Consider the following 55,181-nt stretch of genomic DNA (forward strand, 5'->3'; position numbering starts at 1 on the left):
CACTCCCCGGAAAAAATTTCACCACGGACAACATGATGACAACACACGTACAGCCAACCGATACATCTCCTCCATCCGTTCGGCGGTCGAAAGATGCATCGCGCACTGGAAGAACTGGAAAATCCTCAAGACCGGCTATCGCGGACGTCTTACAGAACTTCCCAACCTCATTCGCACCGTCACCCGCCTCGAACTTTACCGACTCGGCTGGTAAATGCTTATGAATAACGCTCAAAGAGTCTGGAAAGCGTATGAGGATCTTGTGTCGGCTGGATTCGATAGCCAAATGGCCTGGTTTCAAGTGTGCCTTCGTGGCTGTACTCCAATGCGCTCACTGGATTCTCAGCGCCGTTGACTCTTGTCTTCTCTGTCATCTTCAGCGTGATGCGGGCGGTGCGGCTGGTGCACAATTTGATTGCCAGGAGGGACGCGCGGCCGGCCAAGCAAGTCGTGCTAAAGAAGATGCGGTAGTCGCGTCGAAGGTCTTCTAGCATCGATTTTCTTTTGTCAGATGGTGCCCGTGCTGTCGGCCGCGGTAGAATCGAGGTCGGCAGCATGCCCGATTGTGCGATGGGTCAGTACCGTTTCGAGGGCTCGAAGGTGCTCGATCGCTCCTCGATAACTCCTCGGACGCGTAGGGTGGCGCAAAGTTTGTGCCCACTGATTTGCCGGCGGTGCAGGTTGCGCCGTGCATCTTGTCACGACCACCAGGCATGCCGCGACCGCGACCGTGCTGCGCACTTTCGAGAACGTCCCCACTGGCTCAGACTTAGGGACGTCGCCGCTTTCCTCGTGGTCGCGTCTCGGCCTGAGATACTCAGCGCCGTTACGAAGGGGGAGTGATTGTTGCAGGCCAACAGGAACCCCGACGGGTCCTAGGCTGGCCCGATGAGTTCCCTGGCATCGACCCGCCCATTCGTGGGCGCTGCTCGCGTCGCCGTCGGTGCAGCGGCGATCGCGGTGATCCTCCACACTTACGCGCTGAGCATCGCGGTCGGCGATTCAAATCCGTTCGACTACTTCGGCTACTTCACGAACCAGACCAGCCTCCTCGCGAGCGCGGTGCTGATCGTCGCGGGATCGGTCGCGCTTGCCCGCCGTCCGACTCCGGTGTGGCTGAGCTACGTCCGTGGCGCATCGACGGCTTACCTGATCGTCGTCGCCGTGATCTACAACACCCTCGTTCCCGGGACCGGCTCGGCCCCGCCCTGGGTCAGCGCCGTCCTGCACCTGGTGCTTCCCGCGCTCGTCCTCCTCGACTGGACCGTCGCCGCTGACTGCGGACCGCTCTCCTGGCGTCGGCTGTGGGTGCTCCTGCCCTACCCGATCATCTGGGTCATCGTCGTGCTTGTTCGCGGAGCAACCGACGGGTGGGTGCCGTATGGCTTCCTACTCCCCGCTAACGGGGCGCTGTCGCTCGTCGTGCACGTCGCCGGCCTGACCTGCGCGGTGCTGCTCGCCGGCGCGCTCGCCTGGGCATTGAGCCGACGCCGCAGATCGGCCGGCTGATCTCCTGTCCTCCGTCGCCGTGGATCACGAGCGGTGCTGACTCTCGACGTTGGGAGCGCCACCTCTCGTGTGGGTCGCGACTCGGCCCCGGCGGGCTTTGAGCACGCGGAACACGAGATTGATCACCAGCAACCCCGCTCCAGCCGGGATGGCGCCGGCCGTGAGAATCAACGCTTGGAAAAGGAGCGGCTGGCTCATCGGCACTGGGATCAACGACGGCGGAAAGACGACGTTCTCGAGCAGGACGGGAAAAAGGCCGATAGCGATCCCGCACCAGAGGGCACTCACTACAGCTGGAAGCCACGCGACGAGAACAGGCCGACGCGAGAGCCTCCGGGGAGCGACGTACCCACCGACAGCGGCAACGACAATCGAGATGACGGCACCTACCCCGCCGGCGCCGATCGCGATGGCCCCCTCGGATGGATCCGCGTCCGTGATCCCCAGAGCCACTATGAAGCTGCTGAACATCAGAACCACGGCGGCGAGCACGGTGACCACGCCGGCGGCGGTCCAGCCGATGAACGCGTTCACAGATCCATCGGGTGCTGGAGTCGCCGCCCGCAAGTCGGTATCGACGTCTGTTGCTTGCTCATTCGTTGGTGGGGCCTCGATGGTGTTCGCGTGGTCGGAGGACGGCTTGAAGTCGGAGAGTGGCTCGTAGGTGTTGGCCGCGTGCGGTCGATTCGCTGACTCCGAGGATTGTCGCGGCCTCGGGGAGGGTAAAGCCGTCCCAGAGCATGAGCCGGATCAGTTCGGACTGATACTTCGGGAGCGAGTCGAGAGCTGTGCGGATGTGGCGGGTGTTCGCGTCGACCGGATCGGGTCGGTGGGTGTCGAAGTGCTGGCGGAGTTTCTAGGTGAGGCCGTCGTTCCGGATGGCTCCTCGTGCGGTGTTCGAGTGGACTCTGCGGGCGACGCCTAACAAGCGGTCAGAACTTTGGCAAATCGGGCATCATTTCGCGGTTCTCGTGGGAACATCGGTGCCGTCCACTAAGACCGTTCGGCCTAAGACAGCTGCCTCCCCCCGGGTAGGTAGCAGGCCTGCTCGATCACCGGGGAAGCAACCCGGGGGCGGGAGACTTCACCTACGAGGAACTCTTTCTGGGCGTTGTCAGTAGCTACGCGGTGCTCCGCACCCACGCGATGCTCGGCACTTACCTGTAGGACTGCGACGACGTGCTTCGAGAGCATGTCCGCGTAGCCCTCCTCGGGTTCTCACGGGCGCCGGAGGGGCGCTCGCGGGCGTTCGCCCAGACGACTCCGCCATGATCGAGGCTGGTACTCGACGGAAGGTTATCTGTGAGCATGTTCAAGCGCGTTCTCGGCATGGCGTCGAAGGCGCTCGATTCCAAGGGTGGATCGTCTTCGGGCGGAACGACCGACTGGCGCGATCTGGTGCGCACGGCCGCCGACAGGGTGACGGGCGACGCCCGGACCGGGCAGCCGCCGCACGGATCCGCGCAGCCGCGTTCCTCCGCCCGCCCTCAGGACGCCCGGCCCGGGCATCAGCCTGTGGTGACGCAGGAGGACCGCGCGGCGATCGCGCGCTACGACTACCTCCTCCGCACCGCCGACCCGGAGCAGCTGGAGCAGGTGCACCGCGATGCGTTCGCGAAGCTGACGCCGGCGCAGCGCGCCCAGGTGGAGGTGCGCCTCCGAGACGAGCTGCCCGCGAACGAGCAGCCGCGTTCCTCCGCCCCCGACGACCTCGCGCGCGCGGCCACGCGGGGCGAGGCGAACAACCCGGGATTCCTGAAAAACATGTTCTCGAAGCCGGGGACCCGCGGCGCCCTCGCGGGCACGGGCGTCGGAGCCGCGGCGGGCATCGGGCTCGGAGCGGCGGGCGGACTGCTTGCGGCGGTCGCCGGTAGCGCGGTGATCAGCAGCGTCGCGGGTCCGCTCCTGGCGCAGGCTTCGGGCCTCGGAGTGGACTTCGAGAACCTGGCCGGCGGGTTCGGCGACCTGGGTGAGTTCGGTGACATCACCGGCGGTGCGGGCGAGTTCGTCTCCGGCGCGGGCGAGCACCTGTCGGGGCTCGGGGAGCAGGTGTCGGAGTTCGGCTCGGACTTCCCACTGCCGGGACTCGGCGACCTCTTCGACCGCTAGGCGGTCTCAGCCGGAGCGGCCCGGCGGCGGAGGAACGGCGACACGATCGCGAGGGCCGCTCCGAGCACGAACAGCACCGCGCCGACGATCGCCACGGCGGTCGTCGACCAGTCCGGGCGGTCAACAACGGTCGTGCCGTCGAGCAGCGTCCACTCGCAGGCCGCGCCGAGGGGCCACCACGACCAGAAGCCGCGTACCAGCTGGCCGGCTTCGGGAGGGACGCCGCCGAGGCTCCCCCGGCAGAGGTCGTCGAAGCCCTGGGCGCTGAGGGTCGCGTATTGCGCCGGCACGAGTGCGAGTGCGGCGAGGCCGGTGAGGACCAGAACCAGGCCCGCGAGGAGCGCGAGGCGGGCGGTCGTCACTCGCCGCTTCGTCGGGGTCCGGGCGGGAGCGGGCGGCGTCTCGGTCATCGTCCGATGGTGTCATGAGCGGAGGGGGACGGGGCGGGCCGACGGAACCGAGGGGGAAAGGCGTGCATCAGTGCGATGCCGCCCTCTGCTTGACGGCTGCGCCTCGGTTGCGCGCACGTCACCAGAGTCCGCCCTTCGCGCTCAGTCCGGGGTGGGTGGACGCGATGAGGAGGAGGGAGAACGACGCGACCCCGAACGCGGAGATCACCACGAGGGCGGCGGCGCTGCCACGTGCAGCGCTGAGTCGACCGAGCAGGGGGTGCTCCCTCCTCGGAGCCGCCGGTGTGCACCGAACGGCCCGGTCGAGGAAGGCGTGGGACGAAGGGGGTTGCACGAGGTGCGCGGAGTCGGCGGCGTCGTACCCTCGTCTGCATGGGTGTCGTGTTCTCACTGCTGGTCATCGTCCTGACCGTTCTCGCGCTGGTCGACGTCGTTCGGCAGCCCGACAACGTCGTCCGGAATCTGCCGAAGATCGTGTGGATCCTGCTGATCTTCTTCCTCCCGATCATCGGCGTCTCGCTGTGGTTCCTGCTCGGCCACGAGTGGAAGCGGGGCGACGGCGGCTCGTTCGTTCCCGGCGGCCGTGTGCCCCGCCGCCGGAAGCAGGCGCCGCCGCCGATCGTGGTCCGGCCCGCTCCCAAGAGCACGGAGGAGCAGCTGGCCGATCTCGAGCGCGAGGAGGCGCACTATGCGCGGCTCGCCGAGGAGCAGCGTCGCCGCCGCGAGGGGGAGCGGCCGCTCGACGCGTGAGCGGCCGCTCCGATCGGAGCTACCTCGCGAAGTCCGAAGCGCCCCACTGGATAGCGGCGATCTTCGCCTGGCCTACGACGCTGGGGTGGAAGTCATCGACCGTGCTGATCACGTCTTCGGTGATGGGGGCGGCGGTGAGCGCACCGCCGTCCCAGTCGCAGAGCGGGCCGTCAAGGGTGCAGGCGTGCTGCAGGGCGGAGTTGTACTGCTCAGTCCGCGTCGCGGCTGCCTTGACGGAGGCGGCCGCGGCCGTGCTGTTCAGCGCGCTGCCGTCGGCGCCGACTCCGCGGGTGGTCCGGCAGGCGTTGGCGGCGGGCCAGATCACACCTCCGGGTCCGTTCTTGACGACCGACCACTCGGCGGCGATGTTGGGCGTCGACGAGAGGACGATGTGGGCGGTGGGCCAGGCGGTGCGGATGCGAGTGATCGCAGAGAACGCTGCGGACTGGAAGGCGTCGGCCGGGGTCATCGTGTATCCGTCGGCGGCGACGGCGTTCGTGGGTGCGCACAGATCGTTCCCGCCGATCAGCAGGGTGACCACATCCGCATGCACACCGGCGGCGACCGCGGCATCCACATGCGAGGGGACCTGCGCGAGGACATCGCCGCTGTGCGAGTAGTTCGCGGTCGTGATCTGCGTGCCGGGACGCGCCGCGCCCAGTCGTGTGGCGAACGAGTTCACTTCGGGGTTCGTGCCGGTGGACCAGCTGTTGCTGGGACAGTCCGCCAAGGAGCCACAGGTCGCGTAGCCCTGGGTGATCGAGTCGCCGAGGCTCACCACCGAGAGGGTGTGCGGAGCGCAGGCGCTGGCGGCCTGTGCAGGGACCAGAGCGGCAGCGAGGGCGACGGCTGCGCCGACGGCAAGAGCCCGCGCGCGGCGGGTCCTGGCGTGTCGACGGAGGGACGGGAACAGGCGCATGATCAACCAATCTCTAGGAGTGCAACGGTGAGAAACCGTCGGTCATGAGACTAGGGGCGACGTGCAGCGTTTGTCCCTGAAATGATGACCAAAGAACGAGTCCCGTCAGTACAGACTTCTCCTCGCGCAACGGCAGCAGCTCGGTGTGCACGGCCGTCGCGATCACGGCGATGAGGGCAGCCGCCGCGACGATGAGACGGACCAGCGCGACCGGTCGGCGACCCGCGTGCACCCACGAAGAGGGGGAGAGCGGGGTCGTCGCTCGAACGTAGCGCCGGAGCGCTCAACGCCCGGGCCCATGCTCTGGGCGCGACGCTGCCGGGGCCGGTGTTTGAGGGCCGGATCAGGCCGGGATCTTCGCCCCCAGCAGGTTCGCGGCCGCCTCCGCTGCGCGCTCGGCCTCCTCGACGCTGGAGAAGGGCCCGGTGGAGACGAGGGACGGCGCGCTGGTCAGGCGGGGGTCGATCTCGAGTCGGAACCGGGGCAGCTCCGCTCCGGGAACGACGACAATCCTGACTCCGTTCCGGCTCCATCGCGCGGGTTGGATCGAAGAAATCTGTGTCATGGTGCTCTCCGCTTTCGCGATCATCCGCACAGGTGGCTGACGCCTCGACCGTGCTGGTGTCACGCTACGACCGGTAGTGATCTCTCCGAACGGGCTTGATTTCTCAGGCTCGGCGGGCGTATCGGGTCAGTGCAGCCGGTCGAGGGTGTCGCTGATCCGGCGCAGGCACTCGATCAGCACCGACATCTGTGCGGCGTCGAGATCGGCCAGCACCTCGCTCTCAGCAGCGACCAGGTTGCGCATCGCCTCGTCGACGCGTTTGGAGCCTCGCGGGGTGAGCGAGACGATCTTGCTCCGGGAGTCCGCGGCGTTCTGCTCGCGGACCACGAGCCCGCGGGCTCCGAGCCGGTCGACGCGGCTGGCGAGGTTACCGCTGGAGAGGGCCAGGTGCGTGGCGAGCGCCGAGGGGGTCATCCCGCCCGGTCCACGCTGGCGCAGCAGCGAGAGGAGCTCGAACTCCCACGGGGCGAGGTCGCTGACGGCGAAGGACTGGCGCCGCACCTCCTGCACGCGCGGACTGAGCCGACGCAGACGCGAGACGACGTCGAGCGGCGCGAAATCGAGTTCGGGCAGGGCACCGGCCCACGCGTCGATCACCAGATCGACATCGTCGTCTTCGCGCATTCCCTGATTATCCCGGGTGGCGCGGACGGCGACGACGGGTGGCTCGCGGCGGTAGACGGGCCTAGCCTGTGCGGATGACCGGCTCGGATGCGGGCTCGAGGTCGGCGGCGCAGGGGCGAACGGCGCAGGGGCGCGGGGCTCAGGCGCGGGCGGCCCGCACGTACGCGACGATCGCGTTCGCGTGGCCGTGCCCGAGGCCGTGCTCGGTCTTCAGCCAGGTGACGACCCGTAGGTGCGGCTCGGTGCGCAGGCGTTCGTCGGCGAGGTCGAGCCAGTCCTGGACGGGGCGGCCGTGGGTCTTCTCGATGCTCGGGAAGTAGGAGGCGGGGCCCGTCGGTTTCGCGCCGTCGGCGGGCGGTTCAGGAGCGAGCACGCGGTCGGTCATGCGGTCACGATAGCGAGCGCGCGTCAGTGCGTGTAGGCGGAGGGGTCAAAGCGGCCGAGCTCCTCGCGGAAGGCGAAGGCGAAGTCGGGCCAGAGCAGGGTCAGGCGTCGGTTCTCGTCGAGGTACCAGCTCTCGCAGCCGCCGTTGGTCCAGACGGTGTCAGCGCTCAGGGAGTCCAGGCGGGCGACGGAGGCGGCCTCGGCCTCGGCGGTGACCTCGAGGACCTCCGCTCCGGCGGCGTCGCGGTGGTCGAGGGCGGCCAGGACGTAGTCGATCTGTGTCTCGATCATGTGCACGGCGGAGTTGTGGCCGAGGCTCGCGTTAGGGCCGTTGACGACGAAGAGGCTGGGGAAGCCGTGCACCGCGGTGGACTCGTAGGCCGCCATCCCGTCGGCCCAGCGATCGGCGAGGAGCAGACCGTCGCGGCCGCGGATCCGCCGGGCGAAGGGCGGCCGTGTAGAGAGGAAGCCGGTGGCGAAGACGAGGACGTCGACCTCGTGCCGGACGCCGTCATCGCCGAGGGCCGCGCCCGCCTCGACGCGCCGCAGCGGGCCGGGGACGACGCTGACGTGCGGCTGCGCGAGAGCTGGGTAGTAGTCGTCCGAGAGGAGGACCCGCTTGCAGCCGATCTCGTAGTTCGGCGTGAGGACGGCGCGCAGCTCGGGATCGGCGACCTGCTCGGCCAGGTGGTCCAGCGCCTCCGCCCGGAGCCGATCGATCACCTCGGGGACGGCGACCCGGCCGGCGAAGCCGAGTTCGGCCCGCCAGAACAGCTGCTCGCGGAGGCGGGAGAGGGCTCCGGGCGCGCGGGAGAGGGTGCGGCGCTCCTGCGGCGGGTAGGCGCGGTTTCGCCGCGGGACGACGTACGGGGCCGAGCGTTGGAAGAGCACCACCTCGGCCGCACGCTCCGCGAGGTGCGGCACGATCTGCACAGCGGAGGCGCCCGAACCGACGATCCCGACGCGCGCCCCGTCGAGGTCGACGTCCTCGCGCCAGCGCGCGGAGTGGAAGGCCGGCCCGTCGAACGTGTCGAGCCCCGGCACAGCCGGGAGCCGCGGCTCGGAAAGGCGTCCCGCGCACACGAGCAGGACGGCAGCGGAGTAGTCGCCGCTCGAGGTGCGCACCCGCCAGCGTTGCGACTGCTCGTCGAAGACCGCCTCGAGGACCTCGGTGCCCAGCCGGAGCCGCGGCGCGAGGCCCTCCCGCTCGACGACCCGCTCCAGGTAGGCCTGGATCTCGGCTCCGGGGGCGTACAGCGTCGACCAGTCGGCCTCGGGGGCGAACGAGTAGGAGTAGAGGTGCGAGGGGATGTCGCAGGAGACGCCCGGATAGACGTTGTCGCGCCAGGTGCCGCCGATCCGCTCCGCGCGTTCCAGTACGACGAAGGAGGTGCCGCCGCGTCGCTCGAGGCGCACGGCGGCACCGAGGCCGGCGAATCCGGCTCCGATCACGACGACGTCGACGTCCATCAGACCCTCATCGCGGCCAGGACGCTGCCGGGCGGATCGCGGTGCGGGTCGGCGAGGAAGCGCTCGAGGGTGGCGAGGAGCTCCGCCGGGCGCTCGGCGAGGACGGCGTGACCGGAGTCGACGACGGCGTAGCGGGCGTCGTCGATCGCGCCGAGCAGCGCCTCCGGACCGTCGACACCGACGACGGCGTCGCCGGAGCAGCCGACGATGAGGGCGGGGACGCGGCAGCGCGCGGCGGCCTGGACGACCTCGGCGCGCGCGGAGGCGGCGAGCATCCGCGCGGCGTCGGCGTCCCACGGGGAGGACGGGGTGTCGGAGCGGAGGAGGGCGAGCAGGAGGGCGGCCTCCTCCTGCGCTGTAGGCAGGAGCTGCGGCCAGAGCCGCGCGGTGCGGAGCAGGCGTTCGGTAGGGCGCAGCCAGCCGGCGACGAGGGCGAGGGCGCGCACCCGATCATCGACGGTGGCGAGGGCGACGGCGGCGCCGAGGGAGTGGCCGATCAGCACGGCCTCGTCGGCTCCGAGCGCGTCGAGGGCGGCACGGACGGCGGCGGGGCCGTCGAGCCACGGGTCGCGGAGGTCGACGAGTTCGAGTGCGGCGACCCGGTGCCGCCGAGCCAGCATCGGCAGCAGCAGGGCGGTGTCGCTCCGTGCGCCGCGGCCGACGCCCGTCAGGAGCAGCACCGCCCGGGAGCCCTCGGGGCCGGCGCTCAGCAGACGCACTGCGGATCCCGCGGCCTCGATGCGCTCCTCCCGGACCAGCTCGGCTTGGCGCCGGAGGTACTCGGACTGCGTCATGACACCCGGCGGGTGTGGCGGAGCGGCAGGCGCAGCCGCTGCGGACCCGCCGTCACCGTCGGCGATGCTTGCAGGGCGCGCTCGGGGGTGACCAGTCCGTAGGTGGTGGTGCGCTGGCGCCAGCCCCGGCCGATCTCACCGCTGAGGCGGGCGACGGTCGCGATGTCGAGCGAGCGGTACGCCTCCGCTCCCGCCTCGGGCCGGAGTGCGCCGTCGAGCAGCAGGCCACCGAGGTCGTCGGCTCCACCGCGGAGGAGGATCTGCGCCGCATGCAGCCCGAGCTTGGTCCAGGCGGTCTGCACGTGTGCGATGCGGCCGTGCAAGACGAGCCTGGCAACCGCGTGCACGGCGCGGGTCTCGCGGAGGGTCGGGCCGCCGCGGCTCGCGCGCACAACGGCGGGCGGTGCCTCCGCCGGGACGAACGGCATGGCGATGAACTCGGTGAACCCGCCCGTCTCGTCCTGGATCGCGGCGAGCGTGCGGAGGTGGGCGAGCTGCTGCTGCGGCGTCTCGACGTGTCCGTAGACCATCGTCGAGGTGGAACGGAGGCCGCTTCGATGCGCGGCCGTGATCGCCTCCCGCCAGTCGGCCGCACTCGGGTCGGTGCCTTCGCTGAGGACGGCGCGGACGTCGTCGTCGAGGATGCGCGCCGCGGTGCCGGGCACGGAGTCGACGCCCGCCTCGCGCAGGGCGTCGAGCATCGCGGGCAGGGTGCGACCAGTGCGGCGCGCGACCTCGAGGATCTCCGCGGGTCGGTAGGCGTGCAGGTGCAGCGACGGCTGCCGCTGCGCGAGGGTCCGGACGATGAGGAGGAGGTCGTCGCCCGGGTGCTCGGCAGCGATCGCGCCCTGGAGGCAGAGCTCCGTGGCGCCGAGCGCGACGGCTTCGTCGGCCAGTTCCTCCAACCGTTCGACAGTGAGTCCGCCGGCACCCCAGAGGGACGTGTCGATGTTGCGGTTCACGACGACCGAGACCTCGTCGCCGGCCGCCTCGCGGCGCAGGTCGTCCGCGAGCGCGGCGAGAGCGTCGAGGTCGTCGCCGTCGGCCGCGAGCAGGGCGAGATAGTCGGCGTCCTCGAGTCCGGCCGGGCTCGCTTGTGCCCGCGCGATCACCGGGCCGAGGGTGGGCGCGAGGGGCCGGGGCAGCGCGTCGAGCGACTCCCGGTAGGGCCGGGGGAGGACCGGTGCCGCCTCGTCGGCGAGCCAGGTCTCGCGGTCGGCGAGGGCGGTGACGTAGGGAGCGACGCGGGGGTCGATCCAGGTGTCGGAGTCGCGGAGGTACTGCGGGTGCGCGGTCAGCCGCTCGTGCAGTCGATAGCCGGCGGCCGCGGAAAGCCGAGCGAGGTCGTCGATGTGGGGCCAGGGGCGCTCCGGATTCACGTGGTCGGCTGTGAGCGGGCTGACACCGCCCCAGTCGTCGACCCCGGCGCGCAACAGCAGCCCGAGCTCCTGCTCGTCGGTGAGGTTCGGCGGCGCCTGGATCGTCGCATCGGGGCCGAGCACGAGTCGGGCGACGGCCACGTTCGCGACGTACTCCTGCAGCTCGAGGTCGACCTCGTTCTGCATGGCGGTCCGCGGCTTGGCGCGGAAGTTCTGCACGATGCACTCCTGCACGTGACCCCAGCGCTCGTGCGACTCGCGGATCGCGAAGAGGGCGTCGGCCCGCTCGGCCGCGTTCTCGCCGATGCCCAGCAGCACGCCGGTAGTGAAGGGGATGCGGCTGCGGCCCGCATCCTCGAGTACGCGCAGGCGCAGTGCGGGGTCCTTATCGGGCGAGCCGTAGTGCACGCCGCCCTTCTCGGACCAGAGCCGCTCGGCCGTGGTCTCGAGCATCATGCCCATCGAGGGGGCGACCGGGCGGAGACGTTGCAGTTCAGCCCACGACATCACGCCGGGGTTGAGGTGCGCGACCATGCCGGTCTCGCTCATCACCAGGACGGCCATCGCGCGCACGTACTCGAGCGTCGAGGCGTAGCCGTGCTCGGCGAGCCAGGAGCGGGCGACTGGCCAGCGGTCTTCCGGGCGGTCGCCGAGGGTGAACAGGGCCTCCTTGCAACCCAGCGCGGCTCCGGCGCGGGCGACCTCGAGGATCTCCTCCGGCTCCATGAAGGTCGACTCGCGCTTGGCCGCGAGCCCGCCCGGGGTCTCCACGAACACGCAGTAGTGGCAGCGGTCGCGGCAGAGCTTGGTCAGCGGGACGAAGACTTTGCGCGAGTAGGTGACGATGCCCGACCGTCCGCGGCGGGCGAGTCCCTCGTCACGCACGCGACCGGCGGCGTCGAGGAGCAGGTCGAGGTCGGCTCCGCGGGCGTCGAGGAGGGTCTGGGCACTCGCGCGCGTCAGCGGCTCGCCGCGGTCGAGTCGGGCGAGGAGGGTGGCCGTGGTCATGCGGGAGCGGCCCTTCCGGAGGGGATCGGGGTGGGACGGGAGGTCAGAGCGCGCGCAACCGCGGCGCGAGATCGCGTTCGAAGCTGTCGAAGAAGCGCTGCTGGTCGTCGCCTGGGCTGTGGAAGACCAGGTGGGTGAAGCCCGCATCGACGTAGGGCTTGATCTGCGCGACCGTCTCCTCCGGGTCTGAGCCGACGATCCAGCGCTTCGCGACCTGCTCGATCGGCAGCTCGTCGGCGGCGCGCTCCATGTCGACCGGGTCGGTCAGCGAGTGCTTCTGCTCGGGAGTGAGCGAGAGCGGCGCCCAGAAGCGCGTGTTCTCAAGCGCGAGAGCCGGGTCGGGATCGTAGGAGAGCTTGATCTCGATCATCCGATCGAGGGTGGAGGAGTCGCGGCCGCCCGCCGCCGCGCCCTCCTCGACCGCGGGGAGCAGCTTCTCGGTGTAGAGCTCCATCCCCTTGCCCGACGTGCAGATGAAGCCGTCGCCGGCGCGCCCCGCGTACTTGGCGACGACGGGGCCGCCCGCCGCAATGTAGACCGGCACGCCGTTCTCGGGCTTGTCGTAGATCGACGCCTCGTGGGTGGAGTAGTACTCGCCGTCGAACGTGACGCGGTCGCCCGCCCAGAGCGCGCGCATCAGGCGGACCGCCTCGCGCAGGCGGGCGAAGCGTTCCTTGAAGTCCGGCCAGGTCTGCTCGCCGGCGCCCTGGTAGCCGGTGGCGACTTCGTTCAACGCCTCGCCGGTGCCGACTCCGAGCATGATCCGCTCGGGGTAGAGCACGCCGAGCGTGCCGAACGCCTGTGCGATGACGGCGGGGTTGTAGCGGTAGTGCGGAGTCATCACGGAGGTGCCGAGGCGGATCGTGGAGGTGCGCTCGCCGGCGGCCGCGAGCCAGGCGAGGGAGAACGGGGCGTGGCCGCCCGTGTGCCGCCAGGGCTGGAAGTGGTCGGAGACGACCGCGCTCTCGAAGCCGTGCCGCTCGGCGCTGACCGCGAGCTCCACGAGCTCGCGCGCGCCGAACTGCTCCGCCGATGCCTTGTACCCGAGCGTGATCGTCATCTGCAGCCTTTGTGAGAGGTGGGGCGGCCCCTGGAGACGGGGCAACCCCTCCATTCTGCGCCTGCTGCGCCGACGAGCGGGACGGGTGGACGGACCTGGGGAGGCCATGTCCAGATTCGCGGTTGTGGAGGAGCGTTAGGCCGCGGGAGCCGCGATGTTCACCATCCAGCCGACGCCGTAGCGGTCGACCAGCATCCCGAAGCGATCGCCCCACGGCGAGGCGACCAGCGGTTCGAGGACCGTGCCGCCTTCGGCCAGGCCCTCCCAGTAGCCGCTGAGCTCCGCGTCGTCGTCCCCGAAGAGCGCGATCGTGATGCGGGCGCCCGTCTCGGCGGGGCCCGAGGAGGGGGAGTCGGAGCCCATCAGGATCATCCCGCTGGGTGTGACGAGCTGCGCGTGCATGATCCGGTCCTGATCGGCCGGGTCCTCGCTCATCCCGACGTCGCCGAAGCGGCTCGAGGTGAGTTCGCCGCCGAGGACGCCGCGATAGAACTCCATCGCCTCCTGCGCGGAGCCGTCGAAGCCGATGTAGGGGGTCAGTGAAGTGGGCACGGCGCGCCTTTCCGTCGAGGTCCGCCCAGTATCTCCGCGTCATGCCGCGAGCACCAGAGGGATCGGCGGAGGGGCGCTGCAGCCGCCCCGCTCAGAGGTCGTCGCGGGTGGGCGGGTTCGCGCCGGGGCGTGACGTCGTGATGCCGGCGACCTGCGCCGCGTGGCGACCGATCAAGTGCAGGGCGGGGCCGTCGAGCACCGGGCCGTTCGCCGCGCCGAGTCCCTGGCGGAACGCCTCGTCGAGGATCGCGCCCATCGCGGAGTCGCCGGCGCCGATCGTGTCGGCCACGACAATCTGCGCGGCGGGCACGGTGACCCGGGTGAGGGCTGAGGCCAGGAGCAGTCCCTCCGCTCCGCGCGTCACGACCGCGAGCTGCGGCCCGAGCGCGAGCAGGCGGCTGAGCACCTCGTCCAGCTGCATCGTCGGGTACAGCCACTCCGCGTCTTCATCGCTGAGCTTCACGACCTCGCAGGCGGCCGCCACCCGCTCGAAGCGGGCGAGCGCCCCGGCGTGGGCCCCGACCAGTGCCGGGCGGATGTTCGCATCGACGCTCGCCGTCACTCCGGCCGGCAGGGCCTCGAGCAGCTCGAGCACGGCGGATCCGCCCGGCTCGAGGAAGATCGCGATGGAGCCGGTGTGCACGTGCGCGGCGCCGCTGGGATCGGCGGCCGGAGGGTTCCAGGCGAGGTCGAACACGTAGCGCGCCGAGCCGTCCGCGGCGAGCACCGCCCGCGCGGTGGAGGTGCGCGCCGCGTCACCGTGCCGCACCTCGACTCCTGAGGCCTCGAGGTGCGCGCGGATGCGGCGGCCGCGCTCGTCGTCGGCGATGTCGGTGACGAGGGTTGCGGATCGTCCGAGGCGGGCGAGGGTGAGGGCGACGTTGGCGGGAGACCCGCCGACGTGCTCCGTGGCGCTGCCGTCGCGCTCGACGATGTCGATCAGCGCCTCGCCGATGACCAGGATGTGAGATGCCGCGCTGACGCGCTCGTCGGTGGAGGACATGCCGACATCATGCCGGGTGGCGGGTGTCCCCCGCGACGCGGGGCCGCCAGGAACCGAAGTCCGTCGGCCGCTGGCGCGTGTATGCGCTGTTCTCAGCCTCGGTTCCGTCCCTCCGCCAGCACGACGTCGAGGATCGTCACCTCGATCAGCGGCGCGTACAGCGCCATCGCGTCCAGCGCCCGCCGGTGGTCGGCCTCGGAGGCGCCCGCGCAGGCGTCGGCCACGACCCGCACCCTCACCCCGGCATCCGCTGCGGCAAGCGCCGTCGACAGCACGCAGCAGTCGGTGGCGACTCCGGTCAGGACCAGTTCACGGCTGTCATCGAGCTCCGCCTCGAGTTCCGGCCCCCACTTGCCGAAGGTCGTCGCGGTGATCGTCCGGTGCCCCTCGACCCCGTCCACGAGGTCGTAGAGCCGGTCGTCCTGAGGCACGAGTGCGAACGGCCACTCGCGGTAGTAGGGGATCCACGCGCCGCTGGGCTGCTCGGGTGCGACGAAGCGGGTGGTGACCACGCGCTCCCCGAACGCGGGCAGCAGGCGCCGCGTCCCCTCGACGGCGCGCGCGAATTCGGCCGAGCCCCACGGTGAATCCGCGTCGGCGAAGACATGCTGCAGGTCGATCGCGACGAGCAGGCTCACACCGAGGCCTCCTGGCGCCGGACCGCCCCGCGCGAGAGCGCGAGCGTGCCCGCGAAGCCGATCACGAGCGCCACGAGGACGCCGAGGTTCGCGCCCGCCCAGTCGCCCTCGCGGCCGCCGAGCGGCCCCAAGAGGTAGCCCTCCCACTCGAAGCCGGGGGAGTAGTTGACCACCAGTCCCCAGCCGAGGACCGCGCCGACCACCACGAGCGCGACCGGCACCGCCGAGACGCTCCCGTAGCGGCCGCGGGAGTTGTAGAGCGCCTCCTGGTCGTAGTCGCGGCGGCGGAGCAGGAGGTCGGCGAGGAAGACGCCGAGCCAGGCCGCGATCGGCACGCCGAGCGTGATCAGGAACCCCTGGAACGGGCCGAGGAAATCGCCCGCGACGAACACGACGTACACCGCACCGAGCACCATCAGCACGCCGTCGATCCCGGCGGCCAGCGGACGCGAGACCTTCAGCCCCGTGCTCAGCAGCGCTAGGCCCGAGGAGTAGATGTCCATCACCGCTCCGCCGATCAGGCCGAGTAGCGCGACGACGATGAAGGGAAGGAGGAACCAGGTCGGCAGGATTCCGGCGAGCGCGCCGATCGGGTCGGCGGCGATCGCGTCGGAGAGCTCCTTCGAGGAGCCGGCCAGGAGCAGGCCGACGACGACGAGCAGCACGGGTGCGACGGCTCCGCCGATCGTCGTCCAGGCGATCACACCGCTCGTGCGCGCCCCGCGGGGGAGGTAGCGGGAGTAGTCGGCCGCCGCGTTCACCCAGCCCAGCCCGAAGCCGGTCATCATGAACACCAGGCCGCCGATGACCGCGGCGGCGGAGCCGGCGGGCAGGGCGCCGACGGCAGCGAGGTCGATCCGATCGAGCACGAGAGCGATGTAGACCACAGTGAGCACGGCGGTGGCGATCGTGATCGCGAGCTGGAGCCGCATGATCAGGCGGAAGCCGGCGACCCCGGCGACCACGATCAGCGCGGCGACCACGATCAGCGCGACCACCTTGGTGAGCACGCCCCCGTCCCAACCGAACTCCTCGAACACCGTCGCTGTCGCGAGCACCGCGAGGGAGGCGAGCACCGTCTCCCAGCCCACTGTGAGGAGCCAGGAGATCACCGAGATCAGGCGGTTGCCGTCGACGCCGAAGGCCGCCCGGCTGAGCACCATCGTCGGTGCGGAGCCGCGCTTGCCTGCGACCGCGACCAGCCCGCAGAAGAGGAACGAGACGACGATTCCGATCACGCCGACGAGGGTCGCCTGCCAGAAGGAGAGCCCGAAGCCGAGCAGAAACGAGCCGTAGCTCAGCCCCAGCACCGACACATTCGCGGCGAACCACGGCCAGAACAGGTCGCGCGGGCGGCCGTGCCGCTCCGACTCCTGGATCGTGTCAAGGCCGTTGAGCTCGATGCCGCCGGCGGGGCGGGTGCTCGGACGATCGGGGGAGGTCATTGCGTCCTCGTTCTCACGGGTGCCGGCCCTGCGCCGCAGCTGCACCGAACCTACAGCGCGTCGCGCTCGAACAGCAGCCGGAGCGATTCCAGATCATCGGCGACCCGGGCGCAGTCCTCGTCCCACTCGTCCATGCTCATGCCAGGGCGCCGCCGCACGGTGAAGGCCACCTCGGCGCCGTCCCCGTTCGCGAGCACCCGGAGCGGATTGTCCACCACCGTCCCGTCCGGAAGGGTGACCTCGTGGTCCGCGACGCCGAACGGGTTCTGCGGGGCGAAGCGCACCTCGACCCGCCCCATCGGCGAGTCGGCGAACCAGCGTCCGTCCACCTCGTCGAGCGCGGAGGAGGCGAGGCCCGCCGCCCAGCGCGGGAGGTTCGCCGGGTTGGACACGAAGGCGTACACCTCCGCGGCCGGTGCCTCGATCACGACGCCCACGGGGCGCGACTCGTACACAGTCATCCGCTCATCCTTCTGCTGGGTACTCGGTGCTCGTCGCTCAGTGCTCGTTGCTGAAGCTGGCGACCAGCAGGGCGGCGAGCGCCGTCCGCTCCAGCATGCCCTCGATGCCGATCGACTCGCTGCGCGCGTGCGCCCCCTCACCCGGAGCACCGAGTCCGTCGAGCACCGCAAGACCCAGCGCCGCGACGAGGTTGCCATCGCTCGCTCCGCCGACCGCGATCTCGCGCAGCGGTACGTCGATCCGCTTCGCGACCCGCTCGGCCCGGCGGTAGAGCGCGGCGACGGAGGCGGTCCGCTCGAAGACGGGGCGCTCCCACGAGCCGCGGACCTCGAGCCGGATGCGCGGATCGGCGGCGGCGAGCGCCTCGAGCTCGGACTCGACCCGCGCCGCCTCGGCCGCGCCGCGGATCCGCGCCTCCAGCTCCAGGCGCACCCGCGCGGTCGTCACGTTGACGCGGGATCCGCCGGACACCACGCCGATGTTGACCGACGTGCCCTCCTCGGCCCGCGCAATCGCGAGTACCCGCGGAATCAGCGAGCCGAGCTCGTGGATCGCGCTCGCCCCCTTCTCCGATTCGACCCCGGCGTGCGCCTCGACGCCGACGACGTCGATCACGAATCGTCCGATGCCCTTGCGCGCCGTCTTCACCGCGTCGCCGATCGCGCCCTCGAACACCAGGACCGCGTCGGCCCCCGTGCACTGCCGCTCCAGGAACGGGCGGGAAGCGGCGCTGCCGATCTCCTCGTCCCCGCTCATCACCAGCCGGACCGCGGGGTGCGGAATCCGGGCGTGCCGGAGCGCGGCCACCAGCCACACCATCTGCACCAGCCCGGCCTTCATGTCGTAGCTGCCCGGTCCGCTTAACCGGTCGCCCTCGACGCAGAAAGGCCAGGATCGGGTGGTGCCCAGCGGCCACACCGTGTCGTAATGGCCGAGCAGCGCCACGAACGGACGGGTGCCGCGGTGCGGACGGGTGCCGTCGCTCGCCGCCACGGTCCAGCTGGTGGCCGTCGGCGCGTCCTGTGCTCGCTGGTGCTGCACGTCGGCGTCGTGCCCGAGCCGCTCGCCGACCCAGTGGACCAGGAAGGAGTGCAGCTCGCCGAGCGCCTCGGGCGAATCGCTCGGGCTCTCGATCATGACGAGGTGCCGGACGTCGTCGAGCATCCGGGAGCGGTTGTCACGGAGGAAGGCACGCACCCGGGCGGCGTCGTCGGCATCGGGAAAAGTCATCGACTCCGGAGTACCAGAGTGCGCCCGCTCGCGCGAACCCGCCGGCTCGCGCTCAGCCGCTGACGCGCGCCGACTCGCTGACTCGCGGTGACTCGCTGAACCGTTCGCGGCGCCGTTACGTTGGAGCAGGAAGAGGTGGAGATGTCCGAGGATCAGGCGCAGATGCTGCGTGCACTGCACGATGAGCACTCGAGCGCGCTCTGGCGTTTCGTGCTGCGCCTGACCGGCGACCGCCACATGGCGGAGGACGTCGTGCAGGAGGCGCTGCTGCGCGCCTGGAAGCACCCCGAGATCCTCGCGCAGGGCGAGGCCGCCGCCCGTTCCTGGCTCTACACCGTGGCGCGGAATCTCGTCATCGACGACCGGCGCAGCGCCCGGTATGCGCGGGAGTTGGGCACCGACGAGGTTCCCGAGCGCCCGACCGCCGACCGCACCGACCAGGTCCTCGACGCCTGGCTGCTCTCGGACGCCCTCAGCGGCCTCAGCCACGACCACCGCGCCGTGATCGTGCACGCCTATTACGGCGGGCGCACGGTCACCGAGATCGCCGCGCTGCTCGAGATCGCCCCGGGGACCGTGAAGTCCCGGATGTACTACGGGATGCGCGCCCTCAAGCTCGCCCTGCAGGAGCGGGGGGTGACGGAGCTGTGAGCCACGACCCCTCCTCCGACGCCACACACGGCGACGCCTTCCGCGACTGGGACGCCGCCTACCTTCTCGGAGCACTCACCGCCGCGGACCGCCGCGCCTACGAGCTGCACCTGCGCGCCTGCCCCGCCTGCCGCGAGGCCCTGGCCGAGTTCATGCCGTTGCCGGGACTGCTCGCCCACCTCCCGCAGGAGGAGGCGCTGCGCCTGATCGATCAGCCGGAGGAGAGCGCGGAGCCTGCTCCCGCTGCGCTGCTGACACGCCTCGCCGCGGCCGCCGACTCCGTCCGCCGGCGCACGCGTGTGCGCGTTGCCGGCCTCGTGCTCGCGGCCGCGGGTGTCTCGGCGGCCGCGGCTGTCGCGCTGCCGCTCGCGATCGGCTCGTCGCTCCCGCCGGTCGAAACCACCGCCTCGACCGTCTCGCTCGCCGCCGCGCCCGGCGTCCCGGTGGAGGCCTCGGTGGCGTTCGTCCCTCAGCAGTGGGGCACCCGGATCGACATGGACTGCAGCTGGGCGGAGACGGCCGAGCAGTACGCGGGGTCGGCCGGTTACGTCCTCTACGTCACGGACACCTCGGGCGACACCGAGGCCGTCGGCTCGTGGACCAGTGCGCCGGGGACGACGATGGAGCCCAGCCTGGCCACCGGTCTGCCGCTCTCCGAGATCGCGTCCGTCGAGGTGCGGCTGCAGGGCTCGGACACGGTCGTGCTCACCGGCCACCCCTGAGACGCGCCGGCATGAACTCGCCGACCGGCACGCAGATTCGCCGGCACCCCGAGCCGGCGATCGGATTCCCAGGCGACCGCCTCGCGGACTGAGTAACTTCTCAGTCATGACGATCGCGACTCTCGCCCTCGCCTCCGCGGCGACCGCCTCCTCCTCCGACAGCATCGACGAACTCTCCGGACTCGTCGGCGTCGCGGCACGGGTAATCGCCTCGCTCGGCGAGGTCGGCGTCGGCCTGCTGACGCTGATCGAGACGGTGTTCCCGCCGATCCCGAGCGAGCTGGTGCTGCCACTGGCCGGATTCCTCGCGCATCAGGGGCGGATGAACCTCGTACTGGTCGTGGTGACCGCGACACTCGGCGCCTACCTCGGCGGCCTCGTCCTCTACGCGCTCGGGCACCGCATCGGCACGGAGCGCTCGATCCGCCTGCTCTCGAAGCTCCCGCTCGTCGACCGCGAGGACTTCGAGAAGGCCGTCGGCTGGTTCCGTCGTCACGGCACCTGGGCGGTGCTCGTCGGCCGCCTGATTCCCGGTGTGCGCAGCCTCATCTCGCTCCCGGCGGGCGCCGAGCGGATGAATCTGCTGGTGTTCTCGGGGCTGACGATCTTTGGATCCGGGGTCTGGAACGGCCTGCTGATCGGGCTCGGCGCCGCCCTCGGTACGCAGTACGACCTCGTCGACCAGTACGCGGGCGTCCTCGACGCGATCATCTACAGCGCGATCGGCGTGCTGCTGCTGGCGCTCGTGGTGCGCAGTGTGCGCAGGCACCGAGCGGCCGCGCACACCGGCTCGCGCCGCTGACCCGGGAGGCCCGGCCTGTCGGCTGCGCAGTCAGCTGCCGACGCGCAAGGCCCAGCGCCACCCCGCCCCTGTGCCCTACCGTCGAAGGGTCCGCACTCCCCGACGCGAAGGAACAGCCATGTCCGAGACCGCCGCGCCCACGATGTCCCGCACCTCCGTCGAGCGCTGGTGGATCATCGCCGTCTCGCTGATCGCGATCGTGCTCGGCGTCATCGCCGTGCTGATCCCCGGCCCGACTCTGCTGACCGTCGCCATCGTCTTCGGCATCCACCTGATCGCCGCGGGCGTCTTCCGCCTGCTGCTGGCGTTCACCGCCGCACGGCTCGACGCCCGCGTGCGCTGGCTGGCCGGTCTGCTGGGCGCGTTGATCCTGGCCGCGGGCATCCTCTGCCTTTCGAACCCGTTCCAGTCGCTCAGCGTGCTGGGCCTGGTGATCGGCGCCGGCTGGATCCTCGACGGTGTCTCGAGCATCGCCAGCGGTCGCTCCGTCGCCGGGCCGGCCTGGCTGCCCATCGCGGCGGGCATCGCCTCCGTCATCGCGGGCGTGCTGACGATCATCATGCCCGTGTTGGCCCTGGCTTCCTTCGTCACCGTCGCGGCCATCCTCCTGATCGTCGTCGGCGTTTCGGGCCTGCTCCTGCTCCCGGGCCGCACCCAGCGCCCCGCGAGCACGGAGGCGTAGCGCCGGTTCAGGAGAGCCAGTCCTCCGGCACCCAGACTCGGCCGGTGGCGGCGAAGAGGATCCAGGACGCAGGAGCCAGGGTCCAGAGCGCCACGATCCACCGGTACCCCGGCAGGCGCGAGCGCACCGCGCGCACTTTGCCTCTGGCCACTCGTGGCGAGAAGATCAGGAGCGCGTTCGCCGCGATCGAGATCAGCGCGCCGACGATGACCGGACCGCCGATCAGGTAGATGACCAGGGCCTCGTCGCGCAGCATGCTCACCGCCCCGACAAGCCAGAGCGCGATGAGGGAGCCCGCGGTGACGAGCGACACGTTCCGCGCGAGTGCGTCACCGGGGCGCGCGGGCTCGGGTGCGTCGTTCGCCGCCTCTGAGCGGGCCCGCAGCCGGACCGCGACCGCGATGGCGATCGCCAGAACGGTGGAGAACGGCCCGAGGAGCGCGATGGACCGGGAGGCTCGTGATCGCTGCGCATCCGGCGACCCTAGCCACGGGCGTCCGCGGGCCCGGAGCTCTGGGGCGTCCTCCGTGCGAGCATCGTCGGCATGGCCGATCCCGATCTCGTCCCCGAGCTGCTCGTCGCCGACCTCGAGCGCAGCCTCGCGTTCTGGTGCGGTCCCTGCGGGTTCCGGATCCGGTACTCGCGACCCGAGGAGGGCTTCGCCTACCTCGTGCTCGGCACCGCTCACGTGATGCTGGAGGAGGCGGGGCGGGGACGCAACTGGATCGCTGGGCCGCTGGAGCGTCCACTCGGCCGTGGGATGAACCTGCAGCTGCACGTCGAAGACGCCGACCGGACGGCGGCGGCGCTCGCGAAGGCCGGGACGGTGCTGTTCTCGCCGCTCGAGACCCACTGGTACCGGATCGGCGCGGAGGAGGCCGGCGTGCGGCAGCTGGTGGTCGCGGATCCCGACGGCTACCTGCTGCGGTTCCAGTCGTCGCTCGGGCGCCGACCTGCCTGAGCACACCCGCCGGCCGTGCGTCGACGTGACGCGACCAGCGGCCGACGCGCCACCATCCGTTCGGCTCGTGACGTCATGCCAGCGAGTGATGCCGAGGACGTCTCGGGGCTGGTTCCATCGGGGACATGACCCAGCACACCGCCACCGCGACCCTCGAGAAGCCCCTTGCCGCCGCCCCCGCCGCCTCCGACCTCGCGCCGATCGCCGAGGTCGAGCGCGAGCCGCTCGTCCGCCCCGCCGACCTGGTGTCGGCGCTCACGGGCATCGCACTCTGCTTCTTCTCCCTTTTCGTCTTCGCCATCGCGCACTGGCAGTACTTCGGCACCGATGTCGACGAGGTGAGCGTCCTCGGCTGGCTCACCCCTCTGATCGCCGGCGTCGCCTGCGTGCTCGTGGCCGTCGTGTCGGTCTCTTCCCGCGCCGCCGGGCGCCGTGCCGAGCGGTCGGCAGCGTGAATCCCGTCCTCGCCGGTCCCGGCCTGCGGGCGGCCGAGCAGCTCCTCGTGCGCGCCGGCTGCCTCCGCCCCGAACACCCGTGGACGAGCGGTCCGGCCACCGCCGCGGCGCCCCGGATCGACTTCGCGGTCCTCGCCGAGCAGGCCTGCCTCCTCGACCTCTCGGAAGAGGCGGTCGCCCGCATCGCGGTGTCGCTCGCCACCGGCCGCGCCGTCGACCTGCGCAGCGCCTTCGGCCACCTCACCCGCGACCACGCGGCGCTGGTCATGACCGCGGTCGCCGTCGCCTGCGGGCACGACCAGGTGAGCAGCCGGATCCGTGTGGTCGGCGAGGAGCGGCGCGTGGAGACCGTCCTGCCGCTCGCCGACTGGCCCTCGTGAGCCCGCCACCGACCCGCGTCGCTACGGCCTTTCAGAGGTCCCCGGTTTAGGGTATCCGTGTGCAACGAGTCGACGATTCTCCAGGAGCCGGACCGGTGGCGACCTCACCCGAGTCCGGTGACCAGGGGGAGGCGTCCGCTCATCGGCTCTCCCCGACGGCGACCTCTCCCGTCCAGGTGACGAGCGGCGAGGCCGGTTACCAGGGCGGCAACGTGGCCGATCCGGTCTGGCAGTCGTGGCGCGACGAGCTCGCCGGGGTGGGCGGTCCATCGCCCCTGCTGCACTTCGTCGACTCGCCCCGCACCCGCATCGAGCTCTCGACCACTCACCCCGGCGGGCTGCCCCCGTTCATCTCGGGGAAGACCACGCTGCTCTCCTCGCTCATCCGCGACGAGCTCGCCCTGCGCACGGCCAAGATCGCGGCAGGAGCGATCACCGACAAGGGGATCGAGCTGCGCTCGGTCCGCGGTATCGAGGGCGTCCACCTCGCGATCGGCCTTGCCCAGTGGCGCGCCGGCGACACGGAGTTCACTGCTCCCGTGCTGCTACGACCGCTCGCGATCCGTCGCTACGGCCGCGACTTCGAGCTCAAGCTCAAGGGCCAGCCCTACTTCAACCCGCAGCTGGTGCGCGCCCTCAAGCAGCAGTTCGGCATCACCATCGATCCGGAGCAGTTCGTCGAACTCGCCGTGCAGAACGGCGTTTTCAAGCCGCAGCCGGTCATCGACCAGCTCCGCGGACTGACGTCGCACCTGCCCTGGTTCGCCGTGCACCCCCGCCTCGTGGTGTCGAGCTTCGCCGACGTCGCAGGCGACATGCTCCGCGACGCCCGGATGCTCGAGCACCCGGTGCTGGACGCGGTCGCCGGCAACCCGGCTGCCAAGCGCGCCCTGCAGCAGTCGCAGAAGGTGGCGTCGATCATCCCGCAGGACGAACGGCCGCCGGCGACCGACACCCTCCTGCTCGACGCCGATGCCGAGCAGGAGCAGGTGATCGCGAACATCGCGGCCGGCAACTCGCTCGTCGTGAAGACCCTCCCTGGCACAGGCGGCACCCAGACGATCGTCAACGCCATCGGTGCCCTGGCAGCTCAGCACAAGCGCGTGCTCGTCGTCAGCGCCCGGCGCTCGAGCCTGGACAGCATCCACCAGCGCCTGCTCTCGGCGGGCCTGAGCGGCATCGCGGTGGGTCCGCGCACGCTGCGCCGTGACCTCATCCAGTCGATCGGCCGCAACGAGAAGGCCGCGCGTCCCTCGGTCAGCGAGATCGACGACGCGCTCCTGCGCCTACGGAAGGTGTTGCTCGATTACCGCGGTGCGCTCTCCCGCCGCGACGAGAGCTTCGGCGTCTCGGCCCTGCAAGCCCTCGAAGAGCTGGCGCGCCTCTCGCAGCTGCGCACGCCTCCCTCGACCGCCGCCCGCCTGGACCGCCGCTGCGTCACCGCCCTCGCCCACAGCCGCCCCGAGGCGACGCGGATGCTGATCGAGTCCGCGCGCCTGGGCGAATTCCGGTTCGGCCCGGGCGACTCGCCCTGGTACGGTGCGCAGTTCGACTCCACCGCCGACGCCGAGATCGCGCACGAGCTGGCCAAGCGGCTGCACCTGCGCGACCTGCCGCGCCTGCTCGACCGTGGTCAGGACGTCATCGGCCAAACCCGGATGCGCCCGTTCGAGTCGGTCGCCGAGCTCGGCATCTACCTGCGCCTGCTGCAGGACGTCCGTGACACTCTCGACAAGTTCCAGCCGGCCGTCTTCGACCGCTCGATCCAGGACCTCATCGTCGCGACCTCCCCGCGCCGCGAAGCCACCGAGATGTCCGCGACCAACCGGCGGCGGTTGAAGAAGCTCGCCCGCGAGTACCTGCGCCCCGGAGCGCACGTGACCGACCTCAACGCGGCACTGCGCCGGGTGCAGCAACAGCGGACGCTGTGGCAGCGCTACGCGGTCGCGGGCACGATCCCCGAGGTCCCGGTCGGCGTCGCCGACGTGCAGGTCGCCTACCAGGCAGTCACGGATCAGCTGAGCCGCCTCGACGAGCCGCTCGGCCGTCGAGGCACCAACCTCCAGCTGGCCTCCCTTCCGCTCGCGGAGCTGGCGTCGATGATCTCGGGGCTCGCCGAGGACAGCGAGGTGCTGGCCAATCTGCAGGAGCGCACAACCCTCCTGGCGACCCTGCGCGACTGGGGCCTGGATCCGCTGCTCACCGACCTCTCGCGCCGCCACGTGCCGGCCGAGCTGGTCGCGGGGGAACTCGACCTCGCCTGGTGGCGTTCGGCGCTCGAGATCATGCTGACCGACGAGCGTGCGTTGCTCGGCGGCAACACCGGCGTGCTCGACCGCCTCGAGGCCGACTTCAAGCTCGTCGACGAGGCGCACGCCGCCTCCAGCGCGGAATTGCTCGCCTGGAAGCTCTCGGAGACCTGGAAGATCGGGCTCGTCGACTGGCCCCAGGAGCGTGACGCGCTCCGGGCGCTGCTGCGCACCGAGTCGTCGACGACGCCGCAGGAGCTGCAGAAGGCGGCGCCGCACCTCTCGCGGGTGCTTGCTCCGGCCTGGCTCGCCTCGCCGTACGAGGTGCACCGTATCGGCACCGAGACGACCTTCGACGCGGTGTTCCTCGTCGACGCGGGTGCAACGACGCTGGCCGAGAACGTCGGAGCGATCCGTCGCGCCAAGCAGGTCGTCGCGTTCGGCGACCCGGTCACGCAGACGCCCACCCCGTTCGGCCTCCGCGTCGATGAGACGCCCGAGTTCGGTTCGACCGCATCGCGCACCGACGTCGAAGCGTTGCACGCACAGTCGGCGCTCGCCCGCCTCGGCGAGCTGCTGAACACCGTCACGCTGACCCGCAGCTACCGCGCGGGCGGCGAGGACCTGGCCGAGTTGGTCAACCGTCGCTTCTACGGCGGGCGCCTCGACGCGCTGCCGTGGGCGGGGTCGTTCCTCGGGCACGACTCGCTGCGCTTCCACTACATCGCGAGCGGGCACGGCATGCCCGAGAACGACTCCGGAGCCGTCGAGTCGGTCGACGCCGAGGTCGCGAAGGTGGTCGAGCTGGTGCTCGAGCACGCCGTGATCCGTCCGCGGGAGTCGCTGATGGTCATCACCGCGAGCCCTCGCCACGCGGTACGGGTGCAGCAGGCGGTGCTGACGGCGTTCGCCAAGCGCGCCGACCTCAGCGACTTCATCCTCGGCGACCGACCCGAGCCGTTCACCGTGGTGACGTTGGAGCAGTCGGTCGCGCAGAGCCGCGACCGCGTCATCTTCTCGATCGGCTACGGTCGTACTCCGCACGGCCGTCTGCTCTCCAACTTCGGTGCGCTCGCGGAGCCGGGCGGAGAGCGCCTGCTGGCGGTCGGGATGACCCGCGCGCGTCGGTCGATGGACATCGTCTCGTGCTTCCGCCCCGGCGACATCGACGAGTCGCGCATGCGCTATGGCATGGTCGCGCTCGCCCAGGTGCTGCAGGAGGCGGAGGATCGCGTCCAGCCGAGCGACCGCGACGACTACTCCGAGCCGATGCTGGTGGATCTCGCCGCGCGCCTGGAGCGCCGCGGCCTCCGGGTGAACATCGGGCACAAGGGCAAGCTCGCGCTGGTCGCCGCGTACGGGACTCGGGCCGTGGTGGTCGAGACCGATCGCGATGTGAGCACGCAGAGCCTGCGAGTGTCGCTGCGCCTGCGCCCGGAGCTGCTGCGCCGGCTGGGCTGGCACTACCTGCGGGTGCACAACTTCGAGCTGTTCGCCGACCCCGAGGCCGTGGCCGCGCGGGTGGCCGGGCTGATCGGCGCGACGGGTGAGGAGTCGGTTGCCGCTCCCGGTGTCGCCGCAGTCGCTGCTGCTCCTGCGTCGGGCGAGACGCAGCCCGTCGAGCCGCTTTCGCGCGACTGACTGTGGCGCCGGATCCGGACGCTCCCGCGGGTGAGGACCGGCCGCTGCGGCGTACTCGCGGCGGCCGCCGGGCGACGCTCCCCGCGAAGCCCGGCACCGACCCGTCCCCGCACGACGCTCCGGCCGCAGACCCCGCCGCGACACCTGCGCGACCCGACACCGGCCCGAACGATACCCGCCTGCGCCAGGACGTTCCGCCGCACTACTGACCCTCGCGGCCCGCTCGGTCTCCCCACGGTGGAGGTGTCTGGACGACACGCGTGTCAGCGTTTCGGGCGCGCCGTTCGCGGGACGCTCTGTGGAACGCGCCCGTGTGTGGAAGTCGACTGCGGTCTTCTTGCGCCTCGGCGGAAGAAGACAGAACAACTCAGCTCGCGCTGTTCTTCGCGAGTAGGTCGCGGATGTCGGCGAGGAGTTCGAGCTCGGTCGGGGCCTTGGCGTCGGTAGTGGAGGCGTCGGCGGCCTTCTTGGCGAAGGCGGCGTTCTTGAGGTGGTTGATCGGCAGGACGAATGCGAAGTAGAGGATGAACGCGATAATCACGAATTGAATCAGGGCCGAGATGACCGCTCCGTAGGCGAGGACGGTCGGGTCGTCGCCGTTCTCGCCCGGGCGGATGGTCCAGGTGAGGGCGTCGAGTGACGAGGCGTCGAAGATCACGCCGAGGAGGGGGTTGAAGATGCCCGTCACGATCGCATTCACAATCGTGGTGAAGGCTGCGCCGATGACGACGGCGACAGCCAGGTCGATGACATTGCCACGGAGGACGAACTCCTTGAAGCCGTTGATCATGGTCGTTCCGTTTCTCGGGCCGGGTGGTGGGTGACGGGTCAGACGCCGGAGGAAGAGGAGCCGGAGGATCCTGAGGACGACGACGTGGACGAGCCGGAGCCGGACGAGCCGGAGCCGGACGAGCCCGAACCGGAGGAGCCGGCACCGGACGCTCCGGACGACGAATCGGACGTCCCGGATCCCGACGACCCCGATCCCGACGACTCCGATCCCGACGACCCCGAGCCGCCGTCGCCCGACGTCCCGCCCGAGCGTGAGTCGGTGCGGTAGAAGCCGGAGCCGTTGAAGGTCACGCCGACCGCGCTGAACACCTTCCGCAGTGCCCCCTGGCAGCTCGGGCACTCGGTAAGGCTGTCGTCGGTGAACTTCTGCTGGATGTCAAAGGCGTTGCCGCACTGCGTGCAGCGGTAGGAGTAGGTCGGCACAGGGGGGCTCCTCGGAGGCGAGTGGGGGAGAAAGAAGACGAGTCAGTGGCGCAGGTCGACAATGCCGGAGGGAGTGACGACTCCATCGACGGCTTGGTCGTGAACCTCACTGGGCACCCGGTCGACGAGCTCGCTGTCGAAGACGACGGCGTAGACGGGCGGGCACTTCTCCATCGAGCCCAGCGTCTTATCGAAGTAGCCGCGGCCCCAGCCCATCCGCATCCCCTGCCGATCGACGGTCGCGGCTGGAACCACGATGAGGTCGACGTCATTGATCGCGATCGGTCCGAGCAGCTGACCGACCGGCTCCGGCATGCCGAACAGGCCCTGCGTCTCGGTGTGTCCATCGCCGACGGCCCAGTCGAGCAGGCCGTCCTGGCGCGAGATGGGGAAGAGGACGCGGATGCCGTGGCTCTCGGCCCAGCCCAGGAACGGGCGGGTGCTCGGCTCGTCTGCCGCGGAGAGGTAGCAGGCGAGGGAGTGGGCGCCGAGACGGGTGGCGAGCTCGATCAGGTGGGTGGTGATCTGCTCCGCAGCCTGTTCGCGGGCGGTCGAGGTCTGCGTGCGGCGGCGCTCGCGCAGCTCGGCGCGCAGCGCCCGCTTCTCATGCGTGATGTCGGCTGGCATGCGCTCAGTCTAGAACCGGGCCTTCGGTTGAGCCGTGCGAGCGGGGCGCTGAGGGACGTCGCTCTCGCAGCATTTCGGAACGGAGTTCGGCGCTCTCTGGTGCCGGTTCTGGCGCGAAACGTCCGCGACTTCCACCGCCGCTAAGATGACGCCCCATGGGCACTCGAATCCGCAAAGCCGTCATCCCCGCCGCCGGCCTCGGCACCCGCTTCCTGCCGGCGACCAAGGCCATCCCCAAGGAAATGCTGCCGGTCGTCGACAAGCCGGCGATCCAGTACGTGGTCGAGGAGGCGGCGGACGCCGGTCTTCAGGACGTGCTCGTGATCATCGGGCGCAATAAGAATGCGCTCGCCAACCACTTCGACTCGGTGCCCGAGCTCGAGCACAACCTGTCGAAGAAGAAGGACGACAAGAAGCTCGAGCACGTCAAGTACGCCAGCGACTTAGCCGACGTCCACTTCGTCCGCCAGGGCGAGCCCAAGGGTCTGGGCCACGCGGTCGCCCGTGCACAGCGCCACGTCGGCGACGAGCCCTTCGCCGTCCTGCTCGGTGACGACCTGATCGATGCCCGCGACCCGCTGCTCTCGCGCATGATCGAGGTCGCCGAGGGCCGCGACACCACGGTCGTCGCGCTGCTCGAGGTCGACCCCGACCAGATCCACCTCTACGGCTGCGCCGCGGTCGAGACAACCGACGAGGACGACGTGGTGCGGATCACCGGCCTGGTCGAGAAGCCCTCCAAGGAGGACGCCCCCTCGAACCTCGCGATCATCGGACGCTACGTGCTGAAGCCCGACGTGTTCGGCGTGCTCGAGCACACCGCCCCGGGCAAGGGCGGCGAGATCCAGCTGACCGACGCGCTGGAGCGCATGGCCCAGGACCCGGCCGAGTTCGGCGGGGTCTACGGCGTGGTGTTCCGCGGCCGCCGCTACGACACCGGAGACAAGCTCGACTACATCAAGGCGATCGTGCAGCTCGCCTCCGACCGCGAGGACCTCGGCACCGACCTCAAGCCGTGGCTGAAGGACTTCGTCGCCGGGCTCTGAGCCCCGACTCGTTCGCCGCGTCGGACGGACGGGACCCCCTGCTGCGGCTGGGGATCCCGTCCGTTCCTGCATCCGGCGAGAGCACCGGCGGCCGCAGAGTCCAGTCCCCTCCTGCGGCGCGGCGGAGCAGTAGGGTCGCATCATGCCGCTCCCGATCCCGACGCTCACCGAGGGTCGTGTCACCGTCCGCCCGATCCGCGTGCGCGACGCCCGTCCTCTGGAGCGCGAGCTGATCGCGAACCGATCGTGGCTGCGCCAGTGGGAGGCGTCCGACCCGCGCGGGGGCGCCGCGTTCGACGTGCGCGCCAGCATCCGCTCGCTGCAACAGAACGCGCGCGCCGGCGGGGGAGTACCGTTCCTGATCGACTGGGACGGCGACCTGGCCGGGCAGCTCAACATCTCGAACATCGGCTACGGCTCGCTGTCGTCCGGCTCGATCGGCTACTGGGTGTCCGAGCGCTTTGCCGGCCGCGGCATCACTCCGCTCGCCGTGGCTCTTGCCGCCGACCACGCCTTCCTCGACCTGAGCCTGCACCGGATCGAGATCTGCATCCGTCCCGAGAACCGGCCGAGCCTGCGCGTGGTCGAAAAGCTCGGCTTCCGCTACGAGGGCCTGCGGCGCCGCTTCATCCACATCAACGGCGATTGGCGCGACCACTTCTGCTTCGCGCTGGTGGCGGAGGAGGTGCCGCGCGGAGTGCTCCGCCGCTTCTTGGACGGGCAGGTCCCATCCGATGTCGGCGTGCCGAGTGACGTCGATCTCCGCGCGTCTCGCCGCTCCGGGCTTTCCGGCCCCTCCGACGGCGCCGGTGTCCCTCCGACCGGGCCCCGCCTGATCCGCGATTCACACGGACACACCTACCCGTAATGACGGATGGAAGTACCCGGTACTCCTAGCGTTGTCCGCATGAGTAGCGACTGGCTGGGCGGGGGCGTCGTCTGGGCGCTCGCCGCTGTTTTGTGGGTCGCCTACTTGATCCCCACGTGGATGCGCCGACGGTCGTACAACGCGACCGAGCGCAACGCGGTGAGGCTGCAGCAGACGCTGCGGATCCTCGCCGAGACCGCGGAGGTGCCCGAGCACGTGCGTGCGGAGGCGACAGCCCGCGAGGTGGCGCTGCAGCAGCGCCGGCTCCGGGTGACCGAGACACGACGACGAGCCGAAGAGAAGGCACAGACGATGGAGCTGGCACAGGCGGAGAAGGCGGCGCGCGAGGCGCTGCGACGGGCGGCCGCGAGCGCACGGCGGAGCACACGGTCGGGGCCCTCGGCCCTGCGGTGGCGTCAGGGAGCCGCGCTGACCGTGTTGGTCGGCGTGGTCGCCGCGCTGGTCGGGCTCGTGATGCTGCCGTTCGGCGGCACGGGGGCGGTGCCGCTTGTCGGCCTGCTCCTGTTGGTCGCGGGCCTTGGCACGCTGATCCTGTTGGCGCCCGGTCGCCGCCGTACCGCCGCTCCGGCCGCGGTCGTGCCGACAGCCGCCGCGACCCAGCGGCGCCGCGCCGAGGTCTTCGAGGCCGAACTCGCGGAGGACGAGGCGGACACGGCCTCCGAGGAGTTCGACGAGGACCGCGCGAGCTGGACGCCGAGGCCGCTGCCGAAGCCGCTCTACCTCTCCCGCGGCACGGTCGCCGCTTCGGCGATGGCCTCGATCGACGCCGTCGAGCGGCTGCGCACGGCGGCGGCGGAGGCGGAGCGCGCCCAGCGCGCCGCCGCGAACGCGCCCGAGGTGGCCCCGCTGCGTGCCCCGCGGGCCGCCGCGTCGGCTCCCGAGGCCCACCGTCCCTCTTCCCGCTTCGCCTCGATGGGCGTCGTCGACGGTGTCGACGCAATCGACCTCGACCAGGCGTTGCAGCGCAGGCGCGGAGCCTGACGCGGAGGCAGGGTGCCCGCTCGGCCGTGCTAATGTGGACGAGTTGTTCGGGCCGGTGACGGCTCGGGAGGCACGGGTCCGTGGCGCAGTTGGTAGCGCGCTTCGTTCGCAATGAAGAGGTCAGGGGTTCGAATCCCCTCGGATCCACCAGAGTGTTTTTCTTCGGCTCATCCGCGCAAGCGAGTGCCGAAGAATGTTCGGCGCGAGACCCGCTCTTCTGAGCGGGTCTTGTGCGTTTCGGGCCTGTCGGTAACCGCCTGCCGTGCGAGGCTAGGCGCTGCTCGACCGTATCGGGCTCCCAGCCGGGCATCCGTGGGAATTCGACCCCCCAAAGGGTGAAGAGGGCCACTCTCGCTGATGAGCCGGTCGCAGTGCTCGCTTGGCGCGCTCGGCGGCCTATGCCGCGGCGAATTGTGTCCAGCCCCATCATTAGCGCACACTGGGGGAGTGGCAATCAAAGTGACCCTTGTTGATGATCTCGACGGCGTGCTCGCACCCGACGGCTCGACGGTGCAGTTCTCGATCGACGACGACGTCTACGAGATTGACCTCTCTCCGAGAAACCGACAGAAGCTCCGGGCGGCCTTCCGACCCTATATCGATGCGTCGCGGCGAGCGCGCTACCGCATCACCGATCTCCCGGCTGTGGGGCCGAAGAAGTAGAGCCTGACCGCTGTGGTCGGTCGGACGTGAGGTGGCCCTGCGTTCCTCCTGGCCGAGGGTAATCTCAGCATTCGTCTGACGTCAGCCAAGGGCGGTTGCGCGGCATCCACTCCGACATGATCGTCTGGCCCAGAAGGAATACTCGTCGACGATGACGGGAGGTTCCGACGTTCCCTGGCTGGGTCGGGCTGGTCGGACCGGTCTCCGTGACCGTTCCGAGCGCAGGGGGGTCACCGTTGCTCGCGCCTTGAAAGCGCTTCGAGAGTGGGGTCTTCGCGGGGGCCGGTGTACCGGAGTAGGACTCACTCCTGTCGCGGTCCTCCAGCAATCAGCGGAAACTTGAGTGCCGACGATTCGTGAGCAGCGGTCTCGGTGAGGTGCGCTCAACGATACCGACGTCTGCCCGACCAGAAGGGTGGCAGGCCCCGGCGTCGTGGTGGTGCGCCGTGCCTCCTCGCGGATCACGAGGTGTCCACTCGACCGACGACCTCGGCCCGGGCGCGTCGATGACGCTGAGCGGCATGTGGGCGACTGACGCTCCATGTCACCCGAACGCGGACGCGAGCATCCGTCGGGTTAGGGGATAGGGTCGCTGAACGTCGGCCAGGAAGAGACCCTCGATCGACCCGGAGTCGTCTGATTCCCTCTCAATCCCCGCTGGACGTCAGGAGGTTCGCATGTCGGAAGTCACGATGGACAACGCTCCGAGTGGTCGGCTCGCGCGGTCGGTCCTGTGGATAACAGGCGTCGCGGTCCTCATCTCCGTGATGGGATCGTCGTTGAAAAACACCGTGCAGGTCTACTTCGAGCCGATGGCCGAGTCGTACGGCGAGCCCCGAGGTGCGTTCGCACTGGCGACGACGATGTTCGCCCTCACCATCGCGGTGGCCTCGCCGATCGTCGGTGTGCTCTCGGACCGGCTCGGTCCACTGGTGGTCCTTCGCAGCGGCCTGGTCGTGTCGGCCGGGATGTTCGTTTCCCTGTCCTTCGCTCAGAACTTTGTGCTTCTCGCGGTGCTGTACGGAACGCTGGGGGCGATCGGCTACGCGTCGCTCTCGTACATCCCGATCGGTGTGCTCGCCGATCGCGCCTTTCCTCCCGAGCGGCGAGGTTTTTTCTACGCCCTCCTGACCAATGGGACCGCCCTCGGCTTCATCCTCCTCGTTCCTTTGTGGATCTGGCTGGAGAGCGTCACGACATGGCAGTCCGTGATGCTCGTCCTGGGGGGCGTCTTTATCGTCGTCTTCCTCCCGCTCTCCTTCACCGTTCGCATCGTCGAACCGGCGGCGCGCTCGGTGTCGGACTCACCTCAGCGTCGCCTCCGGGGAATGACAGCGGCGCTGAGCGTGCCGTTCGCTCCGCTCGCGCTCGCCTTCATGGCCTGCGGTGCCACGATGGCATTCGTCGACGTTCACCTCATGCCCGATATGGCCGATCATGGGGTGACCTCGACGGCGATGTCCAGCGCAATGATCCTGATCGGATCGACGGAGATCATCGGTGCCTTCATCGCCGGCCTTCTCTGCGATCGCGGGTTCGTTCGAGGCGTCCTGCTTGCCGCTTACCTGCTTCGTGGCTCGGCAGTTCTGCTGCTCGCCGTCGGTCCCAACGATGTCGTGGTCCAGTTCTTTGGAGTCGTCTTCGGTTCGAGTTACCTGATGACCGTCGTTGCGACAACGGTGTGGATCGTCGAGTCCTACCCTGCGCGGGTCCGCGGTTTGCTGCTCGGGGTGCTGTGGGCCGTCCATCAAGTCGGTGCCGCACTGAGCAGCCAGGTCGGCGCGGTCCTGCACGACCACGTCGGCGGCTACGAGCCCATCCTGTACACGGGAAGCGTCTCGTGTGCGATGTCGCTCGCCATCGTTGCCTGCCTCCGTGGTCCGAAGAAGCGCGAGAAGAACGCTGGACCCTCGGACGTATCGGTGCTCGACACCACGAATTGATCAGCGTCGACCGACGCGCTCGCCCGGTAGCGCGCTCGCCCGGTAGTACGCCACTTCCGTGCACTAGGCGGAGCTGCAATGAGGAGGAAAAAAAGGATGCACGTACACGACATCATTGGTATCGGTTTCGGGCCATCGAATATCGCTCTGGCGATTGCGCTCGAAGAATCGGGTAGATACGAGGACTGGCTATTCCTCGAGGCTTCGGAAACGCCGATCTGGCAGGAGGAAATGCTTTTCGAGATCAGCCTCGACACCTACTCGAATATCCAGAACATCCCGTACCGAGACCTTGTCACGCCCCGCAATCCTCGAAGCAAATATACATTCCTCAACTATTTGGTTGAAAACGAGCTCCTGTTCTCCCATCTCAACATGGATATGTTGATGCCGCTGCGGCCCGACTACGCACAGTACATCCAGTGGGTGGCGCAGCAGTTCGACAACCGCCTTCATTGCAATCGGCGAGTGCAGACGCTCACCTACGACGAGACCGTCCCCGGGGGAGGGGCTTACCACATCGTCACTACTTCGGGGAATCACTATCACGCGCGGCACGTGGTCGTCGGCACCGGCCGGGAGCCGAATGTACCGGAACAGTTCGCGGGGCTGGAGACGGACCGAGTCGTTCATCAAGCACAGTATCGGACCAGAACCACACCGGTACTCGCCGGACTCGGGCCTGACAGTAGAGTCGCAGTGGTCGGGAGCAGCCAGAGCGCAGGTGAGATCCTGCTTCACCTCACGAAGACGTATCCTGACATCTCGGTCCACTCAATCATGCGCAGATACGCCTTCCCGCTGAAGGACACTAGCCCCTTCATGAGCGAGGCGTTCTTCCCAGAATTCACTGACATGTACTATCACGCCTCTGCACAAGTAAAACAGCGGATAGATCGGGATATCATCAGGACTAATTATGGCGCGTGCGACATGGACGTGTTGGAAGAGCTTTACCGGCAGATGTACTACGACAAGCTCCGCGGGCGCGAGCAGATCGAGCTGCATCGGTTGACCGAGGTCGTCGAGGCGGCAGCCGACGAGTCCGGCGGTGTGCGTCTGATACTCGAGAACCACGCGACGGGTGAGGTGAAGGGCGCCCTGTTCGATCTCGTCGTGCTGGCGACGGGCTTCGTCACCACCGGATCAACTCCCGGAGATCTGCCGAGGATCGGGCTGCTGGAGGGCCTGTCAGAGTGGCAGGAGCCCGCGCTCGGAGCTCTCCAGGTCGACCGCGGGTACGCTGTCCGCTTCGCGAACGCCCCGCACGATGTTTCGGGGGTGGTCGCGTTGAACGGCCTGTGCGAGCGAAGTCACGGAATCGGCGACGGCGGGTCATTGAGTCTCACCTCCATCCGATCGGCCGAAATTCTTCGTCGAATCGAGGAAGCTGATGCCGACCGTCACGCACTGTCTGCGGTCGGTGCAGGCGGTGAAAGACGATGACGACGGGAATGCGGTTCGATACCCTGGCTAGTTCTGCCGGGTACGGCCATGACGAGGCGGCACGGAATCAGGGATCGATCATCCCTCCGCTCTATCTCACGACCGCCCAGCACTTCTCGTCAGCGGCCGACATGGAGTCGGCGCTCTCGGGCGAGACGGACGGGTGGATCTACAGCAGGCTGGGTAATCCGACCGTTCGCACCCTCGAAGCCGTGGTCGCTGCTCTGGAAGGTTATTGTGTCGACGGCGAAGTGTCAGCGGTCGCGACACCGTCCGGAATGGCTGCCGTGACGCTCGCCACGTCACCTTTCCTCGCGGTGTCGCCGGACGGGCCCCTCAATATCGTTGCCTCCGCTGCCTGCTACGGAGCGACCTTCATGGTCTTCTCACAACGCTATGCCAAGGAGAGGGGAGTCGAGGTACGGTGGATCCCGGAGAACGCCTCCCCCGAGGAGTGGGCTGCGCGAATCGACCAGCACACGCGTTTCGTTTACGCGGAGGTTCCCGCCAACCCGCTACTCTCCCTCGTCGATATCCCCGCTCTCGCCGCTATCGCGCATAATGCCGGCGCTCCTCTCATTATCGACGCGACACTGGCCACGCCGGCTCTGATGCGTCCGCTCGGCTTGGGAGCAGACATCGTGGTCCACGCGCTGGGCAAAGCAGCGGGCGCCAGTGGGACCAGCCTTGCCGGCGCCGTGGTCGCCAGGCGGGGCATCACGTCCTCTGTTGCGGACCCGTCGGTGGCCGAGGACTTCGCGGACTATCTCCGCCGCGGGCCGGTGCGGGATATGGGTGCTGTCCTCAGTCCCTTCACGGCATTCATGATCCTGAATGAAATTCGGGACCTCCGGCGCAGGGTCGATGCGATGTCCTGCTCCGCGTTGACCATTGCCGAACAGCTCCAGGCGTCGAATCGTGTCGCCGACGTGTTCTATCCAGGGCTGGCATCGCATCCGAGTCACGAGCTAGCCCGGCAGATGGTGCTGGTCGACAGCGGAGACGAGGCCGACCTCGTCCACCGGTACGGCTTCCTCCTCAGCTTCCGTCCGGTCGGCGGAATCACGGCAGCCACTCGGGTGTTCGATCGATTGAAGCTGGTATGGCGGGCGAACGACCTCGGCCGAGTGAAGAGCACTGCCACGATCCCCGCGATTGGTACGCATCGGCAGGTGGTCGCGACGCCGGGAACACCCCCGATACCACTCGACCTCATCCGGCTGTCCGTTGGTCTCGAGCACGGTGACGACATTCTCGTCGACCTGATGCAGGCGCTCGAGACCACATGAGCGCCTGGCCGGAACAGGGCGATCGCAGCAGGCTCTTTCTCCTCGGACTCGGGACGTGGCTGCCCACTAGTCGAGAGACCGTGCGGGACGCCGTCGAGGCGGGCTCCTACGACCCACAGCGTGCTGACAAGGACGACTTCACCAGCGTCGCCGTAGAACCCGCGGCGTTCCCGGCGGAGATGGGTGTGACGGCGGCGCGGCGCGCTCTGGAGGGGGTGGACGTGGATACCGTCGACTGGCTGGCGTGGACATCCATTCACCGTCACGGTCACACGACGCTCTGGCCGCCGGCGAGCTTCGCCCACCACGAACTCCAGCTCAGCTCGGCGGCGCTCGCCTTTTCGCTCAGCCAGGGCTGCAACGCAGCCTTCGTTGCCATGCGGATCGCCGCGGATCATCTGCGGTTGCATCCGCGTTCTGCGGCGCTCATCATCGGCGCGGACCGCTTCGGTGGGTCGCTGTTCAAACGCTGGTCCTCCGACAGCGGCACCGTGTTCGGTGATGCGGCCTCCGCTGTCGTCCTGGCATGTCGCCCGGGTCCGCTCGAGATCCTCCACCTCGACGTCGAGCAGGGCAGCGAGCTCGAACGGCTCTACCGTTTTGAGCAGCCGAGCGAGGAGAACGGGCAGGAGCCGGGCCGAGACTACGACGTCAGCTCGGCGAAGCGTGCATACCTTCGCCAGTACGGCGACGACAGGATTCGGTCCGTCTTCGCGCAGGCCCTCGGGTCGTTGCGGTCACGCCTCCTGGCTCGATTTCCCCTTCTCGAACGGCCGGCGCGGTTCGTCGTCTACCCGAATGTGGGCAGGGGCATCAGCGCGAGTGTGTACGAGGACATCTTCGGCGGCCTCGCCGAGGCGAACTGCTGGGAGTACGGACGCTCGATCGGGCACACGGGGGTCAGCGATCAGATCCTGGCGCTGTCCGATCTCGTCGAGAGGAAGGTGCTGTCGGTCGGTGACCGCGTGCTGCTGATCGGCGCGGGTAACGGGCTGAGCGTCGCGGTGATGCTGGTGGAGGTTCGTTCCTGCAATTCTGGCGCGTTCTAACCCTGGATCGCGCCCGGAGTCCCCCGTACGGGGTCCGCTGAGCGGGAGCCGCTCTCCGCCGCGCTTGGCGAGCAGAACGCCGAACATACGCTCGGCGCTCGCGGCCCTTTCGGCTCGCGTTTCCACTTCTACGACACTCGGGAACGGTACAGACATGGGGAAGACAGCAGGACGATCAGGACGACGGATGGCCGGGGTCGGGGTGGCAGCGCTGGCGCTGCTCGGCGGCCTCGTCATCGCTCAGCCGGCGCAGGCGGCGCAGACGCGCACGGTACTCGCGCTGGGCGACTCGGTCACGCGGGCCGCAACGACCTGCGGGATCAACCGCGACTGCGCGGAGAACTCCTGGGCGACGGGGTCTGCGAGCGCAGTCAGGTCAATCGCGACCAGACTGGAGGCAGCGGATTCAACGACGTCCGTGCGGACAGCGAACTACGCGAAGTCGGGCAGCCTCATCAGCGGAGTGACGTCGCGGATCTCCGCGGCGGTCGCGGCGGGTGAGCAGCCCGACGTCGTCACCCTTCTGATCGGCGGGAACGACCTCTGCTCGCTGACGCTCGAGCCGAGCGCCGCTGACGGGTACGCGATGACGTCTGCGGCAGGTTTCGCCTCCTCAGCCACTGGGATCATGCGCTCGATCTCGGCGGCGTGGCCGAGAGCGACCGTGCTCGTCTCCTCGATGCCGAACGTGACGGGCGAGTGGAAAGTCGTGAAGCCGACTCTCGGAGCGCTGATCTGGGCCCAAGCCGGTGTCTGCAGCACCACGAGAGGTGTCGACGCCGAGACTGGTGCGGCGCTCACAGGCACGGCGTACTCGGCGTCGGTCGCGGCCGCAGCTGAGCGATCGGCACAGTTCAATCGCAGTCTCGCGGCGGCGTGCTCAGCGACGTCGAACGGCTGCGTCTGGGATGGTGGAGCGCTGTCAGCGACACCCGTCGGGCTCGACAAGCTCTCGACGACTGTCGACTGGTTCCACCCCAACGTGGCGGGCCAGGCGCTGATCGCCGACGTGCTCTGGGATGCCTGGGACCTCGGCGCGGGTCCGACGTCGAGCCCCAGTCCGACTCCCGCGCGCGACACCACCGCGCCGGTGGTCGCGATCACGGCTCCTACCAGCGGTACAACGGTGCGCGGCTCGGTCACGCTCGTCGCCTCGTCGAAGGACGCCGTCGGCACGACTCGCCTGAGCTTCTGGAGCGGCACGACGAAAGTGGGCGATGCGACGAAGGCCAGTGACGGCTCGTGGCGTCTGACGCTGGAGTCGTGGACATACCCGGACGGTCGCTACACCCTGGTAGCGCACGCCTACGATGCCGCCGGCAACGACGGTCGGAGCCCGTCGATCACGCTGATTCGGTGAGGCCAGCAGGAGGACGCGGTCCGCAGGGACTGCCTCCTCCTGCCCCTTCACCGCCGCGCGAGGAGCAGCGCGTCGGGGCGGTCCCAGTTCTCGACCGTCTGCAAGACCCAGAACACTCCGAAGAGGGCGAGCGCGAGCGCCTCGCCGAGCAGGAGCCACTGCTCGCCCAGCAGCTCCGTGCCGCGTCCGCTGAGGAGAAGGGCGATCAGGGTCGCGTCGACCGCGGCGATCAGCACCGCGAGGGCGGCGTAGCAGCGGGAGTAGAAGCGGGGCGTCCCTGGTCCTGAGGCCCCCTCCTCCCGCACAGCAGCGGCGTGAATGCCGGCGGTGATGGCGATCAGGAAGAAGAAGAGTCCGGCGGCGGCGTAGTGGCCGAGGCGCAGGAAGGATGGGAACGTACTCCATCCGGCCAGCGCGATCAGGAGAGCGGCCGCGATCCCGGTGCGGACGAGCGCCCAGCGGTCCAGAACCCGGTCGAGCGCGAGCAGGACCACCGAGGTCAGCAGGACAGCGGCGGCGGTGATCAGGTAGGCGGGCAGGGACGCGGCGACCTCTTTTGCGGCCCGGTCGGGAAGGCACGCCGTCGCGCCGCCCGGGCAGGCCGTTCCGAGTAGGCGCCGCAGCTCTTCCGAGGTGAGCGGCACCGGCACCAGAGCGATCACCGGCGCCGTCATGCCCGCCAACAGTAAGAGGAAGCGTCGCACGCTCCTCCCGGCGAGGACGACCAGCGCGACGCCGACTGCGACGAGCGCTCCGGTGAAGAGCGAGCGGATCGGCGTGTAGTACGAGGCACTGATCGAGCGCAGCGGGCCGCCGGTGGCGAAGTGCCAGGCGAGGCCGGTTCCGAGGAGTACCACGGCCGCGACCAGGGAGAGGCGCGCGTAGCGGTAGGTACGGAGAGAGGAGAGTGCACCGCCCCCGCCCAGTGCGTCACCGTGGGTCATCCAGCTACTCCGCGCGGAGTCCGGAGGAGGCGAGAGCGAAGTCGACGTCGATACGGATCGCGACGCGGAGGGGGTTGGGCCGCGGCGTGCGGTAGCGCGCGGCGTAGAGCTCGACGGCATGCTGCACAGCGTTCGGCTCCTCCTCGATGGTCGCGGGGCCGCCCAGGCTCAGCCAGCGGATGCCGTCGACCTGGCTGACGGTCGCGGTGCCACCGCGCCGCACGTTCAGCACTTTCTGGCTCTCCCGGGAGGTGATGACGCGGACGACCCCGTCCTCGTAGGTGAAGCCGACGGCGACCACGTGCAGGCGGCCCTGGAGGCCGGGGGTGGAGAGGGTCGCCAGGTGGCGCTCGGTAACGAAGGCGAGGCCCTCAGCGCTCAGGATGCTCATGCCGCGAGCGTAGTCGGAGGCACCGACGGGCTCCTGACGCCGAGCCGGGGGGCAAATGCTCCTCCACAGGGTCAATTTGTGGCCATTTTGTGCAGCTCGGACGGATCGGGGCCAGTTTCCGCCATACTGATGTGCGAACGCGAGATAACGTCGGGTCGTCCCATTCAGGAGCGGGACGGTCCCGCTCCACGAAAGGAGGATCATGTTCCGACACACACGGAGAGCAGCATTCCTGGGGGTCGCCGCGGCGGCTCTCCTCACCGGGCTGACGGCCACGCCGGCTCTCGCCTACGGGTCCGGTCAGTCGCAGGTCCAGCCGGGCGGCGGCTGCAACTCCGGCACCTATTACTACCGCAGCGACGCCAAGAACGACCGGGCCAATGCCTTCACCTCGTTCGACGGCTATTGCTGGGGCAACAAGACGGCCGGGGCCCGGCCCATCGCCGACGCGAAGGTGGGCCCCTGGGCCTACAGCGTGGGGAACGTGAGCACGTCGATGGACAAGCCTGCGGGATCGACGGTTCACGGCAACCACACCATCAACGGCGGATACGAGCGGTCGACGTGAGTCGATCACTGAAGAGTGCGGTCGCGGCGGTCCTCGCCGCGGCCGCACTCGCGGGCTGCTCCACCGCGCCTGCCGTGCCGACACCGGGCCAGCCGATGGGAGCCGCGCAGATCCGCGCCCTCGCCCAGGAAGAGGGGGAAGCGGGTCACGCCCAGCAGCAGGCTGCACTCGAGGACGGCGCGGTGACCTTCCAGGAGTACGACGAGGCGTTCGCCCGTCTTGAGTCGTGTCTGACCGAGCACGGCGTCACGGTCGAGGGTCCCGTCGTCAGCCCCGTCGACGGGGTGCGCTACGAGTTCAGCTCCGACTTCGGCAGCCGCGAGCAGTCCGCGGCTCTCGCCGACATCGACGAGTGCAACGCCGTGCACTGGACGAGCGTGGCCAAGGCCTACGAACTGTCGCAGCCGCAGAGTATGGATCCGCCCCTGGTCGAGGCGACGTCCGCCTGCCTTCACGCCCGCGGGCTCGACCCCGCACCGGAGGCCGACGTCATCGCCGAGTTCGTGAAGTCGGTCGGTGAGGAGAACGGGGACGCCGTGCTCGAATGCGTGCAGCACGAAGGGGCACGCCTCTACCCGGATCTGCCCTCCCTCACGGCCGGGTACTGATCATGAGCGGTGTGGAACGGCACTGGGCGGCTCGGCTCCGGCGCGGCTCGGTGATCGCTGCCCGGACCCTGCTCGCGCTCGGACTAGTGGCCTGGACCGTGCTGCCGGTGGCAGGATTCGTGCTGCTCGAGCGTTCCACCGCGTCCGCTGGTCTCGCACCCCCGGTCGACGTCTGGGCTCCGGTGCAGCCGGGCGCGGAGCACGAGCGCAGGACGGTCGGAGTGGTGCTGAGTCGGGCCGCCGCGCCCGAGCTCTACGCGCCGGCCTGGAGCGGGGTGGTCGAGGCGTCGAGCGCGAGTCCGGGAGCCGTGCTGCGCAGCGGGGACATCATCGCGACGATCGCCGGGATCGACCGGATGGCCGTCGCTTCTGAGCGGCCGTTCTCGACGGAGCTGCGGGTCGGCGACGAGGGGGATGACGCCGCGGCTCTCAACGAGCTGCTACGCGGACTCGACCTCGACGCGCCCGACTCCCACCGGTTCACGGTGCCCACGCTGCGCGCGGTCCGGGAGCTCGCTCACTCCCTCGGAGTGCCCGGGACAGCGGACCTGCAGACCTTCGACCCGGCATGGCTCGTGTACCTCCCGAGCAGCCAGGTGACGATCGCGACCTCCGCCCTGTACGTCGGCGCGCTCGCACCGGCGCCCGGACAGTCCCTCGCCACGACCCGGCCGGCCGTGACCTCCGCCGTCCTGGACGCGGTGACGACGGCCGACGCCGGCGAGGGGGGCGCGACGGGCGTGCAGGAGGCGACTACCGCGGCCGAGAGCGAGCGGCTCGAGATCGTCGGCACGGCGCTGCCGCTGTCGGAGGACCGGCGCAGTATCGCTGCGTCCGGACTCGCCGATCTGCAGCGGCTCGTCGCGGACGACCGGGCCCGGGCCGACGGGGTGCTGGTCGCGGATGCCGCAGCGGGCACCGTGGTCGTCCCGAGCGCGGCGCTTGGCACCGACGGCACCTGCGTGCTCGCGCGCGCGGCGGGAGGCGCGGCGCAGCGGCGCGAGGTCGCTGTGGAGTCGAGTTCGCTCGGCCGTTCAACCGTCTCGGGAGACCTGGCGAGTGGGGATGAGGTACTGGTGGCCGCCGGCACCGGGGATCCGCCGTGCTGACCGGGGCGTCCACTACCTTCCGAGCTGCCGCAGCGAGAGAGTCGTCGATGCTGATCGAGGCGTCCACTGTGCGGGTGGGGTTCGGTGGCCGCCCGGTCCTGCAGGACGTGGCGCTCTCGGTGTCGGCGGGCGAGGCGGTCGCGCTCTGCGGTCCCTCGGGCGCCGGGAAGTCGACGCTGCTCGCGGTACTCGCCGGTCAGCTCCGCCCGGATTCCGGTCGAATCCGCACCGTGCCGCCGGAGCGGATCGCCTGGATCGTCCAGTCCACTCCTCTCCTCGCTCGGCGGACGGCCCTCGACAATGCAGCGCTCGGCGCACTTGCGCGGGGCGCACGGCGACGGGAGGCGGAGGCGGAGGCGGACCGTGCGCTGCTCGCGGTCGGGGTGGCGGGGCTGCGCGACCGGCCGGTGCACGAGCTGTCGGGAGGGGAACGGCAGCGGATCGCGGTGGCGCGCGCGGTGGTCGCCCGCAGCGAGGTGATCCTCGCGGACGAGCCGACCGCCTCGCTCGATCCCCAGTCGCGCGCGCTCGTGATCCGGGCGCTTCTCGGCGCTACGGCGACGGGTGCGGCAGTGATCGTCGCGACCCACGATCCGGTTGTGGCCGCGGCGTGCGATCGGGCGGTGCTGCTCGACGGCGGAGTGCTCGAGCACGAAGTACGCGAGCACACAACACGTGAGCACGGACTACTCGAGCGCGGTGAACCGCGGTGAGACGCCTCAGAGCGCACTCGGTCGTGACCGAGGCGGCGCGGAACGCCCGTGCGCGCCCCTGGCCCGGCCTGCTCGCTGCCGTTGCCGCGCTGCTGGCCGGGCTGCTGGTGCCGACCCTCACCTCCGTCGAGATCGGCGCACTCGAGGCCAAGGCCGCGGCGCTCGTCACCGACGGTGCGACGGTGGTCTCGATCACCGCGGCGGAGCGCCGGCCACTCCCGGCAGCGAGGTGCGAGGAGTTGCGCGGGGTCGAGGGAGTTGTCGCGGCGGGCGGCACGATCGCGACGAGCACCATCCACGACGCGGACGGATCGGCGATCTCGCTGCTGCAGGTGACGGCCGGCTTCCCCCGAGTCCTCTGGCCGGGCGACGCCCTCAGAACCGACCTGCCGGCCTCAGCTGTGGCGGGCCGGCTGCTCGCCGAGCGCGCCGGCCTCCTCGGTCCGGGCTTCGTCGTCGGGCTCGTCGACGGCGATCCGGCGGCGCAGACGCGGGTGGACCAGATCGCCGGCCCTTCGCCTCGACTGCCGTTCGCCGATCGGGCGCTGGTCGTGGTCGAGCCGGCCGGTCGAACCGTTCAGGAGTGCCTCGTCGAAGCGGAGCCGGGCGCGGCCGCGGCGGTCGGCGCACTCGCCGCCTCCTGGTTCCCGGCCGACCTCCAGACGACCGCCGCCCCGATCGCCCCCGCCCTCGGCGGGATCGGAGCGCTCGACGCGGAGGTCGAAGGGCGCCTTTCCCGAATCGGCGCACTCCTCGGCACCCTGCTCTGCGCGCTCGGGCTCGCGGCCTCCTGGCTCGCGCAGCGCGCCGACATCGCGCTCTACCGCAGCCTCGGCCTCTCGACCGGGCGCCTGCTCCTCATGCTCGCTGTGCAGGCAGCCCTCACCACGGGGGTCGGCGTCGTCACCGGACTGGGCGCGGCGGTCGTGCTCCTGCCGTGGTCGCCGCTGGCGCTCCGGCTCGCGGCGACGGACGCGACGGCGATGCTCGCGCTGATGACGGCACTGCCCCTCCTGGGTGCGGCGATTCTCCCCCGAGGACGGGGGCTCGATGCCCTGCGCGGACGGTGACCGGTGCGCTCAGCCCTCGAGGATCAGTGCCTCGCCCTGCCCGCCGCCGCCGCAGAGTGCGGCAACGCCCAGCCCCCCGCCTCGGCGGCGCAGCGCGAGCGCCAGGTGCAGGGCCAGTCGGGCGCCGGAAGCGCCCACCGGGTGGCCGAGCGCGATCGCCCCGCCGTCGAGATTGATCGACTCGGGTGCGACGCCCAGGTCGTCCGCCGACTGCAGGACCACCGACGCGAACGCCTCGTTAATCTCGATCAGGTCGAGATCCGTCACCGCGGCTCCGCGCCTGCCGAGTGCTTGCAGGATCGCGGCCGACGGCTGCGAGTGCAGGGAGTTGTCCGGCCCGGCGACCTGGCCGTGCTCGGCGATCGTCGCGAGCCACGGCAGCCCGCGCTCCCGGGCCCAACCGCGCGAGACGACCACGAGAGCGGCCGCTCCATCGGTGATCGGCGACGAACTGCCCGCCGTAATCGTGCCCTCCGGCGAGAACGCGGGGGCCAAGCGAGCGAGCGTCTCGACGGTGCTGTCCTCCCGGATCCCGTCGTCCGCCGAGACGACGAGATCCGCACCGCGACGCTGCGGCACCGCGACCGGCACACTCTCTTCGGCGAGTACGCCGGTCGCCCGCGCCTGCGCGGCTCGCCGATGCGACAGCGCGGCGAACGCGTCCTGGCGGTCGCGGCGGATGCCCCGCGCGGTGGTGCCATCGTCCGTCACCCGTCCCATCAGACGCCCGTCGAACGGATCGAGCAGGCCGTCATGCAGCAGGGCGTCCTCGAGCGGACGTGCGCCGACGCCCAGACCGGAGCGGGAGGCGAGCAGGAGGTGCGGCGCGTTGGTCATCGACTCCTGCCCGCCGGCCACGACGACCTGCGCCTCGCCGAGCCTGATCATCCGCGCGGCGTCGATGACGGCGGTAAGGCCCGACAGGCAGAGCTTGTTGATCGTGACCGCCGGGACGTCCCAGCCCAGGCCCGCGAGGACGGCGGTCTGTCGGGCCGGTCCCTGGCCGGCTCCCGCCTGGATCACCTGACCGAGCACGACCGCGTCGACGTCGGCAGCTGAGGCGCCCGAGCGGTCGAGGGCCCCGCGGACGGCGACGGCGCCGAGCTCGACGCCGGACAGGGGAGCGAATAGCCCGGCGAAGCGGGCGAACGGGGTGCGGGCTCCCCCCAGAATCACGGGGGTGGTGTCGTCAGTGGACACGAGGACTCCTTCTCGACGGTGAGAGCGGTGGAAGCGGTGGAAGCGGTGGAAGCGGTGGAAGCGGTGAACGCGGTGGGCGAGACGGGCGGCGCGGGGATCGGACCCGGCTCACGGCACGAGCACGATCTTCCCGCGCACGTGCCCGTCCTCGCTGAGCCGGTGCGCCTCGGCGGCCTGCTCGAGGGGGAGGCGCGGGCCGATCTCGACCGAGAAGCGGCCTTCGCTCGCCAGCCGGGCCGCCAGCGGCACGCCCTCGCGGCGGAGGCGCTGCTCCTCCTCGGTCAGCGGCACGGGACTCCCGCCCATCCAGGCGCGAATGCCGAGCTCGGCGGCCCGCGCGCCGACCACGACCGTGCCGATGTGCTGCGGATCCGCGACCAGCGCGAGCGAGGCCTCCAGGGCCTCGTCCGTCCCCGCCGCGTCGAGCACGCGGTCGACGCCCTCGGGCGCCGCGGCGCGCAGCCGCTCCAGTAGTCCCGGCCCATAAGCGACAGGCACCGCTCCGAGTCCGCGCAACACCTCGTGGTTCGCCGGGCTCGCGGTGGCGATGACCCGGGCACCCCGGTCGACGGCGAACTGGATCGCAGCGCGACCGACCGCTCCGGCACCCGCGTGGACCAGGAACGACGATCCTTCCGCGACTCCGAGCGAGATGACGGCCTGGTAGGCGGTGGAGGCCGGGATGCCCAGAGCCGCCGCCTCCTCGAAGCCGAGTCCGTCCGGGAGCGGGTCGAGCGCGTCGGGGGAGACGGCGAGCGCGGAGGCGTAGGTGCCGGTGGCGCCGCTGACGATCACCCGGTCGTCGACGCTCCACCCCACCACACCCGGACCGACGGCCACGATCACTCCGGAGCCGTCCGACCCGAGCCGCCGGGGACCGTCGAACGGCGGGCTCGGGCGCAGTCCGGAGCGCACCTTCCACTCGATCGGGTTCACGCCGGCGGCGCGGATAGCGACCACCACGGCTCCGGGCCCCGCCACGGGATTCGGTGCCTCGACCAGCTCGAGTACCTCGGGCCCGCCGATGCGCTCGTACTGCACGATCCTCGCCATGTCGTCCTCCTCGCCGCTGGGCCGCCGCCCGCGCCCGTCTCGATCCGTCACCGGTACGCGTCAGTCCAGCAGACTCTCGCGCACCTCGCGCCGCAAGACCTTGCCGATCAGTGAGGTCGGCAGCTCATCCACCGGCACGACCCGCTTGGGCACCTTGTACGGCGTGAGGTACAGGCGGCAGAAGTCGCGGAGCGCCTCGGGGTCCACGGCCGTTCCGGCGCGCAGCACGACTGCCGCCGCGACGCTCTCGCCGCCATCGGCGCGGGGGAGCCCGACGACGGCCGCACGCACTACATCGGGGTGCGACTCCAGCACCCCCTCCACCTCGGAGGGCGACACGTTGAAGCCGCCGGTGATGATCAGCTCCTTCGCTCGGTCGACGATCGTCACGAAGCCGTCGCCCGAGACGGTCGCGATGTCACCGGTGCGGAGCCAGCCACCGGGGAGGAGGGCCTCGGCCGTCTCCTCCGGCCGCTTCCAGTAGCCCTGGAACACCTGCGGCCCGTGCAGAAGCAGCTCGCCGGATTCGCCGGGAGCGCAGTCGACCGAGGGATCGGCGGGGTCGACGAGGCGGATCGTCGTGCTCGGGAACGGCACGCCGACCGTGCCGGGCCGGCGGGTCGGGCCGACCGGGTTGCCGAGGGCGACGGGGGAACTCTCGGTCATGCCGTAGCCCTCGACCAGGAGCCCTCGACTCGCGCGCTCCCAGCGATCCACCGTCGCCACCGGCAGGCTCATCGCCCCGGAGATGGCGAAGCGGATGCCGCGCAGGTCGAGTTCATTCCGCTCGGAGGCCCGCGCGAGCGCGTCGTAGACGGGCGGCACCGCGGGGAGGAACGTGGGTGGCGACCCCTTCGCGGCGGCCTTCACGAGCTCGACGTCGAAGGTCGGGAACAGCACGACTTTCGCGCCGATGCTGATCGCGAAGGTCAGGCAGAGCGTCAGCCCGTAGGCGTGGAACAGCGGGAGTACCGCATAGAACGTCTCGTCGCCCTCCCGCAGGCCCGGCACCCAGGCCCGGCCCTGCAGCGCGTTGGCGCGGAGGTTCGCGTGCGAGAGGATCGCGCCTTTCGGGGTCCCGCTCGTGCCGCTGGTGTATTGCAGCAGCGCCGTGTCGCCGAGGGTGGGCCGCGGGTGCGAACGCGCAAGGCGTCGGTTCTTCAGGAGTGACGCGAAGGCCACCAGGGAGCGGCTGCGGGGAGTCGCGGTCAACTTCGCGCGGGACCGGCGCGCGGCCGGCAGGGGGAGCCGCAGCGCCAGGCGCTTGGCGAGCGGGAAGGAGCGCGTCAGGTCGACCGAGACGACCCGTTCGATGCCCAGATCGGCGGGCATCGTCGCGACGACGTCGGCGATCATGTTCCAGACGACCGCGAATCGGGCGCCGTGGTCCTCGAACTGCCGGCGCAATTCGCGCGGAGTGTAGAGCGGGTTGTGCTCGACCACGATCGCGCCGAGGCGGAGCGCTGCGTAGAAGGCGATCACGTGCTCCGGGCAGTTGGGCAGCACCAGAGCGACCCGGTCGCCCGCGCGCACGCCCAGGCGGCGCAGTCCCTCCGCGGCGCGGGCGACCTGCTCGCCGAGTTCGGCGTAGCTGGTCGTGGCGCCGAAGAACTCGAGCGCCGTGCCGCGGCGGTACTGGGCGACTGAGTCGTCGAGGAGGTCGACGAGGGTCTGGGTGGGCGGGTCGATCTCGGCGGGCACGCCCTCCGCGTAGGAGGTCAGCCACGGCTTCATCGCCAGGTTCGAGGATCCGGACGTCACGGGCCGAGTATCGGGCACCCGCCTCCGCACTTCCTCCAAGGCCCGCGGAGGGGGGTGCCGTCGCGGCCGAGCGCGCGGCAGGCTGGCCGTATGAGCGCAGCCATCGATCTCCTCCGCGACGCCTTCGGCCGGGTGCACGAGAACGTGCACGCCGTCCTCGACGACAGCACCCCCGAGCAGCTCGCGTTCCGCGCGGACGCCCGCTCGAACTCGCCGGCCTGGCTCGTCTGGCACCTGCTCCGGGTGCAGGACGACCACCTCGCCCCGCTCGCCGGCCATGAGCAGGTCTGGACCGCCGACGGATTCCACGGCCGCTCCGGCCTAGCGTTCGGACCCGGCGAGACCGGCTACGGGCAGGAGCCCGCGGAGGTGGCGGCGCTCGCCGCGGTTCCCGCCGCGCTGCTCGCCGAGTACGCAGACGCCGTACACGAGCGGACGCTGGCGTACCTGGACACGCTCGGCGACGAGGATCTCGAGCGCGTCGTTGATGAGCAGTGGGATCCGCCGGTGACCCTCGGGGTGCGCCTGGTCTCGGTGATCGACGACGACAGCCAGCACGTCGGCCAGGCCGCGTACGCGAAGGGGATCGCCGAGCGCTCCGCCGGCTGAGCCCGGCGCCTACGCTGGCGGGTGCGCGCGATCCGGACCCTGCCTGCCAGCGTCGTCCTCGTCCTCGCGACCGCGCTGACTCTCGTCGGCTCCTGGATCCCCTCCTACTGGAACGACGAGGTCGCGACCCTCCGCCTGGCGCGGCTACCGCTGGATCAGCTCCTCGCCTTCGTGCAGGAGAAGGACGCGGTGCACCTGGTCTACGGCCTGCTGATGCACGGCTGGATCGCGGTTGCCGGAGAATCGGAGTTCGCGGTCCGCGCTCCGTCCGCCCTGGCGACGGGTGCGGCGGCGGCGGGCGTCGTGCTGCTGCTGCGGGAGTTCGATCGGCCTCGGGCCGCGCTGCTCGCCGCGGCCGTGCTGGTGGTGCTCCCTCGGTCCTCGTTCTCGGGGACCGAGGCGCGCTCCTCCGCCCTGGTCACCGCCCTGGTGGTGGGAGCGGCGGTGCTGATCGTGCACGCGGCGCGCTCCGGCGGGGCCCTGCGCTGGGCGGCGTTCGTGGCCGTCGCGGGGCTTGCGAATGCCGTGTTCCTCTACTGCGTCCTGGTGCTGCCGGCGTTCGTCGCCCTCGCCGTGGCGGCCGCGCCCCGGAACGCCGTGCGGGCTCTGGCGGCGAGCGGCCTCTCGGCTCTGAGCGCGGTGCCGGTACTGCTGCTGGCGGCCGGGCAGAGCGGGCAGGTCGGCTGGCTTCGCTCGCAGCCGGTGAACGCGTTCACGGTCCTGGTCGAACCGTTCGTCGGATCCGCGTGGTGGCTCGCGGTGATCGTCGTCGTCCTGCTCGGGGTCGCGGCGGCGCGGGGCGCCCTGCGGACACCGCTCCTGTCGGCACTGCTGTTCTGGCTCGCGCTGCCGACGGCGGTGCTGGTGCTCGGGACACTCGTCGTCGGGCCGATGTTCACGCCGCGGTACGTCGCCTCCAGCGCGCCCGCTCTCGCGGTCCTCACCGGGCTCGCACTCGGCTCCTGGACCCGGCGCACGGGCCTCGCGCTCCTCGCTCTGATCATCGCGGCCGCCCTGCCGGTCCTGGTGCAGATGCGCACCGCCGCCGGAAAACCGGCCGGGCAGGACCTCCGCGCCCTCGCCACCGCCATCCAGGAGCGAGCTCATCCCGGCGACGCCGTCCTCCTCGGCTCCTCCGGCACAGTGTCGCTCCAACCGCGTCTGGCCCTCGCCGCCTACCCGGAGGCGTTTGCGGGCCTGGACGACGTCGCCTTCGCCCACCCGTACGCGGACACAGGCAGCTACTCCGACGCACTGCTGGAGGGCGAGCCCCTCCGCGCGGCACTCGCGGGAGAGGACCGGATCTGGCAGGCGCTGCCCGAGGGCGAGGCGGATGACGTGCTCGTGGAGGCGGGGTTCGTCGCCCGTGAGCAGCTGCGGGTGCCGACGGTCGTGCTCACCCTCTGGGAGCGCCCGGGGGGCGGCTGACGGGACCCGCAGCCGCACGCCAGCCCCCCCATCAGCGCACGCCCGGAGACCCGACGACGGGAGCCGCTACCCTTGTCCCCGGCGCCGTCATGGAGCGGTGGCGCCCGCGGAGCGAGGACCGCGCCACCGAGAGGAACCGACCGTGACGTTGCCTGAGACCACCACCGCCGCCATCGCGAAGCGGAAGGGGCGCGACGTCGCCCCGGAGATCGCGCGCTCCTGGCTGCTGGTGAACGCCACCCGCACCGAGACGTTCGACGACGCACACGCCTCCCGCGCCGACCAGATCGTCCTCGACATCGAGGACGCGGTCGACCCCAAGGCCAAGCCCGACGCACGGGCCGATGTCGTCGAGTGGCTGACCGGTGAGAAGCGCGCGTGGGTCCGCATCAACGACCACTCCACACCATTCTGGTCCGACGACGTCGACGCGCTGAAGGGTCTGCCCGGCCTCGCCGGTGTCATGCTCGCCAAGACCGAGGCCGCCGAGCACGTCACCGAGACCTTCGACCGCCTCGGCGGTGCCACTCCGGTGCTCGCTCTGGTCGAGTCCGCACTCGGCATCGAGGAGGCGGTCTCGATCGCCCGCGCCCGCGGCACCTTCCGACTCGCGTTCGGCAGCGGCGACTACCGCCGCGACACCGGCACCAGCGCCGAAGACCTTGCGATGGCGTACCCGCGCTCGCGCCTGGTCGTCGCCTCCCGCATCGGCGACCTGCCCGGCCCGATCGATGGACCGACCGTCTCGAACAGCCACCCCGTCCTGCGCGAGCAGTCGGCGCTCACCGTCTCGCTGGGCCTCACCGGCAAGCTTTGCCTCGACACCGAGCAGCTCGCCGTGATCAACGAGGTCATCAGCCCGACGCCGTCCGATGTCGCCTGGGCCCGCGACTTCCTCGAGGAGTTCGAGGCCCGCGGGCGCGTCATCCGCGACGGCAGTGACCTGCCGCGCCTCGGCCGCGCGAAGAAGATCGACAAGCTCGCGACCGCGTTCGGCGTCAACCCGCTGTGAGCCGTCGCGGGGCGGGTGCCTGCGCGGCACACTGAGGGAGCCGCGGAGACCGTCTGCGCCGAAGGGAGACTCCGATGGGCGCCGCTCGCCTCTTCCTCTGGTTCGACGGCTCCGCGCTGGAGCGGGCGCATGACGGCGCGTGACTCCGCCCGCCGCCGCTCCACGTCGATTCGGCGCGCCTACCTCCGCGACTACCGCTACGCCTACGGTTCCCGCTTCGTGCACCTGCGCGAGGGCTGGGACGTCTCGCGGTACACCTCCGGCGACGGCGCCCCCGTGCTGCTCATCCCCGGGATCTACGAGACGTGGCAGTTCCTCCGGCCGATCGCGGAGCGGCTGCACAGGGCGGGGCACCCGATCCACGTGCTGCCCGCGCTCGGCTACAACACGCGGCCGATCGCCGCCGCGGCGAGCCTCGGCCAGGACTACCTGCGCGAGCACGATCTGCGCGGCGTGGTCGTCGTGGCGCACAGCAAGGGCGGCCTGATCGGCAAGCACATGATGGTGGTCGACGACCGTGAGGAGCGGCGGATCGAGCGAATGATCGCCGTCTCGACCCCGTTCAACGGCTCGTCGCTCGCCCGGATCGCCCCGGCACGGGCGCTCCGGGAGTTCGCGCCGCACCGCCCGCTCATCCGTCGCCTGCTCGCCGAGCGGGAGGCCGACGCGCGCATCACGTCGATCTACGGCATGCGCGACCAGTACATTCCGGGGGGCAGTCGGCTCGCGGGCGCGCACGAGAACATCGCGGTCTCGGTGGTCGGCCACTTCGCGCTGCTCTCGCACCCGCGGGTGCTTGACCTCATCGCGGCGCGGGTCTGAGCCGCGATGAGGGTCCGAGCCGCGGCGCGGGTCTGAATCTCGGCGCGGGTCTCAATCGCGGCGCGGATCCGAGGCGGCGCGGGTTCGCGCTGGCCAGAGCCGGCCGGGGGAGTCAGGACCAGGGCGTCAGCAGCACGAGCGGGATCTGCCGCTCGGTCTTCGTCTGGTACTCGGCGTAGTCCGGCCAGGCAGCCACCGCGCACTCCCACCACTCCTCGCGCAGCTCGCCCTCGAGGACGCTCGCGGTGTAGTCCTTTTTCACCGGCCCGTCCTGCAGCTCGACGTGCGACTCCTTGAGCATGTTCCCGTACCAGACCGGATGCTCGGGCGCGCCGCCCTTGGACGCGACGACCACGTACTCGCCGTCGTGTTCGACCCGCATCAGCGCGGTCTTGCGGAGCTTCCCGCTTGTCGAGCCGACGGTGGTCAGGACGATGATGGGGCGGCCGCGGAGGAGGTTGCCCTCGGCTCCGCCGGTCCGCTCGTAGAGCTCCGCCTGCTCGCGGGCCCACTCGGACGTGCTGGGTTCGTACTCTCCGGTCAGCGGCATGACTCCGATCGTACGGCCGCGGCGGCCCCGGTGGACGAGCGGCGTGCAGGAGGATGGAGCGGTGCCCTCCGCAGATCCGTTCGACCGCGCCCGTATCGCCCTCCTGCGCGAGGACCTGACCCGCGCCCGCTACGGCGTCGACGCCGTGCGCGGGCTCTGGGGCGACGAGGCGGACGAGGCGCTGCACCGGGGCGACCGCGTCCCCGCCCGCCGTGCCCTCGCTCGCAGCGGCGACCACGACGCGCTGGCCACCCTCGCCCGCCTGTTCCTCCTTGCCGATCCCGTCCCCGCCGACGATGCGGAGGAGGCGTTCGGCGCCCTCGCGCTGGAGGGCGCGGTGGAACTCGGGTTGGTGCGCGTCGAGGCCGCAGCCGTCGTCACCGCGGCCCTGGACCTGAGGCCCTACGACGTGCTCGACCAGCGCGGCGCCGCGTCCTGGTGGATCGTGTCCGACCTCGGCGAGCTCGCGTTGGGCCGCCCGCTCGACGAGGACCACGTGCTCGGGGTCGGCGGCGCGAGCCTGACGCTGAGCGGGCTGATGATCCAGCGTCCCGTCGGCCGTGTCCTCGATCTGGGCACGGGCTGCGGGATCCAGGCGCTGCACGCCTCCCGTCACGCCGAGCAGGTGGTCGCGACCGACATCTCCGAGCGGGCGCTCGCGCTCGCCTCCTTCACCGCGGCGCTCAACGGGATCGAGAACATCGAGTTCCGCCTCGGCAGCCTCTACGAGCCGGTCGTGGGGGAGCGGTTCGACCACATCGTCACCAACCCGCCGTTCGTCATCACGCCGCGTGCCGAGGGTGTGCCGTCCTACGAGTATCGCGACGGCGGCCTCGAGGGTGACGAGATCGTGCGCCGGGTGATCCTCGGAGCGGCGGAGCACCTGGTGCCGGGCGGCGTCGCGCAGCTCCTCGGCAACTGGGAGTACCGCGAGCGCGCGGACGCTTTCGACCGGATCGACGGCTGGCTCGCCGACGCCCGCAGCCCGCTGGAGCAGGCGCTCGAGGCGGAGCCCGCGCGGCTCGACGCCTGGATGGGCGGTACCGCGTCACCGCTGGACGTCTGGCTGGTGGAACGCGAGCGCCAGGATCCGGCGGTCTATGCCGAGACCTGGATCCGGGACGGCGGCACGACACGAGGCCCCGTGTTCGACGCCCTGGTCGACGCCTGGCTCACCGACTTCGAGCGGCGCGGAGTGACGGGAGTCGGCTTCGGCTATGTCACGCTGCGACTGCCCGAACAGCCGCGCCCGCCGATCCGCCGGCTGGAGCGCATCACCGGCCCGGTCGCGACCGCGGGCCTCGGCGGCCACCTCGCAGCGTGCCTGGACGCCGTCGAGACGCTCTCCGGCCTTGATGACCGCGCTCTGGCCGGCCTCGCGCTGGTGGTCGCGGGAGATGTGACCCAGGAGCGGCACTACTGGCCGGGCAATGACGATCCGACCGTGCTGCGGTTGCGGCAGGGCGGAGGCTTCGCCCGGGTCGAGGAGGTCGATACGGCACTCGCGGCGGTGGTCGGCGCCTGCGACGGCGAGCTGTCGGTGGCGGCGATTGTCGCGGCGGTCGCCTCGCTCCTGCAGGTCGATGAGGAGGAGCTGACCGACTCTGTGCTGCCTCGGGTGCGCGAGCTGGTTGCGACGGGCCTGCTGCGCCTGCCCTGACGCGTCGGCGAGACACGAAGGCTGACGGCTCGTCGCAGCCACTCGCCGCCGCCGCTTCCCGCGTGCAGCCCTTGCCGGAGCCGCCGCGCTCTCGATCGCCCTCCTCACCGGCTGCACCGGCAGCGCCGCCTCCAACACGTCACGTCCGACTGTCGCCCCGGGCCCTGCGACCGGCGTCACCGATCGCAGGGCCCTGTTTCTCGTCAGCCAGAGAGACGTTTCTCGTCAGCCAGAGAGACCGCCGGTGCGACGATCCAGAGCGACACCGGAGGGTTCTGCGCCAGTTCTTGAGGTGAGCGATCGCTCGTTCTGGTAGCGGAT

58 protein-coding genes, 1 tRNA gene and 1 pseudogene are annotated in these 55,181 nt (G+C 70.6%); 33 read left to right on the forward strand and 27 right to left on the reverse strand.

From position 1 onward, the window contains the following. A partial coding sequence (locus C5D07_RS07300; protein WP_146079783.1) for a transposase family protein occupies positions 1–214 on the forward strand: 214 nt, incomplete at its 5' end. Positions 215–888: 674 nt separating this feature from the next. Continuing rightward, positions 889–1,509 carry a Pr6Pr family membrane protein gene (locus C5D07_RS07305; RefSeq protein WP_104259033.1) on the forward strand — a complete coding sequence of 207 codons (621 nt, stop codon included), beginning with the start codon at positions 889–891 and terminating at the stop codon, positions 1,507–1,509. A gap of 24 nt (positions 1,510–1,533) precedes the next feature. On the opposite strand, the gene C5D07_RS07310 is transcribed toward C5D07_RS07305, so the two are convergent. Together C5D07_RS07310 and C5D07_RS16420 are read right to left on the reverse strand one after the other, a co-directional pair. After that, positions 1,534–2,010: a hypothetical protein gene (locus C5D07_RS07310; RefSeq protein ID WP_146077354.1), complete on the reverse strand. Its 477-nt coding sequence runs from the start codon at positions 2,008–2,010 to the stop codon at positions 1,534–1,536. A gap of 91 nt (positions 2,011–2,101) precedes the next feature. After that, positions 2,102–2,305, reverse strand: coding sequence for an RNA polymerase sigma factor (locus C5D07_RS16420; protein WP_084415969.1), 204 nt, complete (start codon positions 2,303–2,305; stop codon positions 2,102–2,104). Between the two features lie 512 nt (positions 2,306–2,817). Here C5D07_RS16420 and C5D07_RS07320 point away from each other — a divergent pair. Further along, the gene (locus C5D07_RS07320; RefSeq protein ID WP_249028191.1) at positions 2,818–3,618 is read left to right on the forward strand and encodes a hypothetical protein; all 801 of its coding nucleotides are present in this window, start codon (positions 2,818–2,820) and stop codon (positions 3,616–3,618) included. Here C5D07_RS07320 and C5D07_RS07325 read toward each other — a convergent pair. Then, positions 3,615–4,028, reverse strand: a complete 414-nt coding sequence (locus C5D07_RS07325; RefSeq protein ID WP_104261876.1) for a hypothetical protein — start codon at positions 4,026–4,028, stop codon at positions 3,615–3,617. The two genes, C5D07_RS07320 and C5D07_RS07325, sit on opposite strands and share 4 nt — an antisense overlap. A 372-nt stretch (positions 4,029–4,400) precedes the next feature. Here C5D07_RS07325 and C5D07_RS07330 point away from each other — a divergent pair, with 372 nt between their 5' ends. After that, positions 4,401–4,778, forward strand: a complete 378-nt coding sequence (locus C5D07_RS07330) for a PLD nuclease N-terminal domain-containing protein (protein WP_068254697.1) — start codon at positions 4,401–4,403, stop codon at positions 4,776–4,778. A gap of 19 nt (positions 4,779–4,797) precedes the next feature. Here the strand turns inward: C5D07_RS07330 and C5D07_RS07335 are convergent, their stop codons facing one another. From C5D07_RS07335 to C5D07_RS07405, 14 genes are all read right to left on the reverse strand, one after another. Continuing rightward, the gene (locus C5D07_RS07335; RefSeq protein WP_104259036.1) at positions 4,798–5,697 is read right to left on the reverse strand and encodes an SGNH/GDSL hydrolase family protein; all 900 of its coding nucleotides are present in this window, start codon (positions 5,695–5,697) and stop codon (positions 4,798–4,800) included. A 343-nt stretch (positions 5,698–6,040) separates the two neighbouring features. After that, positions 6,041–6,262 (reverse strand): hypothetical protein, encoded by a 222-nt coding sequence (locus tag C5D07_RS07345; RefSeq protein WP_146076687.1) that lies wholly within the window; start codon positions 6,260–6,262, stop codon positions 6,041–6,043. Positions 6,263–6,388: 126 nt separating this feature from the next. Beyond that, positions 6,389–6,886 (reverse strand): MarR family winged helix-turn-helix transcriptional regulator, encoded by a 498-nt coding sequence (locus C5D07_RS07350; protein ID WP_068254685.1) that lies wholly within the window; start codon positions 6,884–6,886, stop codon positions 6,389–6,391. Positions 6,887–7,025: 139 nt separating this feature from the next. Beyond that, the gene (locus tag C5D07_RS07355; protein WP_104259037.1) at positions 7,026–7,271 is read right to left on the reverse strand and encodes a DUF4287 domain-containing protein; all 246 of its coding nucleotides are present in this window, start codon (positions 7,269–7,271) and stop codon (positions 7,026–7,028) included. Between the two features lie 23 nt (positions 7,272–7,294). After that, positions 7,295–8,740 carry a flavin-containing monooxygenase gene (locus C5D07_RS07360; RefSeq protein ID WP_104259038.1) on the reverse strand — a complete coding sequence of 482 codons (1,446 nt, stop codon included), beginning with the start codon at positions 8,738–8,740 and terminating at the stop codon, positions 7,295–7,297. Further along, complete coding sequence (locus tag C5D07_RS15320) at positions 8,740–9,534, reverse strand: alpha/beta fold hydrolase (protein ID WP_068254681.1); 795 nt, start codon at positions 9,532–9,534, stop codon at positions 8,740–8,742. The genes C5D07_RS07360 and C5D07_RS15320 overlap by 1 nt, the downstream gene beginning before the upstream one ends. Further along, positions 9,531–11,921 carry a 7,8-didemethyl-8-hydroxy-5-deazariboflavin synthase CofG gene (cofG, locus tag C5D07_RS07370; RefSeq protein WP_104259040.1) on the reverse strand — a complete coding sequence of 797 codons (2,391 nt, stop codon included), beginning with the start codon at positions 11,919–11,921 and terminating at the stop codon, positions 9,531–9,533. The genes C5D07_RS15320 and cofG overlap by 4 nt, the downstream gene beginning before the upstream one ends. A 43-nt stretch (positions 11,922–11,964) precedes the next feature. Further along, positions 11,965–12,981, reverse strand: coding sequence for a glucose-6-phosphate dehydrogenase (coenzyme-F420) (gene fgd / locus C5D07_RS07375; RefSeq protein WP_068254676.1), 1,017 nt, complete (start codon positions 12,979–12,981; stop codon positions 11,965–11,967). Positions 12,982–13,116: 135 nt separating this feature from the next. Then, positions 13,117–13,533, reverse strand: a complete 417-nt coding sequence (locus tag C5D07_RS07380) for a VOC family protein (RefSeq protein WP_068254675.1) — start codon at positions 13,531–13,533, stop codon at positions 13,117–13,119. 91 nt (positions 13,534–13,624) lie between these two features. Continuing rightward, entirely contained in the window at positions 13,625–14,536 is a 912-nt protein-coding gene (locus tag C5D07_RS07385) for a carbohydrate kinase family protein (RefSeq protein ID WP_068254674.1), read from the reverse strand. Positions 14,537–14,628: 92 nt separating this feature from the next. Further along, complete coding sequence (locus C5D07_RS07390) at positions 14,629–15,174, reverse strand: cysteine hydrolase family protein (RefSeq protein WP_068254671.1); 546 nt, start codon at positions 15,172–15,174, stop codon at positions 14,629–14,631. After that, entirely contained in the window at positions 15,171–16,619 is a 1,449-nt protein-coding gene (locus tag C5D07_RS07395) for a purine-cytosine permease family protein (RefSeq protein WP_068254670.1), read from the reverse strand. Before C5D07_RS07395 ends, C5D07_RS07390 begins: the two co-directional genes overlap by 4 nt. Positions 16,620–16,669: 50 nt before the next feature. Further along, positions 16,670–17,080: an SRPBCC family protein gene (locus tag C5D07_RS07400; RefSeq protein ID WP_104259041.1), complete on the reverse strand. Its 411-nt coding sequence runs from the start codon at positions 17,078–17,080 to the stop codon at positions 16,670–16,672. Between the two features lie 37 nt (positions 17,081–17,117). Next, on the reverse strand, positions 17,118–18,311 hold the full coding sequence (locus tag C5D07_RS07405; RefSeq protein WP_211286361.1) for a M20/M25/M40 family metallo-hydrolase: 1,194 nt from the start codon (positions 18,309–18,311) through the stop codon (positions 17,118–17,120). A 141-nt stretch (positions 18,312–18,452) separates the two neighbouring features. Between C5D07_RS07405 and C5D07_RS07410 the strand changes: the two genes are divergently transcribed. The 4 genes from C5D07_RS07410 to C5D07_RS07425 all read left to right on the forward strand — a co-directional run bounded on the left by C5D07_RS07410 (position 18,453) and on the right by C5D07_RS07425 (position 21,168). Then, positions 18,453–18,962, forward strand: coding sequence for a sigma-70 family RNA polymerase sigma factor (locus tag C5D07_RS07410; RefSeq protein WP_068254664.1), 510 nt, complete (start codon positions 18,453–18,455; stop codon positions 18,960–18,962). Beyond that, positions 18,959–19,684 carry an anti-sigma factor family protein gene (locus C5D07_RS07415; RefSeq protein ID WP_068254661.1) on the forward strand — a complete coding sequence of 242 codons (726 nt, stop codon included), beginning with the start codon at positions 18,959–18,961 and terminating at the stop codon, positions 19,682–19,684. Before C5D07_RS07410 ends, C5D07_RS07415 begins: the two co-directional genes overlap by 4 nt. Positions 19,685–19,790: 106 nt before the next feature. Further along, positions 19,791–20,486, forward strand: a complete 696-nt coding sequence (locus C5D07_RS07420) for a DedA family protein (RefSeq protein WP_068254659.1) — start codon at positions 19,791–19,793, stop codon at positions 20,484–20,486. A 118-nt stretch (positions 20,487–20,604) separates the two neighbouring features. Continuing rightward, positions 20,605–21,168 carry an HdeD family acid-resistance protein gene (locus tag C5D07_RS07425; protein WP_084415968.1) on the forward strand — a complete coding sequence of 188 codons (564 nt, stop codon included), beginning with the start codon at positions 20,605–20,607 and terminating at the stop codon, positions 21,166–21,168. Positions 21,169–21,175: 7 nt separating this feature from the next. On the opposite strand, the gene C5D07_RS07430 is transcribed toward C5D07_RS07425, so the two are convergent. Beyond that, positions 21,176–21,481 carry a hypothetical protein gene (locus C5D07_RS07430; RefSeq protein WP_068254656.1) on the reverse strand — a complete coding sequence of 102 codons (306 nt, stop codon included), beginning with the start codon at positions 21,479–21,481 and terminating at the stop codon, positions 21,176–21,178. Positions 21,482–21,712: 231 nt separating this feature from the next. Between C5D07_RS07430 and C5D07_RS07435 the strand changes: the two genes are divergently transcribed. From C5D07_RS07435 to C5D07_RS07450, 4 genes are all read left to right on the forward strand, one after another. After that, a complete protein-coding gene (locus tag C5D07_RS07435; protein ID WP_068254654.1) occupies positions 21,713–22,129 on the forward strand; it encodes a bleomycin resistance protein in 417 nt (138 codons plus the stop codon). A gap of 125 nt (positions 22,130–22,254) precedes the next feature. After that, the gene (locus C5D07_RS07440; RefSeq protein ID WP_068254653.1) at positions 22,255–22,584 is read left to right on the forward strand and encodes a hypothetical protein; all 330 of its coding nucleotides are present in this window, start codon (positions 22,255–22,257) and stop codon (positions 22,582–22,584) included. Further along, entirely contained in the window at positions 22,581–22,964 is a 384-nt protein-coding gene (locus C5D07_RS07445; RefSeq protein WP_068254652.1) for a hypothetical protein, read from the forward strand. The genes C5D07_RS07440 and C5D07_RS07445 overlap by 4 nt, the downstream gene beginning before the upstream one ends. A 95-nt stretch (positions 22,965–23,059) precedes the next feature. Continuing rightward, positions 23,060–26,854, forward strand: coding sequence for a DEAD/DEAH box helicase (locus C5D07_RS07450; protein ID WP_249028192.1), 3,795 nt, complete (start codon positions 23,060–23,062; stop codon positions 26,852–26,854). A 367-nt stretch (positions 26,855–27,221) separates the two neighbouring features. Here the strand turns inward: C5D07_RS07450 and mscL are convergent, their stop codons facing one another. Next, entirely contained in the window at positions 27,222–27,644 is a 423-nt protein-coding gene (gene mscL / locus C5D07_RS07460; protein WP_068254647.1) for a large conductance mechanosensitive channel protein MscL, read from the reverse strand. Positions 27,645–27,674: 30 nt separating this feature from the next. Here mscL and C5D07_RS16315 point away from each other — a divergent pair, with 30 nt between their 5' ends. Beyond that, complete coding sequence (locus C5D07_RS16315; protein WP_068254644.1) at positions 27,675–27,914, forward strand: hypothetical protein; 240 nt, start codon at positions 27,675–27,677, stop codon at positions 27,912–27,914. A 14-nt stretch (positions 27,915–27,928) separates the two neighbouring features. On the opposite strand, the pseudogene C5D07_RS16320 reads toward C5D07_RS16315, so the two are convergent. Both C5D07_RS16320 and C5D07_RS07470 read right to left on the reverse strand, forming a co-directional pair. Beyond that, positions 27,929–28,069 (reverse strand): annotated as a pseudogene (locus C5D07_RS16320) (FmdB family zinc ribbon protein); the annotation flags it as partial. Positions 28,070–28,111: 42 nt separating this feature from the next. Next, positions 28,112–28,696 (reverse strand): 5-formyltetrahydrofolate cyclo-ligase, encoded by a 585-nt coding sequence (locus C5D07_RS07470; RefSeq protein WP_068254642.1) that lies wholly within the window; start codon positions 28,694–28,696, stop codon positions 28,112–28,114. Between the two features lie 155 nt (positions 28,697–28,851). Between C5D07_RS07470 and galU the strand changes: the two genes are divergently transcribed. The 10 genes from galU (at position 28,852) to C5D07_RS07520 (ending at position 39,362) form a co-directional block, all read left to right on the forward strand. Further along, entirely contained in the window at positions 28,852–29,742 is an 891-nt protein-coding gene (gene galU, locus C5D07_RS07475; protein WP_068254640.1) for a UTP--glucose-1-phosphate uridylyltransferase GalU, read from the forward strand. A gap of 142 nt (positions 29,743–29,884) precedes the next feature. Then, positions 29,885–30,610: a GNAT family N-acetyltransferase gene (locus C5D07_RS07480; RefSeq protein WP_084415966.1), complete on the forward strand. Its 726-nt coding sequence runs from the start codon at positions 29,885–29,887 to the stop codon at positions 30,608–30,610. Between the two features lie 39 nt (positions 30,611–30,649). Continuing rightward, entirely contained in the window at positions 30,650–31,612 is a 963-nt protein-coding gene (locus C5D07_RS07485) for a hypothetical protein (RefSeq protein WP_068254639.1), read from the forward strand. A gap of 74 nt (positions 31,613–31,686) precedes the next feature. Further along, positions 31,687–31,762: transfer RNA gene (locus tag C5D07_RS07490), tRNA-Ala, on the forward strand. A 297-nt stretch (positions 31,763–32,059) separates the two neighbouring features. After that, entirely contained in the window at positions 32,060–32,275 is a 216-nt protein-coding gene (locus C5D07_RS07495; protein WP_167542370.1) for an Lsr2 dimerization domain-containing protein, read from the forward strand. 677 nt (positions 32,276–32,952) lie between these two features. Beyond that, the gene (locus tag C5D07_RS07500) at positions 32,953–34,218 is read left to right on the forward strand and encodes an MFS transporter (RefSeq protein ID WP_068254634.1); all 1,266 of its coding nucleotides are present in this window, start codon (positions 32,953–32,955) and stop codon (positions 34,216–34,218) included. Positions 34,219–34,314: 96 nt separating this feature from the next. Then, positions 34,315–35,664: a SidA/IucD/PvdA family monooxygenase gene (locus C5D07_RS07505; protein WP_167542369.1), complete on the forward strand. Its 1,350-nt coding sequence runs from the start codon at positions 34,315–34,317 to the stop codon at positions 35,662–35,664. Next, entirely contained in the window at positions 35,661–36,953 is a 1,293-nt protein-coding gene (locus tag C5D07_RS07510; protein WP_104259043.1) for a trans-sulfuration enzyme family protein, read from the forward strand. The genes C5D07_RS07505 and C5D07_RS07510 overlap by 4 nt, the downstream gene beginning before the upstream one ends. A gap of 80 nt (positions 36,954–37,033) precedes the next feature. Beyond that, positions 37,034–38,002 (forward strand): ketoacyl-ACP synthase III family protein, encoded by a 969-nt coding sequence (locus tag C5D07_RS07515; RefSeq protein WP_170063522.1) that lies wholly within the window; start codon positions 37,034–37,036, stop codon positions 38,000–38,002. A gap of 154 nt (positions 38,003–38,156) precedes the next feature. Beyond that, entirely contained in the window at positions 38,157–39,362 is a 1,206-nt protein-coding gene (locus C5D07_RS07520; RefSeq protein WP_104259045.1) for an SGNH/GDSL hydrolase family protein, read from the forward strand. A gap of 47 nt (positions 39,363–39,409) precedes the next feature. Here C5D07_RS07520 and C5D07_RS07525 read toward each other — a convergent pair whose 3' ends face one another. Continuing rightward, entirely contained in the window at positions 39,410–40,306 is an 897-nt protein-coding gene (locus C5D07_RS07525) for a hypothetical protein (RefSeq protein ID WP_104259046.1), read from the reverse strand. Between the two features lie 4 nt (positions 40,307–40,310). Then, positions 40,311–40,697, reverse strand: a complete 387-nt coding sequence (locus tag C5D07_RS07530; RefSeq protein ID WP_068254615.1) for a pyridoxamine 5'-phosphate oxidase family protein — start codon at positions 40,695–40,697, stop codon at positions 40,311–40,313. Between the two features lie 202 nt (positions 40,698–40,899). Between C5D07_RS07530 and C5D07_RS07535 the strand changes: the two genes are divergently transcribed. The 5 genes from C5D07_RS07535 to C5D07_RS07555 are packed head-to-tail and all read left to right on the forward strand — an operon-like array spanning position 40,900 to position 44,765. After that, positions 40,900–41,265, forward strand: a complete 366-nt coding sequence (locus tag C5D07_RS07535; RefSeq protein ID WP_068254605.1) for a hypothetical protein — start codon at positions 40,900–40,902, stop codon at positions 41,263–41,265. After that, complete coding sequence (locus tag C5D07_RS07540) at positions 41,262–41,873, forward strand: hypothetical protein (RefSeq protein ID WP_068254602.1); 612 nt, start codon at positions 41,262–41,264, stop codon at positions 41,871–41,873. The genes C5D07_RS07535 and C5D07_RS07540 overlap by 4 nt, the downstream gene beginning before the upstream one ends. 2 nt (positions 41,874–41,875) lie before the next feature. Beyond that, positions 41,876–42,982, forward strand: a complete 1,107-nt coding sequence (locus tag C5D07_RS07545; protein ID WP_068254600.1) for a hypothetical protein — start codon at positions 41,876–41,878, stop codon at positions 42,980–42,982. Positions 42,983–43,029: 47 nt separating this feature from the next. Continuing rightward, entirely contained in the window at positions 43,030–43,695 is a 666-nt protein-coding gene (locus C5D07_RS07550) for an ABC transporter ATP-binding protein (RefSeq protein ID WP_104259047.1), read from the forward strand. Further along, a complete protein-coding gene (locus tag C5D07_RS07555) occupies positions 43,692–44,765 on the forward strand; it encodes an ABC transporter permease family protein (protein ID WP_068254597.1) in 1,074 nt (357 codons plus the stop codon). The genes C5D07_RS07550 and C5D07_RS07555 overlap by 4 nt, the downstream gene beginning before the upstream one ends. A gap of 9 nt (positions 44,766–44,774) precedes the next feature. Here the strand turns inward: C5D07_RS07555 and C5D07_RS07560 are convergent, their stop codons facing one another. The 3 genes from C5D07_RS07560 to C5D07_RS07570 all read right to left on the reverse strand — a co-directional run bounded on the left by C5D07_RS07560 (position 44,775) and on the right by C5D07_RS07570 (position 48,779). Continuing rightward, positions 44,775–45,965 carry an acetyl-CoA C-acyltransferase gene (locus C5D07_RS07560; RefSeq protein ID WP_068254596.1) on the reverse strand — a complete coding sequence of 397 codons (1,191 nt, stop codon included), beginning with the start codon at positions 45,963–45,965 and terminating at the stop codon, positions 44,775–44,777. Positions 45,966–46,073: 108 nt separating this feature from the next. Then, positions 46,074–47,018 carry an NADP-dependent oxidoreductase gene (locus tag C5D07_RS07565; RefSeq protein ID WP_068254594.1) on the reverse strand — a complete coding sequence of 315 codons (945 nt, stop codon included), beginning with the start codon at positions 47,016–47,018 and terminating at the stop codon, positions 46,074–46,076. Positions 47,019–47,078: 60 nt separating this feature from the next. Next, entirely contained in the window at positions 47,079–48,779 is a 1,701-nt protein-coding gene (locus C5D07_RS07570; RefSeq protein ID WP_257722297.1) for a long-chain-fatty-acid--CoA ligase, read from the reverse strand. Between the two features lie 90 nt (positions 48,780–48,869). Between C5D07_RS07570 and C5D07_RS07575 the strand changes: the two genes are divergently transcribed. The 4 genes from C5D07_RS07575 to C5D07_RS07590 all read left to right on the forward strand — a co-directional run bounded on the left by C5D07_RS07575 (position 48,870) and on the right by C5D07_RS07590 (position 52,650). Continuing rightward, the gene (locus C5D07_RS07575; RefSeq protein ID WP_068254591.1) at positions 48,870–49,388 is read left to right on the forward strand and encodes a mycothiol transferase; all 519 of its coding nucleotides are present in this window, start codon (positions 48,870–48,872) and stop codon (positions 49,386–49,388) included. Between the two features lie 21 nt (positions 49,389–49,409). Continuing rightward, the gene (locus C5D07_RS07580) at positions 49,410–50,816 is read left to right on the forward strand and encodes a glycosyltransferase family 39 protein (RefSeq protein WP_068254588.1); all 1,407 of its coding nucleotides are present in this window, start codon (positions 49,410–49,412) and stop codon (positions 50,814–50,816) included. A 148-nt stretch (positions 50,817–50,964) separates the two neighbouring features. Then, positions 50,965–51,828 carry an HpcH/HpaI aldolase/citrate lyase family protein gene (locus C5D07_RS07585; RefSeq protein WP_237358276.1) on the forward strand — a complete coding sequence of 288 codons (864 nt, stop codon included), beginning with the start codon at positions 50,965–50,967 and terminating at the stop codon, positions 51,826–51,828. Positions 51,829–51,957: 129 nt separating this feature from the next. Next, positions 51,958–52,650 carry an esterase/lipase family protein gene (locus tag C5D07_RS07590; RefSeq protein ID WP_068254585.1) on the forward strand — a complete coding sequence of 231 codons (693 nt, stop codon included), beginning with the start codon at positions 51,958–51,960 and terminating at the stop codon, positions 52,648–52,650. A 112-nt stretch (positions 52,651–52,762) separates the two neighbouring features. Here C5D07_RS07590 and C5D07_RS07595 read toward each other — a convergent pair whose 3' ends face one another. Further along, positions 52,763–53,200, reverse strand: coding sequence for a nitroreductase family deazaflavin-dependent oxidoreductase (locus C5D07_RS07595; RefSeq protein WP_104259048.1), 438 nt, complete (start codon positions 53,198–53,200; stop codon positions 52,763–52,765). Here C5D07_RS07595 and C5D07_RS07600 point away from each other — a divergent pair. Beyond that, positions 53,199–54,860 (forward strand): DUF7059 domain-containing protein, encoded by a 1,662-nt coding sequence (locus C5D07_RS07600; protein ID WP_104259049.1) that lies wholly within the window; start codon positions 53,199–53,201, stop codon positions 54,858–54,860. The two genes, C5D07_RS07595 and C5D07_RS07600, sit on opposite strands and share 2 nt — an antisense overlap. The last annotated feature ends 321 nt before the right edge of the window (positions 54,861–55,181 follow it).

Source organism: Rathayibacter tritici (assembly GCF_002932875.1).
Lineage (GTDB): Bacteria > Actinomycetota > Actinomycetes > Actinomycetales > Microbacteriaceae > Rathayibacter > Rathayibacter tritici.

Bases quoted from the DNA above. Each gene is read 5' to 3' on its own strand.
- C5D07_RS07485 (WP_068254639.1), top strand. From the start codon at position 30,650: ATGAGTAGCGACTGGCTGGGCGGGGGCGTCGTCTGGGCGCTCGCCGCT.
- C5D07_RS07325 (WP_104261876.1), bottom strand. From the start codon at position 4,028: ATGACCGAGACGCCGCCCGCTCCCGCCCGGACCCCGACGAAGCGGCGA.
- C5D07_RS07440 (WP_068254653.1), top strand. From the start codon at position 22,255: ATGACCCAGCACACCGCCACCGCGACCCTCGAGAAGCCCCTTGCCGCC.
- C5D07_RS07400 (WP_104259041.1), bottom strand. From the start codon at position 17,080: ATGACTGTGTACGAGTCGCGCCCCGTGGGCGTCGTGATCGAGGCACCG.
- C5D07_RS07305 (WP_104259033.1), top strand. From the start codon at position 889: ATGAGTTCCCTGGCATCGACCCGCCCATTCGTGGGCGCTGCTCGCGTC.
- C5D07_RS07350 (WP_068254685.1), bottom strand. From the start codon at position 6,886: ATGCGCGAAGACGACGATGTCGATCTGGTGATCGACGCGTGGGCCGGT.
- C5D07_RS07600 (WP_104259049.1), top strand. From the start codon at position 53,199: ATGACTCCGATCGTACGGCCGCGGCGGCCCCGGTGGACGAGCGGCGTG.
- C5D07_RS07335 (WP_104259036.1), bottom strand. From the start codon at position 5,697: ATGCGCCTGTTCCCGTCCCTCCGTCGACACGCCAGGACCCGCCGCGCG.
- C5D07_RS07420 (WP_068254659.1), top strand. From the start codon at position 19,791: ATGACGATCGCGACTCTCGCCCTCGCCTCCGCGGCGACCGCCTCCTCC.
- C5D07_RS07525 (WP_104259046.1), bottom strand. From the start codon at position 40,306: ATGACCCACGGTGACGCACTGGGCGGGGGCGGTGCACTCTCCTCTCTC.
- C5D07_RS07405 (WP_211286361.1), bottom strand. From the start codon at position 18,311: ATGACTTTTCCCGATGCCGACGACGCCGCCCGGGTGCGTGCCTTCCTC.
- C5D07_RS07500 (WP_068254634.1), top strand. From the start codon at position 32,953: ATGTCGGAAGTCACGATGGACAACGCTCCGAGTGGTCGGCTCGCGCGG.
- mscL (WP_068254647.1), bottom strand. From the start codon at position 27,644: ATGATCAACGGCTTCAAGGAGTTCGTCCTCCGTGGCAATGTCATCGAC.
- C5D07_RS15320 (WP_068254681.1), bottom strand. From the start codon at position 9,534: ATGACGCAGTCCGAGTACCTCCGGCGCCAAGCCGAGCTGGTCCGGGAG.
- C5D07_RS07345 (WP_146076687.1), bottom strand. From the start codon at position 6,262: ATGACACAGATTTCTTCGATCCAACCCGCGCGATGGAGCCGGAACGGA.
- C5D07_RS07385 (WP_068254674.1), bottom strand. From the start codon at position 14,536: ATGTCCTCCACCGACGAGCGCGTCAGCGCGGCATCTCACATCCTGGTC.
- C5D07_RS07395 (WP_068254670.1), bottom strand. From the start codon at position 16,619: ATGACCTCCCCCGATCGTCCGAGCACCCGCCCCGCCGGCGGCATCGAG.
- C5D07_RS07510 (WP_104259043.1), top strand. From the start codon at position 35,661: ATGACGACGGGAATGCGGTTCGATACCCTGGCTAGTTCTGCCGGGTAC.
- C5D07_RS07320 (WP_249028191.1), top strand. From the start codon at position 2,818: ATGTTCAAGCGCGTTCTCGGCATGGCGTCGAAGGCGCTCGATTCCAAG.
- galU (WP_068254640.1), top strand. From the start codon at position 28,852: ATGGGCACTCGAATCCGCAAAGCCGTCATCCCCGCCGCCGGCCTCGGC.
- C5D07_RS07480 (WP_084415966.1), top strand. From the start codon at position 29,885: ATGCCGCTCCCGATCCCGACGCTCACCGAGGGTCGTGTCACCGTCCGC.
- C5D07_RS07545 (WP_068254600.1), top strand. From the start codon at position 41,876: ATGAGCGGTGTGGAACGGCACTGGGCGGCTCGGCTCCGGCGCGGCTCG.
- C5D07_RS07550 (WP_104259047.1), top strand. From the start codon at position 43,030: ATGCTGATCGAGGCGTCCACTGTGCGGGTGGGGTTCGGTGGCCGCCCG.
- C5D07_RS07410 (WP_068254664.1), top strand. From the start codon at position 18,453: ATGTCCGAGGATCAGGCGCAGATGCTGCGTGCACTGCACGATGAGCAC.
- C5D07_RS07505 (WP_167542369.1), top strand. From the start codon at position 34,315: ATGCACGTACACGACATCATTGGTATCGGTTTCGGGCCATCGAATATC.
- C5D07_RS07535 (WP_068254605.1), top strand. From the start codon at position 40,900: ATGTTCCGACACACACGGAGAGCAGCATTCCTGGGGGTCGCCGCGGCG.
- C5D07_RS07595 (WP_104259048.1), bottom strand. From the start codon at position 53,200: ATGCCGCTGACCGGAGAGTACGAACCCAGCACGTCCGAGTGGGCCCGC.
- C5D07_RS07575 (WP_068254591.1), top strand. From the start codon at position 48,870: ATGAGCGCAGCCATCGATCTCCTCCGCGACGCCTTCGGCCGGGTGCAC.
- C5D07_RS07360 (WP_104259038.1), bottom strand. From the start codon at position 8,740: ATGGACGTCGACGTCGTCGTGATCGGAGCCGGATTCGCCGGCCTCGGT.
- cofG (WP_104259040.1), bottom strand. From the start codon at position 11,921: ATGACCACGGCCACCCTCCTCGCCCGACTCGACCGCGGCGAGCCGCTG.
- fgd (WP_068254676.1), bottom strand. From the start codon at position 12,981: ATGACGATCACGCTCGGGTACAAGGCATCGGCGGAGCAGTTCGGCGCG.
- C5D07_RS07530 (WP_068254615.1), bottom strand. From the start codon at position 40,697: ATGAGCATCCTGAGCGCTGAGGGCCTCGCCTTCGTTACCGAGCGCCAC.
- C5D07_RS07590 (WP_068254585.1), top strand. From the start codon at position 51,958: ATGACGGCGCGTGACTCCGCCCGCCGCCGCTCCACGTCGATTCGGCGC.
- C5D07_RS07470 (WP_068254642.1), bottom strand. From the start codon at position 28,696: ATGCCAGCCGACATCACGCATGAGAAGCGGGCGCTGCGCGCCGAGCTG.
- C5D07_RS07355 (WP_104259037.1), bottom strand. From the start codon at position 7,271: ATGACCGACCGCGTGCTCGCTCCTGAACCGCCCGCCGACGGCGCGAAA.
- C5D07_RS07520 (WP_104259045.1), top strand. From the start codon at position 38,157: ATGGGGAAGACAGCAGGACGATCAGGACGACGGATGGCCGGGGTCGGG.
- C5D07_RS07330 (WP_068254697.1), top strand. From the start codon at position 4,401: ATGGGTGTCGTGTTCTCACTGCTGGTCATCGTCCTGACCGTTCTCGCG.
- C5D07_RS07425 (WP_084415968.1), top strand. From the start codon at position 20,605: ATGTCCGAGACCGCCGCGCCCACGATGTCCCGCACCTCCGTCGAGCGC.
- C5D07_RS07565 (WP_068254594.1), bottom strand. From the start codon at position 47,018: ATGGCGAGGATCGTGCAGTACGAGCGCATCGGCGGGCCCGAGGTACTC.
- C5D07_RS07435 (WP_068254654.1), top strand. From the start codon at position 21,713: ATGGCCGATCCCGATCTCGTCCCCGAGCTGCTCGTCGCCGACCTCGAG.